Here is a 42,912-nt window from a genome sequence, read left to right as displayed (position 1 = left end):
TTCATCAAAAGCCTGCGCCAGAAGGATGCGGGTACGTTGAGCCACAAGGTGGCGGGCAGCATTGCCGACCATTTTGCCGGAACCTGCCGGGCCATGTCTCTTGCCCTCAACGGCGTTGACAGGTTGCACCGCGCCCTTGGTACAACCTTTATGGAAAACGGCTCCAAACTGCTGCGCTGCATTACCTTCAACAAGGCCCCCATGTGGAACAAGGATATGCCCAAGGGCGGCAGCAAGGTGCGCATACCCGAAACCCACAACGCCAATCCCAGGCGGGTGGTCTACTTCCCCAGTTGCATCGCGCGCAACATGGGTCCCGGCCAGGAACACACCGACCGCCGCACGGAGCCTGAAGCCGTTATCAGCGTGCTGCTCAAGGGCGGCTATGATGTCATCCTGCCCAAGGATCTCGACAAGCTCTGCTGCGGCATGGCCTTTGCCAGCAAAGGACTCAGCGACGCCGCGCATAAAAAGGAAAAGGAACTGGAAGCGGCCCTCAAAGAGGCCAGCAATAACGGGCAGTATCCCGTTCTTTGCGAAACCAGCCCCTGCCTGCTGCACATGAAGCAGACTCTTGATCCGGCCCTTACGCTTATGGAGCCGATTGAGTTTATTCTTGAAAAGATGGATGGCTGCCTTACGTTTACCAAGCTGCCCAAAACAGTGGCCCTGCACGCCACCTGCTCGGTACGCAAGATGGGGCTTGAGGGCAAACTGGAAAAGCTGGCAAAGATGTGCGTCGAGCACGTCATTGTGCCCGAGGGCGTCAATTGCTGCGGCTGGGCGGGTGACAGGGGCTTTACACACCCCGAGCTTAATGAAGCCGCCCTTAAGAGTCTGCGTATGCAGGTGAGCACCTGCGATGTGGGCTATTCCTCCAGCCGCACCTGCCAGATCGGGCTGTCGCTGCATAGTGGCATCCCCTACTATTCAATAGTGTTTCTGGTAGACGAAGCCAGCGCCTAACCTTTTGATCAAACAGAGCGGCCCCCGCCAGGGCCGCTCTGTTTTGCCGCCGCCCTGCGTGCCTCTCGGATGAGGCGCACGCAGGGCGGCTCAGCATACTGCCACAGCTTTTATACAGCGGCATTTACATGCAAAAAGGATTTCCCGCACGCACCATCTGGATTTTCGCCGGATATTTCAAACGGCCCCGGGCATCTTCTTCTGCAATACAGAAGCCTGAAACTGCACTTCCCGCCGCCTATCAGGCGGCCTTTGTCAACAATCTGCAAACCGCCACAAACTGCTCGTTTTTCCAGCAGATAAACCTGTCTGCCCATTGCAACAGCCAATGAACGGCAAACGCCTGTGCGACAGTGGGCATGCCTTTGCGCAGGCTTTACTTTCACCGGCAATAACGTATCATCCCAGGTTCATAACAGCTGTGAAAAGCTTGAGTCGCAAGGAGAGCCCGTGCTCCAGCGCAGGGATGATGAGGAAAGCGCCGCGGTACGGCCTTTTTCTATCTGTTTAAAATAACTGTTATTTTAAATGGTTAGGAAAAAAAATTAAAAAAATCCACATTACCCCCTTTTCAACCCGCCAGCATGTCTTATCTCTATGCCGGTGCGGGGCCGGCTGAACCGAGCGTTCGCTACGGCCTGTACGCGCAATATTTTCGGCGCAGACGCCGTACCGCGTCCGTTGCCGTGTCCCACGGGACAATAATAACATTTCCGGGAGGATCTGACGTCATGAAGCTGAAACCCCTCAACGACCGTGTCCTGGTCAAACGCCTTGAAACCGAAGAAAAGACCGCTGGCGGCCTGTATATCCCTGATACGGCTAAAGAAAAGCCTTCCAAGGGTCAGGTTGTGGCTGTGGGTCCCGGCAAGGTAGGGGATAATGGCGAGCGCACCGTTCTGGCTGTGAAAGCCGGCGACGAAGTGCTGTTCAACAAGTACGCCGGAACCGAGGTAAAGCTCGACGGCGTTGACCATCTGGTCATGCGCGAAGAAGATATCCTCGCCATCATCGACTAACTCCCACCTTTGCCGAATTACCACTAGGAGGAAATGTCCCAATGTCTGCTAAAGAAATCTTTTTTGACGTTAAAGCCCGCGAAAAACTTTCCCGCGGTGTTGACAAGCTTGCCAATGCCGTCAAGGTCACCCTTGGCCCCAAAGGCCGCAACGTGGCCATTGAAAAATCCTTCGGCGCTCCCGTCATTACCAAAGACGGTGTGACTGTCGCCAAGGAAATCGAACTGTCCGACAAGTTCGAAAACATGGGTGCCCAGCTCGTCAAAGAAGTGGCTTCCAAAACTTCCGACGCCGCCGGTGACGGTACCACCACCGCCACCATCCTGGCGCAGGCCATCTATCGCGAAGGCGTCAAGCTTGTGGCTGCTGGCCGCAATCCCATGGCCATCAAGCGCGGCATCGACAAGGCTGTTGAAGGCCTGATCGCCGAGCTTGCCAACCTTGCCAAGCCCACCCGCGACCAGAAGGAAATTGCCCAGATCGGCACCATTTCCGCCAACTCCGACACCACCATCGGCAACATCATTGCTGAGGCCATGGCCAAGGTGGGCAAGGAAGGCGTCATCACCGTTGAAGAAGCCAAGGGCCTCGAAACCACCATGGATGTGGTGGAAGGCATGCGCTTTGACCGCGGCTACCTGTCGCCCTACTTCGTGACCAATCCTGAAAAGATGGTCTGCGAAATGGACAACCCCTACATCCTGTGCACGGAAAAGAAAATCTCCAGCATGAAAGACATGCTGCCCGTGCTCGAGCAGGTTGCCAAGGTGAACCGCCCGCTCATGATCATCGCTGAAGACGTGGAAGGCGAAGCCCTGGCCACTCTGGTGGTCAACAAGCTGCGCGGTGCCCTGCAGGTCGTGGCCGTCAAGGCTCCCGGCTTTGGCGACCGCCGCAAGGCCATGCTGCAGGACATCGCTGTGCTCACCGGCGGCCAGGTTGCCTCCGACGACACCGGCTCCAAGCTTGAAAACATGACCCTGGCCGAACTCGGTACCGCCAAGCGTATCGTGATCGACAAGGAAAACACCACTGTTGTGGACGGCGCTGGCAAGAGTGAAGACATCAAGGCCCGCGTGAAGCAGATCCGCGCCCAGATCGAAGACAGCACCTCTGACTATGACCGCGAAAAGCTGCAGGAACGCCTTGCCAAGCTGGTGGGCGGCGTGGCCGTGGTGCATGTGGGCGCTGCCACCGAAGTGGAAATGAAAGAAAAGAAAGACCGCGTTGAAGACGCCCTCAATGCCACCCGCGCTGCCGTGGAAGAAGGCATTGTGCCTGGCGGCGGTACCGCTCTTATCCGCGTTGCCAAAGTGCTTTGCGACATCAAGCCTGCTGACGACGACGAACTGGCCGGTGTGAACATCATCCGCCGCGCCATTGAAGAGCCCCTGCGCCAGATTGCCCTCAATGCGGGCTTTGAAGGCTCCATCGTGGTCGAAAAAGTGCGCGAAGGCAAAGACGGCTTCGGCTTCAACGCCGCCACCGGCGACTACGAAGACCTGATCAAGGCTGGCGTGATCGACCCCAAAAAGGTGACCCGCACTGCCCTGCAGAACGCCGCTTCCGTGGCTTCCCTGCTGCTGACCACCGAATGCGCCATTGCCGACAAGCCCGAACCCAAGAAGGACGCCGCCATGCCTGACATGGGCGGTATGGGTGGCATGGGCGGCATGGGCGGCATGTACTAAGGCCAGCCCCTGCAGTTTAATTGTCTCTTATCAGCAAAGCCCCCGCGCAAGCGGGGGCTTTTTTCGCAACAGGAGTATGCCGTGATACGCTATGGCTTTGCCTGCAAAACCGTTGGTCTGCCGGGGGCGGCACAAAGCAGCCTTACCCTGTCGCGTGCAAACCGGGGCAATCTCCTGTCCGTCAGCCGGAACAATCTTGGCGCGCTGGAAACCATGCTGCGCTACTGCCACAGACAGTCTGTCGCGCTCATGCGCATCAGCTCCGATATCATTCCGCTTGCTTCGCATGAGGCGGTGCATTTTGACTGGCAGGCCGAGCTGCAGCCGGAATTTGAAAGCCTGGCCGCCCTTGCCCGCAGGAGCGGCGTACGCCTTTCTATGCATCCCGGTCAGTACACTGTGCTCAACTCTCCCCGCCCGGATGTGGTGCGCAAGGCTGTAGCCGATCTGGCGTACCATGCGGCGTTTCTTGATGCCCTGCAGGCCGGGCCGGAATGCCGTATAATCCTGCATCTTGGCGGCGGCTATGGCGACAGGGAGTCCGCACTGCAACGACTGCGCAGCAACCTGGCAGCCTTGCCCGCCTTCATCCTGCAACGGCTGGCCCTGGAAAACGACGAGCGCATCTATACCATCGAGGATGTTCTCGCTGTCTGCCGTGATTTTGATCTGCCTGCTATCTTTGATGTTTTTCATCACGAGCTGAACCCGCCCCCGCAGGGTAGCATACAGCACTGGCTTGACCATGCCGGGGAGACCTGGAACGCACGCAGCGGGCGCCAGAAAATTCATTACTCACAACAACTGTCAGGCGGCAAGCCGGGCATGCACTCTCTTGCCATTGCCATGCAGCCTTTTATGCAGATGCACAACCTGCTTGAAGAGCGCGAGCTTGATGTCATGCTGGAGGTCAAAGACAAAAATCTTTCGGCCATCAAATGTGCAAACCTGACCCGGGCGAATCTGCCGCGCAAAAACCTCACGGAAGAATGGGCGCGCTATAAATATCTCGTGCTTGAGCGCAGCCCCACCGTATACTCGGCCATACGACAGTTGCTCAAAAGCGAAAAACCGACAGCGGAGGCATTTTACAGCCTGATTGAAGACGCGCTTGCCTGTCGTCTGGAACCAGGCAAGGCCAGAAATGCCGCAGAACACGTATGGGGATATGTAAGCAGAAATGCCCCGGCCAAAGAATCCGCCCGCATACTCAAAGACCTTGAACTTCTGGGCAATGACCTTGCGCCACTGCCCCGCATCAAGCGTAAACTACTGACCTTGGCGGCGGATAACAACGAAGACTATTTGCTGCACAGCCTCTATTTCTATGTAAACTAGCTCTTGTGGCGCACAGGTGCGGCACAGCCTCCATCAAAACCGCTGACTGCCTGCGGCTGCATGCACTGGCTCACCGGGCGCGGCGCAACCACTCGTTGCCCGAGCATGTCTAACGTTTTTTTCTCATAACGTCGCACCATTGCCTGCCGAAGAGAACAGCATTCTTCGTCACGCTTGGAGCAACAGCCGCAACGAGGCGTGCAGACGTTCCGCCAGATGGTCCATCTCGTCAGCGCCACCGGCAATAATTTCGTCAACAACCCCGTGAATGGCTGAATAGATAATTGTAGCTGTAAACGCCGCGGACGAAAGCCGCCAGACCTCACTGTCCATCCCTTGCTGCAAAAGTCTTTCCAGGCTCATTGTGACAGCCAGCCGGTCAGCATCGGCCCGGCTGGCATGAACTGAGTGGTATACCAGATCATGCACCGCATGGCTTGAAAAATACGCATCCACATAAGCCGCAATCCAGGTCTGGAACCTTTCCTCCAATGCCGTGTCCGGCAGCAAAGCCACACGCCTTTCCACAGTTTCAAGAAACTGCTGTGTATAGCGAACCCGCAGCGCGTTCAGCACGTCGTCCTTGGATTTGAAATGATGGTAAAATCCCCCTTTGGACAGGGCGGCCGCTGCAAGTATGTCGTTTATTGTCGCCGTTTCAAAACCCTTTTCAAGAAAAATCTTCTGTGCAATGTCAAGCAGGTCGGCCCGACGCTTTTCACCAGCGCTCATGCCGGCTTCGTCCTCAGGTAATATCGTGATTTTTTTCGGCATGCGCGACAACCTCATAGTTCGTACTTCCCGTTCAATATGTTCCATTGCAGCACCAGGGCGCAATCTTTATTTGCCTATTGACAGACCGACGGTCGGTCTTTATCTTCTTTGTGTGCTGCCTGACCTTTTTCCTTCAGGCAAAACCATAAGGATTTGTACATGAACAAAAAACTCGTAGCTCTGACAGCGGCAGCCTATCTTGGAACATTTATTGCCGACATTGACATTACCATCGTCAACGTAGCCCTGCCAGCCATTCAGGCTGATGTTGACGCTTCTCTTGCCGAACTGCAATGGATAGTCAATTCATACGCGGTCTGCCTTGCCGCGTTTATGCTGTCCGCCAGCGGCCTCAGCAACAAGTTCGGCCTTAAAAGAATCTGGATGCTGGCCATGGCCCTGTTTACAGCCTCTTCACTTCTTTGCGCCTTTGCAGGCAATATCAGCCTGCTTCTTGTCGGCCGGAGCATCCAGGGCGCTGCCGGGGCCGTCATCATCCCTGGGGCCATGTCAATCATTTTTCACGCATTTGATGATGCCAAGCTGCGGGCAAAGGTCGTAGGTGGCTGGTCCACATTCAGCGCCATCGGCCTGATCGTTGGCCCTGTGCTGGGCGGTTTTCTGGTGGACCATACAGGCTGGCCGAGTATTTTTCTGATCAACATCCCCTTGGGCATCATCGCCCTTGCGCTTGGCGGCTGGGGCATGAAAGAAATAGCCGTTGAAAAAGACCTGCGCCTTGACGTGTCAGGACAGGTGCTGAGCATTCTCTGGCTGGGCGGCATGACGTACGCGCTTATCGCGGCAGGGCATGCGGGCCTGCTTGCGCCTGAGGTAACGGTACCACTCGCAGGATCATGCGTTTTGTTTGGCGTATTCCTGTTCTGTCAGTCCAGAACAGCCAACCCCTTGCTACCTCTGCCCCTGTTCAGGCAAGCCGGATTCGGCATACCCAACCTTGCCTCTTTTATATTGGGTTTTTCTACCTATAGCAGCCTGTTTTTCTTTTCTCTTTTTTTTCAGGAAGCACAGGGCGTCAGCGCCTCTGAGGCCGGGGTGCGTCTGATGCCGCAGTTTTTGCTCACTGCGGTGGTATCCCTCTTTTTTGGCAGGCTGCACAGTCGCGTCGGCACAAAATGGCTGATGGTTACAAGCTATGCGCTTATCGGCGTGGCCATGGTCTTGCTGTGCTTTGCCGAGGTGCAAACAAGCTATGTATATACAGGTTCACTACTGGCCCTGATGGGTGTCGGCATGGGCGTGGCTGTGCCTGTTACGGGCGTGTGCGTTTTGGGCGCAGTGGAAAAAACACGCTTTGCCACGGCCTCCGCCGTCATGAACGCCCTGCGCCAGGGCGGGATGGCGTTCGGCATAGCCATACTGGGCGCTCTGCTTGGTGCGGAAGCGGTAAAGCATGCAACGCGGCAGCTCACGGCAGACGGCATTCCACAGGCCGCGCTTCGAGCACAGACCCTTATTTTCAACAATGCCGCTGATGCAGAAGCGGCCATGTCCGCACATTATTACCGCGAGGCCATTGCTTACGGTTTTCAAAATGCCATGCTGGTAGCTGGAACAGCCTGCCTTGTCATGGCAGTCATTATGGCCGTCCAGGGCAAAAACACACCACCGGCTGCAAGCAGATAACAGGCCGTACTCTTTCCCCCCTTGCCGGAAACAGCAGACGATCAAATACACAGGTCTGCTTACGCCACAACAACGCAGAAACGCCAAGGCAGCCCGAAACCATTGCGGTTCCGGGCTGCCTTGCTGTCAGGCCTCTGGGCCTTTGTCGGTCTGTTGTCTGCTAGTCTTTTATCAGGCGGGCGGCTTCGAGCGCCTTGGCCTGTTCCTCAAAGTTCTGGAAGCCAGCATGGTGCAGGGCGTCCAGCACAGTGTCGTCCCAGTTCCAGGTGGCATAGATCACAGGCTTGTGGAAGGCAGCCCGGAAGCTCTGTAGCTCGGAGCGGTAGAAGTCTTCCTTCGGCGTATCGAGGTGTTCGCGGAACTGCTCATGGCGGCGCTGCAACTCACCTTCATACCATTCCTGAATATCCTGCGGATTTTTGTACTTTTTGAGGATATGACCATAGCCGGTTTTTTCCATAAGCTCGGCCAGACGCTTGTGGTGCTGCTGTCCAAGCCATTTGCCCAGATTGGAGGTGGGGATGTTCTCGGCCTCCACAGCGGCAATGTCAAATACGGTCTGATAATAGGTGTCAGGCACCACCGAAGCGGACGTAATGCCCGCAATGGCAACCAGACCGCGCAGAATAAGGCTGTTGGACACGCCCTGCCCGCAGAAGCCCACCTTTTTGCCGTACTTCAGGCCGGTGAATATGCTCACCAGAATGGCCCAGACCACGGCGGGATCTTCTTCGTCATAGATATGCGCAAGGCGCGAGTTATCGCGGTCAGTGGCAAGCACCATCTGCGTCATGTCGTTGGAACCGATGGAGAAACCATCGAATTCCGTAATGAACTGCTTTGCCAGGATGGCGTTTGAGGGCAGCTCGGACATGAGGATGATCTTCAGGCCGTCCTGGCCGCTCTTGAGCTTGTGCACCTGCTCAAGATAGCTGCGCATGGAGCGGGCTTCTTCCAGGGTGCGTACAAAGGGCAGCATCATGCGCAGATTGGAGCCGCCGTATACGCCGCGGGCCAGCTTGAAGGCCTCGACTTCCCAGTCATGGATGTTACGCGACACGCCGCGATAACCAAGCATGGGGTTGTCTTCAAAGTGTTCGAAGAGGTTGCCGCCAAGCAGGTTGCGGTATTCGTTGCTCTTGAAGTCCGTGGTGCGGTAGGTAATGGGCTTGCCGTAGAAAGCCATGGCAAACAGGGCAAGGTTCTGGGCAAGGGTTTGCACATAGTGCTCCTTGCCGGTGCGGAAGCCGCGCGCCTTGATCATGCCGCGGATTTTTTCCGGCAGATTGCGCACGTCGTCCATTTCTTTCTTAAGCCCCGAACGCAGCCCCACTTCTTCACGCAGATGGGCAATATTTTCCATCAGGCGGGTGACTGCGGGCAGATTTTCAATGCGCTGCACATGCGCTTCAACGCTGGCCTCAATTTCGGCAATGCGCTTGCCGGATTCGGGGTCATTGCTGTTCTGCAGGGCAAGCTCGTCATCATAGCCCATAATGATGCGCACGTGATCGGCCAGATCGGGCGAGGTCTTGAGCACCTCTATGCGACGCGAGGCCATTTCCATATGCTGGTCAATCTTGTGATCCAGCTCGCGCATCTTGCGGTGCTGCAAAAGCACATCTTCGGCGTTAAGGCTTTTGCCCGTGTCGGCCAGAGAGGTAAGTTCAGCAGAAAGCCCCGTGACTTCGCCCACATATTCGCGCAGGTTGATATTGAATACGATAAGGCCCGCAGCCATTTGCTCGCGCAGCACCTTGGAAAGGCGATCTTCAAGCTCTTTCAGCTTGGTATGCACCACGCCTTCAAGCTCGCCCTTGTCAAAGGCTTCCAGCGCCTGCGGGTGAATGCTGATATTGCCCAGCATGAATTCGGCACGCAAAAGGCCCACTTCAAACTGGTCAAAATCGCGCAGGCGGGAGAGAAAGAGCGCCTGGCCCACGTCGGCCAGCACAAGGCCCACCTTGGTTTTGGTGGCGGGCAGTTTAGCCACGTCCATTTCGCCGCCGACCTCATGCAGGGGCAGCAGGCCGCGGTATACACGCCCGCGCGTGCCGTCAACCGTCACTTCCGCGCCGTCCAGCGCACGCAGCACATCCAGACGCTGAATGCCGATGACCGCAGCAATACCCAGCTCACGCGACGTAATGGCCGCATGGCTTGTATCGCCGCCCACATCGGCCATAATGGCCGATGCCACGCGCATGCCGGGGACCATATCAGGGTCGGTGCGCTCGGCGGCGAGCACGTCGCCCTTGGATATCTTGTTCAGCTCCAGCGCCGAACGCAAAAAGCGTACAGTGCCTTGTCCGGCTCCGCGCGAAGCGCCATTGCCTTCAACCAGCACCTCGGCCTCAGCAGCGGCCTTGGCGTCCACCTCGCGGCGGCGCATGAAGATGGTGGTGGGATGCTGCTCAAGGTCTTCGTTCCAGCGGGTTTCGGGCCGGGCCTGCACGAACCAGAGCTTGTCGTTGGCGTCAATGCAGAATTCCGTATCCATAATCATGCCGCCGTAAGACTTGCTTACAGCGCGCACGCCCTGGGCCACGCGTTCGGCCTGGCTCAGAGAAAGCGCCCAGCGCAGGGCCTCAAGCTCGGGCACGTCCACTTCTCTGGTTCCGCCCCGTTCGTCATAAACGATCTTCATGTCCTTGCAGCCCATCTGGCGGATGACCACTTCACCGCCGTCATCGCGCTGGAAGACATAAAGTTTGTCAGGCGTGACCTTGCCGCCCACCACGGCCTCGCCGAGGCCATAACTGGCGTCAATGCTCACAAGCTCCCTGCGGTCGGTCCCCCGGCAGCCAGTGGCAGTGTCCGCGGAAAAGGCCGTGCCGGAAATCACCGGATTGATCATCTGCATCATGCAGACGGAAAGGGAGGTGTGCTCGATGGCCCATTCTTCCTTGGCATTTTCGGCAATGGACTCGTCGCCCGTTTCTTCGGCCTTGGCCAGCGCATCCAGAATGGCCTCACGGCGGTAGGTCATGGAGCGCAGGTTGTAGGCCGAGGCACAGTCCCAATGATAGGCTTCCACAACCCTGTCTTCACCCACCATGTTGAGGTAGGTATCCTGAAGGCCGGCAAAAGCTTTTTTGCGCGAGTCTTCACCGGCGGCGGAAGACCGCACGGCCACGGGGGTCATGTCATCGGCATTGTCCCGGCAGATTTCACGGTAGGCTCCGCGCACGGCTTCGCAGACCTCGGCGGGAAGTTCCACCGAAAGTATGGCGGCCTGCACTATGACAGAGCGTTTGCGCAGCTGGTCAATACCTTCGGGAGAGGTGGCGAACCCTTCCACGATATTATTGATAAAGGTACGCAGCTTGGTATGTGACTGTTCCCCTTCGGCCTTGGCGGCCTGGTGGATCTGGCGGCCAAGCTGACGCACGAACTTTTGCAGAAAATCCGGGTCCTGGTTGATTTCCGGGTCGTTCCAGTCGATGCGACCGTATTCGCGGTCTACAACGCTGCGCACAACGCGCCCGTTGACCTTGGTTTCATCCAGAAGCTGGTGAAAAGCCAAAGAAGATATGGCACGAAAATACGGTGCCTGGATACCTTCTATCTGGCTGATTAAAGCCGTGTTATAGTTCTTACCACCAACAAGCAATTCCGCTTCGGGTCCAATCTGCACAATGTCAGCGCCGTTAAGCACCAGATTCTTCTGGACAGCTTCGGGCGCATGCCCTTTGGCTTTTTTTTGCGCAGGTTTGGCGGCGGTACTCTTACCCATGTCTTCCTCCGGTTTGGGAAACAGAAGCATTGCAACCTTGAAAATTGTATATCGGCATCAAAAAACTGTCCACAAATTCCCGCATCTCCCGGAGGGATCCGGTTATGAGGGTACAAGCCGGACAACCCGGCCCGCTCCTCGCCCGCATCCGGCCCGCCAGCCCTGTTGCGGGACTGGCGGGTTTTGCGGATGCGCCAGCTTTCGCCCGGCCACCCGTGACAGGGGCGGCACAGACAAAGCTGCAAGATGCGGTATCAATACGGCTAACTCATCCGTGAGCCGCAGTGAGGACAGAATGAGATGTTCTCCAGCGGAATGGGCTGGCCGCAAGCCTCGTTGGCGCATATGCGCGGCACAGGCCCCAGTTCCACAATAAGCTCGCCTTCGCGTACTGAGACCATCTGCTTGCTTTCCTTGAAATCAGCAGTTTTCAGCACGCGCTTGACCATGCCGTCCACAGGGGCGAGCACGGCCTTTTCCTGCTTCATGATGGATACGTTGAACAGTTCTTCACCGGCTTTCACCACATCGCCTGGATGCACATACATGACCCACAGGTCGCCGTTGCTGGGCGCGGCCACATGATACTGATTGGCGGGATCGGCCATGAGGGTACCCTTGGTTGCCGTACCCACAGGCTGGCGCACCTGCACCTCGCAGCTCATGAATTCAGAGTCCAGCACATAGCGGCAGATGGATATCCCCGCCTCGTTGGGCGACGATATGCTCAGCAGAAGCAGGTGATGGGGTTTGCCGCTGCTGTCGTTGAAGTACAGGTCCTGCCCGGCCTTGAGGCCTTCAAACCATACATGCAGGGGCAGGTTGTTGGGGTCGCCGAACTTTGCCTTGAACTGTATGGTCTTGAGGGCGTCCGCCGGGTGGTTGAGGTAGAGCACGAATTCTTCCGCATTGGGATCGCGCTTGAGAATATCTGTGCAGGCCTTTTCTTCCGCCGCCAGGTTCAGGTCCGGCAGGGCTTCAAGGGGCGACACCTCGGTACGGCTGGCTATGGCGCTCTTCCATTCGGCCCCGAAGGCGCTTCTGTATACCCAGTCGGCGGGGAAGCCCAGGGGCAGCTTGCCGAACTTGCCCAGCAAAAGATTGCGGAAGGCATCGTTGCAGTCGCGGTAGATATGCAGACGGGCCTTGCGCATTTCCTCCGTAAGTTCCCCTTCGGGGGTGCGGGTCACTTCAGCAAGCACCTGGAGCAGATAGCGCACTTCGTCTTCGCCGCCGCGCTTCCACGCCCCGGTCACAGCCAGAAATGCCGTGTTCCAGGTGATCTGCGAACCGGGTGTCACATCGTGATAGCGCACGATCTGGCGTGAACCTTCAAGGAATTTGAGCATATAGGGCAAAAGATGAATATAGCCCTGCTTCATGGCCCCTTCCTGTGAGGAAGAGGTGGCCCCGCCGGGCATGCCGTGCAGGGTTACATCATAGTCGATACCCTGGAAGTACGGCGCACAGTAGCGGTCGTAATAGGGCATGATCTGCTTGCACACAAAGTTTGCGGCCCGGATGGCGTTTTTGTCCAGATTGCACTGGAGGCCCAGTTCATCCTCAATATAGGCCATGGTCGCCAGCACGTCGCCCTGGCCGTAAGAACGCACGGCAGACCCCAGACCGGCATCAATGATATGCGTTCCGGCCTTGGCAGCCGCACCGCAGGCGGGTACAAAAAGCCCGTCCGTGTAATGGCGGTGGTAGTGAAGCACGAGCTCGGGCCAGGCTTTGCGGATGGCTGTGACAAGCTCGGTCATGAAGCGCGGCGGGCATACGCCGGCCATGTCCTTGAGGCCCAGAATGATGTGCCGCGATGCCGCCTTGGGGTCGACCCCCATAATATCGGCCACCATGCGCAGCATGGCTTCGGTCACGCCCAGGTAGTGCGGCACGTCAAAACCCTTGGCCCAGGAAAGAGAAATGGCGGGCTGGAAGATGACGTCCTTGCGGTCCATGACCACTTCAGCGATGGGCCGCATGTTTTCCACATGGTTCAGAAAGTCGAAGCAGCGGATGATCTGGTAATAATCGCAAATCATCTCGCCTGTTTTACGCATCAGGTTACGCGGCTGCGGCGTGTAGCCCAGCACGTTGGTGGAGCGCACCAGCAGTTGCTTCATGGTTTTGGGTGCAAAGCGGTTCCACTCCTTCGCCTCGGTGAAGGGGTAGGTCATGTTGGCCAGCATGGCCACATGAAAATGCGCTCCACCGCCGTTTTCAATGGAGAAGTAGCCCACGTTGTCCAGATACGGACCTATGAGCCGGTCCTCCGCCAGGCGAAAGCGGTTGCCCGAGTTGGACTGTGTGAAGTCGCGCGGTGTGGTATCGGTAAAATGCACCAGCCCCGAATCACGGATATAATCCAGTGTCGCCAGACGGTCGCCCTGCGGATAGGGCGAAGGCTGCCGCCGCTGGGCGGACGTGATGGCAGGCAGCACCGGCTCGAAGGGACCAAGGCAGGGTGTGGTGTCGGAGCGGTATTCGCCAAGCTGGATGTACGGGTTGTAGCCCTTGGCGGATATTTCGGCCACCAGCTTGGAAAGACGCTCGCCCTCCGGGGCCAGGTCTGTGTAGACCATAAGCTCCGGATGATCCGCAATAAAGTTGGTATTGATGTTGCCCTGACGGAACAGGGGATTTTTTATGACCTGGCGGTAGAACGGAATGGTCGTCTTGATGCCGCCGATGACATATTCGCTGAGCGCGCGCTCCATAATGCCCAGGGTTTTCTCCCAGTCGTGGGCGTAGGAGATGAGCAAGGCCCCTGCCGAGTCGTAGTTGGCAGGAAACTCGTACCCGGCGCTGATGTTCGAGTCCAGGCGCACGCCGGGGCCGCCGGGCGACACGTAGCGCGAGATCAGGCCCGAGTTGGGCGCAAAGTTGTTCTGCGGATTTTCGCAGTTGATGCGTACCTGCATGGCGCAGTAGGAAGGCCGCAGGTTTTCTTCGCGGTAGCGCAGTTCCGCGCCAAACGCCACGGCGATCTGCTCTTCCACAAGGTCAATGCCGTAACGGCATTCGGTGATGCCGTGTTCCACCTGAAGGCGGGTATTGACTTCAATAAGATACGGCGTGCCGTCGGGGGTAACCAGAAATTCCACCGTGGCAAGGCTGTGATAGCCCACAGCACGTACCAGACGGCGGGAGTAATCCTTGAGGCGCTCACGCAGGTTACGGGTCATACCCGGCCAGGGCGAAGGCGTGATTTCAATAAGTTTCTGGTGGTTACGCTGTACGGTACAGTCGCGCTCGTCAAAGGCGAAGACATAGCCGTACATGTCGGCAATGACCTGAATTTCAATATGCCGCACATCGGCAAGAAATTTTTCCACAAAAAGACGCGGATTGCCGAAAGAGGCCTGGGCCATGGTAGAAGCCTTGAAAAAGGCGTCTTCAAGCTCGGCCTCATTATGAATGGCAAAAATGCCGCGTCCGCCGCCGCCGCCCTCGGCCTTGAGCATAATGGGCAGGCCCATCTCATTGATAAGCTGCCTGGCCGTGGGGATGTCCACCGCGCCGTCCGAACCGGGCACAACGGGAATGCCGAGCTTGCGCGCCACTTCACGCGCCTGCACCTTGTTGCCGAGCAGATTCATGGCCTCGGCCGTAGCCCCGATAAAGGTGATGCCCGCCTCTTTGCACCGCGCGGGAAAGCGCGTGTCTTCAGAAGCAAATCCCCAGCCGGGATGGATGCCCACCACGCCCCGCTGTTTGGCCTTGGCGATGATGTTGTCGATATCAAGATAGGCACGGGGATCCGCACCAAGCAAAACCAGTTCCTGGGCAGTAGAGGCCGCAGGGGCGGTTTTATCCACATCAGTCGCTGTCATGGCCGCTACGGCGTCAAATCGCTCGCGAATGGAACGGCAAATCCGCCGGGCCGGAATGCCCCGGTTGGCAACCAGTATTACCTTGCCCTTCAGAAAATCCTGCACTTCCGAGAATGTCTTGTTGGCCATGCCCTTTAACCCTTTACTGCTGCTCTGCCGGTAAGCAGAAGGCTCCCGCTGAAAAATTCCTCAAGCCGCCCGTTATGGTTAAGACAAAGGCCGCCTGCCGGACCAAGACCCGCCAGCCAGCCGCGCACACTACGCCCATCGTCGCGCAGCTCCACATTTTTCCCACGCCAGAGCAAAATACCATCAGCGTGGTTTTTCCACTGCCCGGAAAAAGAGTGGCAGTGAATATATGCCGAATACATGCGCTTTACAAGCTGTTGCCATATGGCTTCAGCTGTAGAAATATACCCCCCCCCTGCTCCGCCGGGGGGCCGGTCCAGACAGGTGGCCTCCATGGCGGCTCCGGCCCGCAGGGCCGCCGCGGGCGGCGCAAAAGTCACATTGATGCCCATGCCCGCCAGCAGCACACCCCCGCGCTCTTCAAGCAGAATGCCCGCCAGCTTGCGGGGCTGACCGTCCCTGCCCACCAGCACAATGTCGTTGGGCCACTTGAGCAGTACGGGCCAGCCAAGAAGCCGCAGGCTGGCCGCCAGCAGAAAGGCCGCGGCCGGTGCCGCCGCCGATCCGTCAAAGGGCGCTTCCAGGGGCAGGCGCAACGCCGCGTAAACATTGCCCGGCGGCGAGTGCCAGGTACGGCGCAACTGCCCACGCCCGGCGGTCTGTGCGGCGCACTGCACGCTGTCCCAGGGGGCCAGATGCCCGGCGGCAGCCATGTGCATGGCCGTATCAAGGCAGGAACCCAAACAGCCGAACCGCCAGATCGACGGCTCGCGAAAAAGCAGTGTCGAAGCAGGGTTGGCGCTTCCCTCACATGTCTGGCTATGGCATACTTCAGCCATGGAACTTTACCTCGTTGGCGGCGCTGTGCGCGACATGCTGCTCGGGCGTACGCCCGTGGAACTGGATTTTGCCTTTACCGGCAGCATGAAAAACTTTCTGGCCCACCATTCTGATGCCAGACTCGTGGGCAAAAGCGTGCATGTCTGTCTGTGGCGCGGCAGGGAATGCATGCCCCTGCGCGGCGGCGACATCAAAGAAGATCTTGCCGCCCGCGATCTTACCATCAATGCCCTGGCGCTTGACAGCGTGGGCAGGCTGCACATGCACCCTCAGGCCCTGGAGGACCTGCGGCAGCAAATACTGCGCCCCGCCTCGCCCGTGGCCTTTGCGGCGGACCCTACGCGCATATTCCGGCTGGCGCGTTTTGCCGCGGCATGGCCCGGCTGGCGCATTGACCGGAGCGCTTTTGAGCAGATGCGCGCCCTTTCTGCCCAAGAACTTGCCGCGCTGCCTGCGGAACGCGTGGGGCGCGAAACCCTCAAGGCCCTTGCAGCGCCGGCTCCGGCGCGTTTTTTCCGGGTACTGGCCCAGGGCCATGCCCTGAACCCCTGGTTCACAGAGCTGGCAACCGCTGCAAACATACCTGCCGGACCAAGACGCTGGCACAGCAACTCTGTTCTGGGACACAGCCTGCGCATTATGGACCTTGTGGCTGGGGATCCCGTGGCAGCCTGGATGGCCCTGTGCCACGATCTCGGCAAAATCCTGACAGATCCCGCCCTGCTGCCGCACCATTACGGCCATGAGCAACGCGGCGTTGCCCTGGCTGCCGGGCTGGCCCGCCGCCTGCGCATGCCCGCACGTTTTGCCAAAGCCGGAACACTGGCCGCCGCCGAACACATGAAAGGCGGCATGTATGTGGAACTGCGACCCGGCACGAGGCGCGATCTGCTCTGGCGCGTTCATGCCGCAGACCTTGATTCCTCTTTCTGGCGGCTGGTGGATGCGGACCGGGGCAGCCCTGTCAGCGCCGCTGCCCTGGCGCATCTGGCCGTTCTGCTTGCTGTGAAGCTGCCCGAAGACTGGCGCGACAAGGGAAATCTTTCCGCCAGAAAACTGCGCGACCTGCACTGCCAGGCCCTGGCAGTGCAGCGTTAAAACACGCTGCCTTGCGGACATAGGCTCTCAAAATATTACGGCGTTCACTGCGGGTACGACCATAAATCAAACAGCGGAACTGCGTGTTTCATCCCCAAAACCGTTGACGGGGCTTCGCATTATGCCTTGGTGACGAGCGCCTTGCCCGCAGCCGTCAAAGCAGTGCACAATAAGCCGTTCCGCCCTGTTTCGATGCCAGACTGCCTGCTTTGTATTGACGTTTTGCGGCAGGCAAAAGCCGTTTGAAGCAAATTCGCGGCCATGCCTGTCTGCGCATCCCGGAGTCTGCACCCGCATGCGGGGCAACACGGTCTTTAAGCGCCCAGGCACACCTCTTCGTCACACAAGGCCGCCCAGGCAGCCTCCATATGGCGCTCACAAAGATCGTCCATAACCGGGCCGTGGTCCAGACCGTACAAATGGCCCATACCGTGAGCCAGAAGCCGCACGACGTGCTCGGCCGGGTCCTGCCCGTACAGCAGGCATTCCCGCCGCAACGTATCCAGAGAAAGCAGCAGAGCGCCGGGAAAACCGGATCCGCCGGGAAAAGAAAGAATATTGGTGGGTCCCGTGCAGCCCAGATGCCCGGCATTGGCCCTTGCCACTGCCGCATCATCCAGCAGATATAACTCCACCCCCTCAGGGGCCTGCCCTCCACACGGCGCAGCAGATACAGCCAGCATGGCCCGCAGGGCGGTACGCATCTGACGCCAGTGCAGCGGCGCAAGCGCGCATCCTGACGGATAGCGGCGAAAAACACGCACGCTCATGGCTTCCGGGGGCGGCTTCACCGCACACCGTTGCCCGAAGGCCCGTTGCGGGGGGTTCCGGCCACCGGGGCGCCTCCTGCCGTTGCGCCTGCCTCGGCGGGCTTTTCCGCAGCAGGCATGCCAGCCGCATCAGGCTCTTCACGCGCTCCCGGCACTTCCGCCGCCCTGTCCGCGCCAGTTCGGGGCTGCTGCCGCGTCTGACCCGTGGGGGCCGCTGTCGGCGCAGCGGATTGAACGCCCTTGCCCTCTGCCCTGCCTTCGGGCCTGCCCGCAGCCTTGGCCACGTCACGTATCTTGGCGTCGGGATAGGCTATGCGCTGGTGAAAGATGCCCGTAAGAATGCGCTGGAAATTCTCGCTGAGATAATGCAGATCCTTGAAGGTCAGCTCGGATTCATCCAGCTGCCCTTCCGAGAAGATGCCCTTGATGATGGTGTCAATATGGCTCTTGATGCGGGCCGGAGTGGGGTCGCTAAGTGTGCGGCTGGAGGCCTCCACCGAGTCGGCCAGCATGAGGATGGCGGCTTCCTTGGTTTGCGGGCGCGGTCCCACGTAGCTGTAATCAGACTCTCTGGGCTTTTCGCCCATATTTATGGCTTTCTGGTAAAAGAAGCGGATAAGTCGTGTACCGTGATGCTGACTGATAATATCCGCAATGTCCTGGCCGAGCTTGTAGCGTTCGGCCAGTTCCGTACCTTTTTTGACGTGCGACAGCAAAATAAGCGCGCTCATGGAAGGCGCGAGCTTGTCGTGCTTGTTGGGGCCACCGAACTGGTTTTCAATGAAATATTCGGGATAAGACAACTTGCCCACGTCATGGTACAGGGCCGCCACCTTGCACAACAAGCTGTTGGCCCCGATGGCCTTTGCACCCGCCTCCACCATATTGGAAACCACCAGCGAATGGTGATAGGTGCCGGGAACCGTGACCATAAGCTCCTGCATGAGAGGCTGCTCAAGGCTCATAAGCTCCATAAGGCGGAAGCGCGTACTGTAGCCGAAACTGAGTTCCAGTACCGGGCTGACAGCAAAAAGCAGAATAAGCGACAAAAGGCTGTTGATGGCCACGGCCGCAAGCTGCATGGGCAGATCCGCCGGAACGGTTTGCGAAAGCAGGGCCGTACCCAGCCAGATAAGGGATTGCCCGATGGTGAGGGGAATGACGCTCCACACCACGTCCTGCCGGCTTTGGGCATTGGTCACAAGCCATGTAGCCAGCATGCCGCCCAGGAACTGGTACAGGAAGTAATAAAATCCTTCCTGAAACATGAGCATGGTAAAGAAAGACAGCAAAAGGCCCATGGTGCAGTAGCGCCTGGCAGCAAAAACCATGGCTACCAGCCCCACTGCCCCGGCCACAGGAAAGCCCAGGCTCAGCGTTTTAAGAAACGTCACACTGTCCATGCGCAAGCCAAGCACATAAACAATCTTGGCCCCTGCGCTGAACAGCAGCAGCACCAGTGAAATGAGCAGCATGTCCTTGCAGCGCAGCGGCGTGCCGGGCTTGCCGCTGGGAGCCACAAAAAAGCCCACAGCCAGCAGCAAAGCACAAATAAATGTTCCCGCAGCCGCGCACCAGTGCATGGGATCTGAAGCGGATTTGTACAGGGTCTGTAGCTTTATCTGCTGTTCGCGGCTTACGCGCTCGCCCTTGCGCAGCAACAGTTCACCCTTGAGAATCTGATAGTAAACGGGTTCCACCATTCCCATAACGGCGTTGCCGCGCTTTTGCGTGGATTCGCGGTTAAGCGTGAGCGAGGCGGGCATGGTGGCGGACAGCAGAATATTGATGGCCCGGCGGGATTGCGGGTTCAGGGTAGGAACCTGACGGATGACGGAAGAAATTTCCGCAAGAAAAGACTGTACATCCGGCAGATTGGAAACTTCCGGGCGCAGCATTTCCGTATTGTTGTCAAGATTGCGTATGATAACGCCGCTACGGCCCACCCGAGCGGAACGGATGTCGCCCACAAGCCCTTCGGCCATATGCTCGCGAATACTGGGCAGCAGGATTTTCAGCAGATATTCCTGCACCTGCGGCTGCGCCAGCTCGGGCAAAACCTCGTCGGCCACGGGCGGCGTCAGTTCATCGGCCAGCCTTTGCAGGGGGCCTGCCTGGGTCCTGTAGTCCACACCGTTATTGATGCTGCGCAGAACCTCCACAATACGACTCTGAAAGGCCACATACGGCTCAAGGCTCAGGTCGTAAACCGGCGGCTGAAGAAACAGCACCTGCTTGCGGCGGGCCTTGGTGGCCTGCGTGTCTTCCACCAGCAGGTCGCGGTCGGCAATGACGTCCGAATCCGCCACCTGACCAGCCACATAAATTCTGGGGACAACTTCAAAATTGGCTCCCGCCAGAAGCGAAAGAGCCAGAAGAGTAAGAATGAGGGCCGCAAGCCCCCATCCGCAATGATGCCGCGTCCTCAGCGCCTGAACAAGCGCCAGAAAGCTAGCTGGTCTGGCCGTCTTTTTCTGCGTTATCATAAGCGTTTACTATGGCTCCGACCAGGGGATGGCGCACAACGTCCGCTTTGCTGAAGCGGTGTACGGCAAGGCCCGGCACATGGGGAAGAATGTTCAGCGCATGAATGAGGCCCGACCGCGGGCGCTGGCCGCCGGGCTGAACCGGCAGGTCAATCTGGGTGGTGTCACCCGTGACCACCATGCGCGAACCGAAGCCCATGCGGGTGAGAAACATCTTCATCTGTTCCCGAGTGGTATTCTGGGCTTCATCCAGAATAATGAATGCATCGTTCAGTGTACGCCCGCGCATGAAGGCAAGAGGGGCCACCTCTATGGAGCCGACCTCCAGCATGGAGGCCACCTTGGGCTGCGGCATCATATCATGAAGGGCGTCATACAGGGGCCGAAGGTACGGGTTTACCTTGTCCGCCAGGTCGCCCGGCAAAAAACCGAGTCGCTCCCCGGCCTCTACTGCCGGGCGCGTAAGCACGATGCGCTTGACCTTGTGCTGCTGAAACATGGAAAGGGCCATGGCCACGGCCAGATACGTCTTGCCCGTGCCTGCCGGCCCTACGGCAAATACCAGTTCGTGACGCCGCAGGAGATCAAGATATGTGCGCTGCGATACATTGCGGGCAGTCACTGTTTTGCGGGGGGTGTTTACAAAAACCGCATCGCGAAAAATCTGGGCCAGGTTCAGTCCGGGATCAGCCCGAAGCATCTCATATGCCCGCGTGATGTCCTGCTGGCTCAGGACGGTGCCGCCGCCCAGCAGTCCATAGAGCTGTACAAAAACGTTGCACAAAACCTGTCGCACATGCGCATCAGGGCTTTCAATGAGAACGCTGGCCCCCCGGCTGGACACATGTGCGCCGCTGGCCACAGCCAGCAAATCCAGGTGCGCATTGTGCGGCCCAAAAAGCTGATTTGCCAGGGCGGGATCGTCGAATTCAACGGTTTCGAGCGTGGAAGAATGTACTGCCATGCTCGCTCTCTAGCCTATTTTATGTGGCCTGTCCATCTTGGGAACGACTTGTTTTATGAGTATTTTTTCAGCAAACGAGCACAATAACATACTGATGAACAAGGTAAAAAATACATATCACAATCTATGGACCACATTTTGCATAAAACTATGAGCAGATATTTTCAAAGCAATTTTTGCCGGGGGGACTCATGAGCATATCCAGCGTCAACAGCTACAGTACAGCCATGCTGCAATGGCAGGGGCAGCAGCTGAAAAGCACAGGCAACTCCTCCGGCAGCGCGTCCAACTCCCTGAACAAGCTGTTCAGCCCCGAAGTATCCATGACCAATCAGGTTTCCAGCATGGTCGAACTGACCAAGTATGCGATGGAATCCATGGGCCTTCCGGCTGACAGCCGGGTTACATTCAGCCAGATAACCAAATATCGTGAACAGTTGCTGGCGACATTCAATGAAAATGTCAAAAACGGTTTCGCGGGCCTGGCCGTCAGCAACCCCGAAGATATCACCTTTACCCTCAATACGGACGGCAGCCTGAGCGCGGCAAGCCCCAATGCCTCGGATCAAAAAAACGCCCAGGCCTGGCTGGACGTCAATCCCTCGCTCGGCATGGAATTACGCTCAAGCCTGGCCGCTTCAGGACTTGCCGCAAACACCACGGTAAGCATGAAGCTGAGCGACACCGGGAAACTCAAAATCGTCAACACCGCCCAGACCGCCACGCAAACCGCCCTTGATGCCAATAGCGAACAGAGCGCCAAACTGCGCTCGGCTCTTGTCGGCATGGGGGTGGATCTCACTTCACCTGTAACGTTTGTTCTCGACAGCGAAGGCAAACTCGTGGTCAGCGGCGAGCACGCGCAGGCTGACGAAATCAACACGTGGCTGGCAGAAAATACCGGCATGGCAGAAAACCTGGCCAGCCAGTTGAAAAAACAGGGCATAGACGCTTCCGCTGCCAGTCTCAAGCTGGGCCAGGCCGGCAACGTTCAGGTTGTCATCAACAATGGCGAGCTTGCCGACATACAGGCCCTTCTTGACAAAAGCGACCTGGGGAGCACCCTCTCCAAGGGGTTGAACAACCTTGGCATATCACCGGACGTGCAGTTCACGCTTCAGGTCAACGCCAATGGCAGCGTCACCGTTATCAGCGACAGCCCGGACAAGGCCAAGATACAGAAATTTTTTGACGACAATCCCGCACTGGTCAAGCAGTATCAGCAGATAGAGGCCCTTTCCGGCCTTGACGATGCCCGCAAGGCCATGCAGGCATCGCCTTCAGAAATGCGCAAACGCATACAGATAGAATCCATGGCCGCATGGTGGGCCGGATCCGGCAACGCCAGTTCTTATTTTGGGAATTACTCCAACGGCAATATGAGTGTTCTGGCGGGACTCAATCTCAACATCTGACCTGCCCGCAGAGGCAGCGCATATGGATATTCCACGCCAGGTTTTCAACCTGGCGTTTTTTATTCATCACCATCTGCCGCCAGGCTTGCCGACACCCGTACAGCCGTGTGCCAGGCGGCAAACATGCTGCGCGCAGCATGCGTAATCCGGAATAAATACACGTAGTTTAAACAATATTTTCATAATTTGTTGACAAGGCGTTCATTATTTATAAAACTAATCAGGTTATACGGGGTGGTAACTTCTGTTTTTTTTCATCATAATGCCTTGCCTGTCCTGATGTTATGCGACTGGCTGCATACCCCGTACAAACACCAGGCCACAAGGCCATGCCACGCAACACGCTGCTCCGGCGGCGCGATGAAGGGGGCGTATTCTCATTTTTTGCAGGGTACGCAGCCGCACAAACAAGAAACTTCTGCGGCAAACCCCGCCAGTACCCCGCGCATCCCGCCGGACTGGCGGTTAAAAACTTTAAGGTACACAACTTTTCCCGCAAGGGATTTTTGGGGACGTTTATCGAAACAAATCCAAAATGTTGCTCCCAAGCAATGCCACTTTTTAGGAGGAAACCATGACCCTGAAGAAAACCCTTTTATCCGCCCTGGCGGCCCTGCTTCTTCTTGCCACGGCCCACACTGCTTCGCAGGCTGAAGAACTGACCGGAACGCTGAAAAAAATCAAGGAAACCGGCGTTATCACTATGGGGCATCGGGAATCCTCCGTGCCATTTTCTTACTATGACCTGCAACAAAACGTCATAGGCTACTCGCAAGACTACTCCAACAAGATTGTTGAAGCCGTAAAAAAACAGCTCAACATGCCCAACCTGAAAGTGCGTTTTGTGCCCATTACATCGCAAAACCGCATCCCCCTGCTCCAGAACGGCACCTACGACTTCGAATGTGGCTCTACCACCAACAATGCCGACCGCCAGCAGCAGGTTGATTTTTCCAATACCCTCTTCATTGTGGGGACCCGCCTGCTGACTCACAAAGATTCGGGCATCAAGGACTTTGACGACCTCAAGGGCAAAAATGTTGCCGTTACCGCCGGAACCACCTCGGAAATGCTGCTGAACAAGATGAATGACGAGAAAAAACTCGGCATCAGCATCATCAGCACCAAGGATCACGGCGATTCCTTCCGTACCGTGGAATCTGGCCGTGCCGTGGCCTTTTTCATTGACGACGCCCTTCTTGCCGGCGAACGGGCCAAAGCCAAAAAGCCCGCCGAATGGGTTATCGTGGGAACACCGCAAAGTTTTGAAGCTTACGGCTGCATGGTGCGCAAGGGTGATACCGCTTTCAAGAAGCTGGTTGACGACGCCATTGCCGAACTGCAGCTCAACGGTGAGGCTGAAACGGCCTACACCCGCTGGTTCAAGCAGCCCATCCCTCCCAAGGGCATGAACATGGACTTTGACATGTCCGATGAAATGAAGAATCTCTTCAAGGCCCCCAACGACAAGGCCCTGAACTAATTATTTTTGCTTTGGAATGCGAAGCGCCAGCAGGACACTCGCTGGCGCTTCGCCGTCAGACCAGCCCGCGCTACGAGGCACCATGAAATACGCTTTATCTCTATGGATGGATTTTTCTGATGCAGGCTAACTGGAACTGGGGCATATTTTTTGAGCAAGCACCGTTCGGAAACGTCACCTACCTTAACTGGTTGATAGACGGCTTTCTGACCACCACGGCTCTTTTTGTCTGTGCCTGGATTGTAGCCTTCATTATAGGCTCGTTTTTTGGAATTCTGCGCACTTTGCCCAGCAAGGCCCTGCGGACTGTAGGCGCTACCTATGTCGCCATTTTTCGTAACATTCCGCTTATCGTCCAGTTTTTCATCTGGTATCTGGCCGCTCCCGACCTTTTACCCCGTGACATCAGCGTGTGGTTCAAGTCTGAACTGAACCCCAACGCCCAGTTTTTCATTCTTTCAACCTGCGCGCTGGGCCTGTTCACGGGGGCACGCGTATGCGAACAGGTACGTTCGGGCATTCTGGCCCTGTCACAGGGGCAGCGCTATGCCGGACTGGCACTGGGCCTTACCCTGCCGCAAACCTACGTTCACGTGCTGCTTCCCAATGCTTACCGCATCATCACACCGCCGTTGACCTCTGAAATGCTCAATATGGTCAAAAACACGGCCGTGGCCTCTACCATAGGCCTTGTGGAACTGACCTCGCAGGCTAACCGTCTGCTCGAGTTTTCCGGGTTTGCCTATGAATCCTTTATTGCGGTCACGCTGTCGTATGTGTTTTTGAACTTTATCGTCATGCGGGCCATGAAGATGCTGGAAAAGAAAATGCGGCTGCCCTCCACCGGCATGGGAGGCAAAAATGCTTGATTTTGACTGGAGCATCATTGAACAAAGCCTGCCGCTACTGCAAAAAGGCATTCTGGTAACGCTCAAGATAACGATCACGTCCATCATTCTGGGCATGGTACTCGGCACGCTTCTGGCTGTGGCCCGCATCTCTATCTATGCGCCCTTGCGCTGGCTTGCGGCGGCCTACGTCAACTGCTTCCGCTCCATCCCGCTGGTTATGGTATTGCTGTGGTTTTATCTTATCGTGCCGCAATTTTTAACAAAATTTCTCAATCTGTCGCCATTGACCGATATCCGCCTTGTCTCCGCCATGGTGGCCTTTACCGCTTTTGAGGCCGCCTATTATTCCGAAATAATACGGGCGGGCATGAACAGCGTCTCCAGAGGGCAGAACTACGCGGCCCTTGCCCTCGGCATGACCAAGTCGCAAACGCTTATCTATGTCATTCTGCCGCAGGCTTTCCGCGTCATGACGCCCCTGCTGCTCACACAGGGCGTGATTTTGTTTCAGGACACGGCCCTTGTATACATCCTAGGCCTTGCGGACTTTTTCCGCACTGCCACCAACATAGGCAAGACCACCGGCTATGAAATAGAAATGGTGCTCTTTGCGGGCGCCGGCTACTTTGTGGTCTGCTTCTGCGTTTCCCTGGCCGTAACCGTGGTAAAAAAGAGACTCAAGCTATGAAGAATATACCCACCGAAGAAGCAATGATCGTCCTGAACAACGTATCCAAGTGGTACGGCGATTTTAACGTGTTGCGCGACTGCACAACCAGCATCCACAAAGGCGAGGTGGTGGTGGTGTGCGGGCCTTCCGGCTCGGGCAAGTCCACGCTGATCAAGACCGTCAACGGTCTTGAACCTGTGCAGGGCGGACAGATATTCGTCAACGGAATCGAGGTCACCAGCAAGCGCACAAACCTTGCGGCCCTGCGTAGCCGTGTCGGCATGGTCTTTCAACATTTTGAGCTTTTTCCGCACCTGAATATCATTCACAACCTGATTCTGGCCCAGGAAAAAGTACTCAAAAGAAATCATGAAGAAGCCAGAGAAAAGGCCCTTACCCTTCTGAGCCGCGTTGGCCTTGACCAGCACACGGAAAAGTACCCCGCGCAGCTTTCCGGCGGGCAGCAGCAACGCGTGGCCATAGCGCGCGCCCTGTGCATGGACCCCGTGGCCATGCTTTTTGACGAGCCGACTTCGGCTCTTGACCCTGAAATGATTAACGAAGTGCTGGATGTTATGGTTGAGCTTGCCTATGAAGGCATGACCATGATGGTGGTAACGCACGAAATGGGCTTTGCCCGCAAGGTTGCCCACAGGGTGCTCTTTATGGAAGAAGGGCTTATTCTTGAAGACACGCCCAAAGAGCAGTTTTTTGACAGCCCGCAAACCCAGCGCGCCAAAGACTTTCTTGCCAGCATTATCTCGCATTAGGGTACGTTTGCCGCACTACTGCCCCGGCGGCGGCGCGAGTATATGTTCCGCAGTTTGTCCGCGTGCTCAAATGCCGCAACAAGCGCTGTAAGAACATTGAGGATGTACCCCTCGTAAAAACAATGTGCTCTCGCCCTACGGTGCGAGACTGCAATAGCGAAAAGGCCGCCCCTGTGTGGGCGGCCTTTTTCATTCATGCCTTGCGGGCGTGCGGGTTCAGGCAGTCTTGCGGTAACCTGCCGTCCAGCGTATCAAAAATCTTGCGCGCGCAAGCTTCTCCCATATCTATCAGGGAGTCCGGCGTGGCTACGCCACGATGCGGCGTCATCAGCACGTTGGGCAGTTGGCGCAGCCCCGGGTGCGCATGCGGCTCACGCTCAAAAACATCCAACCCCGCACCACCAAGACGGCCTCCTTCAAGGGCTTCCACCAAGGCTTCTTCATCCACCACCGCTCCGCGTGCAGTATTGACAAGCACAGCATGCGGCTGCATCAGCGCCAAATCCGCAGCGCCAATATAATGCCGTGTTTCGGGCGTCAGCGGGATGTGCAGACTCACGAAATCCGATGATGCCAGCAGCTCTTTCTTGTCCAGGTAGCGCGCTCCCGTGGCGGCCTCAAATGTTTCATTTCTGTGGCGGCCGGTATAGGCAAGGCGCATGCCAAACCCTTGTGCGCGCCTCGCCACTGCCAGGGCTATGCGCCCGCTGCCTGCCAGCCCAAGCGCTTTGCCGCTCACACGCAGCCCCATATGCATGGCTACTCCCCAGGGGGCCACATCGTTGCGCACGGTAAGGTCGCAGTCACGCAATTTGCGGGCTACCCCCAACATGAGTGCCATGGCCAGATCCGCCGTATCCGCGGTGACGGCATCGGGATTGTGTGTCACCCAAATGCCGCGCCGGGTGGCTTCTTCCACGGGGATATGGTCATACCCCACGCCGTAGCTGCAAATAACCTTGCAGGAAGGAGCCAGGGCGTCCAGGGCGTCAGGCCCAAGACGTACCCCGGTGGCAATAATAGCATCCGCCCCGCGCAGGGCCTCCACAAGATCTTCGCCGCGAAGGCCATTTTCCGGCCCCACGTCCACATGGCAGCGTGAGCGCAGCAGTGTGAGGGCTTCAGGCAAAAGAGCACGGGTCACGTATACACGGGCTTTGATCATGAGTACTCCCGTAAAATTAACGCATTACAACTTTGTAAGTATGTATTCTCAAAGTTCGTAACGCATCTGTTTCAATATGTTTCTGCGCAGACAACCTGCGTTTGCGCCTTTATGGCAGCCACCTGCCCGCGCAGCCTTTGGTGCAATCCCAACGCGAAACCGCTTCATGGATGGATCGTCCAATGGTTGCCTGACGGGCTTGCAACAAGACTTTTTCGGATGTGCACGCTGCCGTAGTCCACCGTGATGTCATAAAAAATGGCCGGAAAGCTGGCAGAAACGGCAACGGAAAACCGCTCCCAAAGGCGTAAGCTGTTTTAGCCCAGCAGGCAAGACGTCATGGCATTCTCGCGCCGACAGGCGCAGGGGCAATACGCAGATCAAAAAAGCCGTTGAAACAAAAGCCAGTTTACGGGGGTAGAGAACGGACCAGGCGGAAAGAGAGGCAGCCTGTCGGGAACACATAAAGCTGCTCCCTGCGGCATTCACCAGCGCAAAAACACCGTATGGCTGCCAGCAGCGACAAACTTTCGGGGACAGGTTTTCAGGTACAGATTTTCGGGCGCAGGTCTTCGGATATACAGGCATTGGACCAGGACTGAAGCCGCAACGCTTTCGCATGGGGTGCTGTCTGGCCCACGCAACCTTCAGGCAATCTCAAGGCAGAATCAACCTGTTGCATGCCCCCCTGCTGCCACGGCAGCGGATATTTTTTGCCGGGCGCAACTAAAAGGAGCAGCCTTTGAGCGGTCTGTCTTTCATGCCGTCCATATCTGCGGCCATCTTGCTTTTGAGAGCCTTGGCCCGCTCCGTGTCCAGCATGATCATGTCTACCTGACGGGTATGGATAAGCAGATAGCCAAGCAGGCGGGTACGCATCAGGGTTTCTGTAGCGTCGTAGCCTTCGGCCACGGCAAAAACAGAGTCGTCCTTCACGTCCGCCCTGAAGCCATGATGCTCCAGAAGGTCCGCCACCATGCGGGCGCGCAACTGCCGCCGCTTGCGGTCAGCAGCCCCCCCCTTGAACTGAAAGCTCACGAAGTTTTCGTGGCTTTCTTCGCCTGCCAGAGATTCCACCGTACAGAAGTGATACCCGTAGCGAGCCTGCAATATCATATAGTTATCTGAGATAATAAAAAAATTCTTGTTTGCCATACTATTGGGCGCAGTGCTTTCAAGCTCCGGATTCATAGCGCTTTCAAGCATGACCGTCATGAAGCCCGAAGCGCTGGCCGCCGGAGGCCCTGCCCACGGCACTGCCACCATGCCGTCCCAAAGGGCAAGCATGGGCGCGCTGGCAATAATATCCAGATCCACCACCGGCCCGGGTACACGGCGTTTGAAGCCGCCGCCCATGTCCACAATCCAGTATTGCAGCTTGGCCCCGGCGCGCAGTTGCTTGCCCATGCGCCTGTTGACTCCCGCCTCTTCCTCTTCAAACATGAGGCGGACGGACTTTTCATGGCAGAACCGGGTGATGTCGTGCAGGGTACGGCAGTGGGCCGGGGCAAATTCCGGCGCATCCGGGTGCAGCAAATTAAGAGGAACCATAAGCTGGCTCAGGGCCTGAAGGCGCTGGTGTACCGGACTGCCGGCCATCAGGTTGGGCGGTTCCGCCTCGCTGGAGACAAGCTGCGGTTGCCGCCCGGCGAAGACGGCGCAACGGGCCGCATCCAGCGTGACTTCTCCGGCATTGTCGAGCAGCAGACGGGCATCGGGCAGGCTGAAAAGCGCGGGCAAGCGGTATTCGCGGGCCACCGAGGCCAGATGCCCGGCCATGCCCCCGGCTTCGCTCACAAGGCCCGAAGCCCGCGAAAGCAGCGGCGCCCAACGGGGCAAGGCACGTTCCACTACCAGGATGCCCCCCTTGGGAAACGAGAGCATGTCCGCTTCTTTGCGGGCCACAAAGACAGGCCCCATGCCCACGCCGGGGCTTACGGCCACGCCCCCCGCCGCAAGCACTTGCAGGCCGGAGGGCAGATCATCCAGAGCAAAGGCCTCGCCGCCCTGCTCCCCGGTGTGCTGCGGCTCCGCAGGGCTCTGCTCCGTGGCGGAATCGGCCTCGTGCAGGGGGCGGCTGTGCAAAACGACAATGCGGCCGTCTTCCGCGTCAAGCGCCCACTCCACATCTTGCGGCTCGGTATAGTAACTCTCCAGCGCAAGGGCCACCGTGGCAAGCTCCGCAGCCTGGTTGTCGGTAAGGCTTGGGGATGTACCCTCGGACCCGGCCAGGCGTTTACGGATAAGTTTGGGGGGAATTTCCCGGCTGAAAACATACACGTCAGGCGTTACCGCCCCGTCCACCACAGCCTGAGGCAGACCGGACACAGCATTGAGCAGTATCTGCTCACGGCCGCGGCTGGCAGCCACGGGATCACGGCTGTACGCCACGCCACCCGCAGCGGCGGGGACCATTGCCAGAACCCCCACGCACATGGGTGCGGCATCATCGGGAATACCGTGATGGTAGCGGTAACTCATGGCCGTGACCGCATATTTGCTGGCAATGATCTCTTTCCATACTTCGCAGGCTTCTTCAGGCGGCACGTTGAGTTCCGACCTGTACTGGCCCGCAAAGGTAACGCCAAGGGAATCTTCGCCCACAGCGCTGCTGCGCAGGGCCAGCTTGAGACCGGGACCAGCCTTGGCGCGCATGATATCCACGGCTTCAGTAATGGCGCTTTCAAGTTCGGGGGGTAACGGAGCCGTGAGCACGGCCTTTTGCAGGGCAGCGGCCAGACTGAAAACCTGATCAAGGCTCTGCATGTCTGTAGCCTGAATAAGCCGGTTCAGCTCGCTCTGAAGACCGTTATATTCCATAAAACGATAGTAGGCGCTGACCGTCACGGCAAAGCCGTCAGGTACGGAAAGACCGGCATTGGCGGCCACTTCGCCCAGATTTGCCATTTTGCCGCCCACAAGGGTGAGGTCGCTCAGGCTTATCTGGTCAAGATGCAGGATAAGGGGGCCGTCCTGATGGGGAGGTTCTTCCAGCAGAGCCTCCATCTGGCCGCGGATGCGGCCAAAAGGCTCAAGCAACCCGGCATAGGCATTGCCGGAAAGAGCATTCAGCTCGCGCACCATCTGAAAAACAGCGGTAACGGCCCGGGTGCTGACGGCATGCACATAATCCATGCCGAAAGGTTTTGCACCGTTCAGGCGGTCTTCCACCTCGCTCATGGCTTCAAGGGCGCGCTTGTTGGCAGAAAGCAGACGACGGAAGCGCGCGCAACGCTCGCGCAGGCGCGCCTTCAGCTCTTCCTCTCGGGCAAGTTCCTCAGGGTCTGGCTCCCCGGGCTGATCCCGCCCTATCCAGTGCCGCAAATATTTGAGGAGCGCCATCTTATACCGCGGAGCGAACCGCTTCCTCCATCTTGATGATAAGCTCGCTGATGGCTACGGGCTTGAGCATGTAGTCATACGCGCCAAGGTCAAGCCCTTCCACTGCCACTCCCATACAGGCATGGCCCGTAAGCAGGATGACGGGCAGGCCGGGAGATTTCTGCTTCATATGCCGCAGGGTTTCAAGGCCGTCCATGCCGGGCATGCGCACGTCCATCACCACGATATTGAAAGGTTCACCGCCGGAAGCAAGGTTTTCTTCCACCATATCCAGCGCGGTCTGCCCATCGGGGGCAGTGACCACTTCCATGCCGCGCCGGGCCAGGCGTTTTTGCATAAGTTCAAGAAATTCCAGTTCATCGTCCACAAACAGTGCGCGCATGGGGCCTCCTCGGTTTCAGGCAATGTCTCGGCCAGGCCAAGCCAGGGCCGATACCGATGACGTGTCTCGTGCAGCAAGTGACGCCGGAACGTAGGCTTCGGGCAGGCCCGAGGCCGCCCCGGCCAGCATCAGATTCTTTCATTCGCCGGTGCATGCCTCAGGCAGCCATGCCGTCTTCCGGCGGAAGCTGCGGCGGTTCGGCGGGCAGGGTTATGCTGAAGGTGGTTCCTTCTCCCAACCGGCTCTGCACTTCAATGCGGCCGCCCAGCTTTTCAAGTATGGTATAACAGATAGCCAGCCCAAGCCCCGTACCCTCGCCCACTTTTTTGGTAGTAAAAAACGGATCGAAAATACGGGTTACAGTTTCCAGGTCCATACCGGGGCCGCTATCGGTAAACAGTATGCGAACACCCTTCTTCCAGGCAAGGGTGCGGATGGTCAGAGAACCGTTTTTACCGATGGCGTCAATGGCATTGTCGATAATATTGATAAAAATCTGCTCAAGCTGTGCGGGATCTGACAAAATAACCGGAACCTGCGGATCATACTCTCTGATGATGTCAATATTGCGGTTGGTGGCTTCTGTTTTAAGCATTTCAGCAGCCTGATCCGTCAGGGAATTGATCAGTATTTCCGTACGGCCGGGGTTCATACGGCGGCCAAAACCGAGCATACGCTGGGTTATGCCTTTGGCGCGCTTGACATGCTGGTCAATTTTTTCTGTACTTTCCAGTATTTCTTGATAATTCTTCATGGTTTCGGGCTTTTCGTCGTCCAGCAGGTCACGTATCCAGCCCGCGTTTTCCTGAATGAGCATGAGGGGATTGTTAACCTCATGGGCCACCCCGGCGGCCATTTTGCCAAGGGCCGCCATTTTGCTGGACTGAAGCATACGGGCATCAATATGGGCCTGCTTCTGGTCAGATTCTTCAAGCGAAGCCACGAGTCGCCGGGTGCAGAGTTCAGCCCCCATGCAGATGAGTCCGCTGCCCAAAATCATGAAAAAAACAATCAATGCCTTGAGTTGCCGCAACGGTTGCAGGCTGTCGCGCACATCATCGAGCACCACAAGCGCCCACGGCATGGACTCCAGAGGTATCATGGCGGCCAGCATTTCCTGCCCTTTTGATGTGGTCAGGTGCTGTGTGAACACGTTTTTGCGGGTCATATCCGGCAGCGGCACACCGAACCTTGCCATGCTTTTGCCGTGATAGCGCGAATCTGTCTGCAGTTCGCCCCTGGCATTGACCAGAAAGGCATCACTGTGAGGGCCGGAATATACGCGGCGCAGCAATGCCCCCATGGCGTCCATATCAATGGTGGCCCGCACTATGTAGCTGCGCCCCCCTTCGTGTCGCAGTACCGCTATGATGAAATGCGGCTCGTTTCTGTACCCCATAAAAACATCGCTCACATACACGCCCTTGCGCAGCACCTCTCTGAACCAGGGAGTGTCGGAGTAATTGTTGTCGCTGAGGTCATATGGCCCCACATAGGAGACATGACGGCCATCCATGCCGATAACGCCCACATCCACAAAGGAGCGGCTGTTGTTCTGCATGATGCTGAAAATATCGCTCAGGCGCCCGGAATTGCTCAGGTCTGTATAAGGGTGGGTAAAGGCCAGATTTTTTATCTGGGCGATGCGCTCCACCATAAATGTATCCAGCGCGCGGTGTTTGCTGCTGGCTACAGCCTCAATGCCCGCGCTGATTTTTTCGTCATAGATGGCGCTCAGCCTGTCCAGGCAGAACAGCCCCAGAGCCACCAGCGGCGTAAGCGCCATAAGCAGCAGGGTGACGAGCAGGCGGCGATAGATGACCTTGTACCCGCGATGGGCCGCGGGAGCGACTGCGGACATGGCTATGATCCCTCCACGCCGGTTGCGGCCTGCGGCAATTTTTTGCCTCTGAACAGCAGGCGGCAGTGTTCGAGCATTTCCTCCCGCCGGGCAGCCACCTGGGCTGCATCCTGCATGATCATGTCCAGCTGGCGGGTATGGATGGTCATATACCCCGCCACTGCCAGCAAAAATTCGCCTTCTTCACGATCCATGCCCTTGAGGGTGGCGCTGACCGCATCATTGCGCACCATGGGGGCAAAGCCGAATTCCCACAGAATCTCAGCCACAAAACGCACACGCAGGATGCGCCGCTCAATATTGGCCGCGCCGCCCCGCAGGTGAAAGGTAAGATAGTTCTCAGGGGTGCGCTCGCCAAGGCGCGCCTCTACAGAGACGAAATGAAAGCCAAAGCGCGAATGCAGGCTGCAATAGTCGCGCGATATCATGAAGTAGTTTTTTTCAGAAAAGTAGGCGGTCTGCGCGGCCGGGTCCAGATTGGGGTTGGCCGGGGCTTCAAACAGCACAGAAGGAAAGCCCTTGCCGGCCACGGGCGGCGGCCCCTGCCAGGCGTAGGCGTTCATGCCGTGCCAGAGCGCGCGCATGGGAACCGAAGATATCTGTTCAATATCAATGACCGGCCCGGGGGGCGTAACGGCAAAGCCGTCACTGAGGTTCACCACCCAGAACTGTTTGAGCACCTTGTCGCGCAACTGCTTTACACGTTGCGGCGCGTATTTTTTCTCCGCCCCAAGGCTGAACATGGCGCTCACGGCCCTTTCATGGCAGTAGCGAGCAATATCGTGGTATGTCTGACAGTTGGATGCCCTGAATTCGGGGCTGTCAACATCCATCGTCAAAGGCAGTATGCGGGCCGATGCCTTTTGCAGGATGCGGTACACGGGGCTGCCGGGCATGTAATCCCGCCCTGGCGGCACGTTGGGCAGCAGGGATTCCAGCCTGTCAACATAGACCTGGCATATGTCCGAACACAGGGTAATCCGCTGCCCGCTTTTCAGTATTTCCGTGGCATTGTCCAGTCCGAAAATGGCCGGTTTGCCAAATTCGCGCGCCAGCGACGCCAGCCGTGAGCCGGGCAGGCCCTCTTCGGCAATAATACCCGCAGCGCGGTCCATCAAAGCGCCCCAGCGATAATTATCGTCAGGCACTACAAGGATGCCGCCCGCAGGAAAACGGCGGGCCTCTTCCCACCGCCGCGCCACGCAAACCTGCCCCGCCACCCGGCCGGGGCTGACCGTATAGCCGCCCGTAAGCCGCAGATTGCGACGCACATCAGCGGTTACCGGCGGCATGTCCACCGCATCCACAGGCAGGGGAATGGGCCGTGCCAGCAAAAGACGCAGATGCCCCTGCGGCGTACGTACCCACGAAAGAGAAACAGGCCAGCCGAAATCAGCCTCAAGATCAAGAGCCAGCGCGGCCACTTCTCTGGCGGTATCGGCTTCAAGCAGAGGACGCGCCGCTTCAGGAGGTCCTACAAGACTGATGACGTCATGCGGCGGCCGCCTGTCCACAGTGGCGTGGTCTGCGGGCAGAACAGAGTAATCCAGCTCCTGCGGCAAGCCGCGGCAGGCGTAAACGTGGGCATGGTCGCCGTGCGCTTTCACCGGGCTGCACGAATGGGCAAGCCCGCCCCAGGAGCCATCCTCCACAGCCATACAGGTAACGCACACACCGGCTCCGGCCTCGGTAAGGCCCCGGGCGCGCCGGTACACAAGAGCCTGGGCGCGCTGCTTGCGGGCCAGGGTCAGCTGAACCGCGTGGAGCACTTCCTCGTCCGTGGCTTCCAGCGGCACGGACGGCCCCCAGAGCACAAGGCCGGGGTCATCGCTGCCCTGGGCCTCTGGCGGCCACAAGCGCCCGCGCAGCACAAGCCGCATCCCCTCGGGACAGGACGCCCGCAACCGGGCAACTGCGGTCAAAATTTCCGCCGCCAGATCCTGGGGCATGGGGGTATCTTCCACCAACTGGCCGAGGCTGCGCGAAAGTTTGGCAAGATGTTTGGGGGCAAGGCCGCCGGCAGCCTGTATGCGCCGGTTGATCTCGCTCTGCAGGTCGCCGCTCTGGAAAAAGTGCTGGCAGCCCACGGCAGTAACCACAAAACCGTTGGGGATCAGGCCGGGCAGACGGCTGCGCACGTCCTCCAGCCGCAGGGTCACCGGGTCAACCAACGGAAAACGCCCATCGCCGCTGAGCGCCCCCATATCCGTTTCATCCGGTCCCAGCGGCAGCACAAGCGGCCCCAGAAGACAGGATTCCGGTTCGTAAACGTCATCCGCCACCATTTTTTGCAGTTCGGCAAACCTTGCGTACAGGGCTTCGCAGGGGGCAGGATCGAGCCGTTCAAGCTGCTTGATGCACTGAAACGCCTGCGTGGCCATGCTGGTGCACAGGGCGCGCACCCTGTAAAGCCCAAAGGGGTGGTCGCAGCACAGGGTGTACTCAAGGGCGGTCATGGTCTCCTGAAAGGTGTTCCATGCCGTGAGAAAAAGCTTGAAGGAATGGTGCCGCAGGGCAAAAAAGCGCTCGGCCTCGCTGTCTGAAGCCGAGGCTCCGGCTGCGGCCCGTCGGGCGGTCCGCGAAAAAAAGCCCAAAAGGCGTGAGAGTGGCATGACAGCTCCAGAACTCATGACAACGGCCCGGTTTTCTAAGACCTGGGACCTGTGCCGCCAGCGGTATTGCCGCCGGACCGTGAGCGCAAAAATATGTCGCGCCGGGCGGTTACGTCCACTGGCGCTATTGTTACACAGCGGTAACACAGGCAGCACGCCATACGCAACAGCGAAAAGGCCTGACAGGGCGCTCGGCAATATGAACCACAGCGTCAAGCTACCACAGCGCCCCCTTGCCTTCAAGCAGCATGTGACATAATTCTCAAATATAAAACAGAAAGCCCAGGAGTTTTGGGGCCGCCAGGAACTGCTCGATCGCGTCGCCGCACAGGCATCCGCACTAACCGCGCAACGGGGCCACCCCGCCCTGCCCCTGCGGCATGCCGGGCGCGGCCTGCGCTACAGGGGCTGTTGCGGCTTCAGCCAGTTGGGCAAGCGCGCGCAACTGCTGCATGCTTGGCTCCAGAAATTGCGGATCGCCCACGTCCTGCCGTAAAAAGGAGTTGATGGCGGGCATGCTTTCAATGGCGGCGTCAATTTCGGCATTGGTTCCCCTGGCGTAGGCCCCGATATTGACCATATCCTCCACCTTGCGAAAGGTACTCATATTGCGCGTGACCACCCGCCCGGCCAGAACATCCTGCCTGTCGCAGATATCTGACCGCAAACGACTGATGGAGCGCAGCACGTCAATGGCGGGAAAATGCCCCTGGTCCGCCAGATCGCGGGTAAGCACAATGTGGCCGTCCAGAATGGACCGCACGGCGTCGGCAATGGGCTCGTTAAAGTCATCGCCGTCCACCAGCACGGTATAAATACCCGTGATGGTTCCCTTGGCAGACCGCCCGGCCCGTTCCAGCAGTTTGGGCAACTGGGCGAAAACCGTGGGCGTATAGCCCTTGGTGGTCGGCGGCTCGCCCACAGCCAGCCCCACTTCGCGCGCAGCCATGGCAAAGCGGGTTACAGAGTCCATCATGAGCAGCACGTCCATGCCCTTGTCGCGAAAATATTCGGCAACGCCCGTGGCTGCATAGGCCGCGCGCATACGCACCAGGGGGGACTGGTCGGATGTGGCGATGACCAGAACCGAACGTGCCATGCCCTCCGGCCCGAGGTCCCGCTCCATAAATTCCACCACTTCACGGCCGCGTTCGCCAATGAGGGCGATAACGTTGACATCAGCGCGGGTATAACGCGCCATCATGCCCATAAGCGTGGATTTACCCACACCGGAACCGGCCATAATACCTACACGCTGTCCCTTGCCGAGCGTAAGCAGACTGTTGACCGAGCGTACGCCCACATCAAGGATATCCGTAATGCGCGGACGCTGTAGCGGGCTTGGCGGGTCGGCGTAGATGGGAACAAGCTCGGGATGCCACTGCTGCCGGGCCACGGCGGCCCATTCAGGCACATACGGTTCCTGTTCCTGCACCTGCCGGGCAAAGTCAGCCTTGGCAGTATCGCCCATAGGCAACGGCGAGGAATACAGCTCGGTGCTGATCGGCGGCCCTGCATCCAGCGGCGTGCCGAAAGCGTCAAAGGCGCGCCCAAGCAGTCCCGGCCCGGCCGGAAAAACCGGCGGCAGGCTGGTATTGCGGATGCGGCTGCCGGGGCGGATGCCGCGCATATCCCCGTAAGGCATGAACAGCAGATTGCCGTCACGAAAGCCGACCACCTCGGCGGCGATGCCCTCATCGCCGCCATCGGGCAGCATGTGGCACACGGCCCCCAAAGGAGCGCGCAGGCCGCTGCCTTCTGCCACAAGACCCACGACCTTGTTGACCTTGCCGTACAGGCGCACGGGATTGCTTGTTTGCAGTAATTTGATACAGGCTTGCGGATCCAGCTTCATAACACAACCATGCTGTCAGCGGCCTTTGCCCGCGCCGGACAGAAAACCGCCCTGGGAAAAAACATCGTGATCGGCCGAATCTGACTGCCCTGCCGGGCCTGCATGGCCTGACTGCCCGGAAAACTCACCGGCCGGTTCGTCATCAAGCGGAAAAAGTTCGTCTTCCAGCTCCGCCAGCGTGGGATTCGCCGGGTGCGCTCCAGGCTGTGCGGCAGGAGTAACCACGGCAGGAGTAACCACGGCAGGAGTAACCACGGCAGGAGTAACCACGGCAGGATCAGCAGTCTGCGGCGCAACGCCAGCAGATGGTGCGCCGTGATCGCCCATGCCGCTGGTTTTGTCCGGGGAGTCCTGCCCTGTAGGCATGCCTGGCGGCGCAGTGGAGGTCGTCCCAGGCGCTTCGTTCGCCGGAGTTTTCTCCGCAAAAGCGTCTGCCGCCGAAACCTGCGTAGCATCCCGCACATCCGCGTCGGACTGGCCAGAAGCCGGAGGCGCATCTTCAGGCCCGGAGGCTGGCATGGGAGTTGGCATGGGAGCCGCCATGTGAGGGTTTTCCAGTCCACCGGCAGCCGCTTCGCCCGCCCCCGGAGCATGAACGAAACCGCCCTGCTCCGTGGCTGACGCAGCAGGGAGCGCAGGTTCTGTGTCGGGTACGGTCGCATTCGCAGAAGCAGCGCCGCTTCCGGCGTTCAGCCTGTCGGCATCTTCCGGGGCAGCAGCGGCAGGGGCTACTTGTGCGCCGCCGTCTTCTACCATTGTGGCCTGATTATCCTGACCATGGGGTACGGCCTCTTCAAGGGCCGCATCCGGGGCTGGCTCTTCCGCTGCATGAAAATATTCAGGCTCCACGTTGGAATGATCAGCCGCCATGCTGCCGGGAATATCCGCGGAGCTGTCCACCGGCAAGCCCACATCCAGAGGATCGTCCGCTTCAGGCGATGAAGCCTCGTGTGCGCCCTCATACGAAATCTCAGGCCCCGCTTCCGCCGGGGCGGCCTGTGCCGCATGCGGGGGCATACCTGCCTGATCAGAAGTTGCGGAGGGATATCCCGGTGCTGGAGCCATAGCGGCTATGCGCTCGGCTTCTTGCTGCACCATCCGGCTGACGGCCTCTCCGTCGCTTTCTTCTTTCTGGTCAGGCCCGAGAGTCAGATGGGATAAAATACCGTTGACCAGCTCCGCGTAATGCTCCCTGCGACAGTCCACGCTGCCGCTGGCACTTTCAGCCACCAGGCCACCACGCTCAACAGATTCATCGCCGTTGACGACCCACTGCTGTAACTCGGGTACGCGTTCGCGGGCAGCCATGAACATGTCGCCCACGGTGCCTTCGTCATCGGGATGTACACGCACAGTGATGGAGGCGCGGTCTTCCAGAAGATTGAGCGCCTCAAAGACCAAGGCCTGCAAGATACGCTTATGTTCTTCTTCCAGCACCCAGCCCGTACCCGCCGTAACGGCTTCCTGCGTCAGCAGGGCAAGTTCTTCACGCCAGGCATCGCATATGTTGCGGCGTTGTGCGTCCAAAGCATAAAGCACACTGCCGAGCGCCTGTCCCATTTCGGCGCGAAACTCTTTAAGCTCCTGCCCGGCCTGGTCCATACCGGCCTGAAATCCCTCGCCGTGGGCCGCATCACGCACGGCCTGCGCCTGTTCCCGCAGGGCTTGCGCCTTGCCCAGCTCGGCTCCCGCCTGATTTTTTTCTTCCTGCGCCTGGGCCTTGAGCGTTTCGCTGTCGCCAATGAGCCGCTGCTTCAGGTCCTGAGCCTCGGCGCGTGCCTCATCAAGTACCCTCTGGCGTTCGGCGTAGGCAGCCCCCAATATTTCGCGCGCCCGCTCCTCGGCCTTGGCCCGCACCCGCGCGAAATAGTCTTCCTGTTCCTGCTGTTGCGCGCGCTCACGGCGCAGGGGTTCCTGCATGGCGTCAAGCTGCTCCACGGTGGCTTCGCGCTCACCCATGAAGACAGTACCCCATTTTTTGCGCAACTGATCTGACGCCATGATGTTTTCCGGGTTAGAATTTTTCAGTGCCGGTCCCCAGCGGCCGCCAGGCCAGCCGGCACAGCAAGGCTGTTACGCCCCGGATACAGGGGCGTCTGCCGCGGACACTATACAAAGACCTCGCCAGCGCCCCTGCTGATGACAAGCTTGTTTTCCGCCTCAAGGCGACGCACAACCTTTACGATATTCTGCTGCGCGGCCTCTACGTCTGAAAGCTTGGTCGGCCCCATATATTCCAGTTCTTCGCGAATCATGTTGCCCGCGCGTTCGGACATATTCTTGAAGAACTTTTCCTTGAGGTCGTCGCTGGAGCCGCGCAGGGCCAGGGTAAGGTCTTCGTTGGAAATTTCCTTGAGCATCTCGCGCACGCCACGGTCGTCAATATTTTTGCAGTCTTCAAAGACGAACATGAGGTTGCGGATATCTTCGGCCATCTGGGCGGAATCTTCTTCGATTTCAGACAGCACTTCTTCTTCGGTGGCGCGGTCCACGGCATTGAGGATTTCCGCCACAGACTGTACGCCGCCCACCTTTTTGCCTTCCTTGCCGCCCATGGCGATAAGCTGGCTTGTAAGCACCTTGTCCACTTCCATAAGCATGTCTTCCGGCACGGCCTCAAGCCGGGCCAGACGCATGAGCACCTCGGCGCGCACTCCGGCGGGCAGGCTTGTCAATAAATTGGCGGCCTGATCAGGGTGCAGATGCCCAAGAATGAGCGCCAGAGTCTGCGGGTGCTCGTTGCGCAAAATCTGTGAAAGAAGCCGGGGGCTCACCTGCTCAAGCTCACGGAACGGCGCGGGGCCGGTCTCAAGGCTGAGCGAGTCCATAATGTACTTTGCGGTTTCGGGATCGAGGTTCTTGACCAGCAGGCGCTTGAGCGTATCGCTGCCGCCCGCGATCATATCCACCCCCTCCACCAGAGACTCGTGAAACTCGCGCAACACGTCTTCCACAATTTCACGCGGCACGGGTTCCAAGTCCACAATGGCTTTGGAGATCTCGGCTATTTCCTGCCTGTCCATGCGCTTGAACACGTCGGCCGTGAATTTGTCGCCCATGGCGAGCAGCAGCACGGCGATGCGCTGTTTGCCGGTCAACTCCATCCTTATGCTCCTTCACCCCGCCCCCGAGGGCGCAGAGAGGTTTTAGTCCTTGTCTGAAAGCCAGCGCTTGATAAGCCGCACGGCCTGATCCATATGCTGCTCGGTAATACGGAACAGCCGCAACTTCAATTCTTCCACCCGCTGATTGGTTTCTCTCTGCGCCAGGCGCAGTGCCTTGAGCCGTGACAGGGCCGGTGTGGAACCGCCGCCCTGCCCTGACGAAAGGCCCATCCGCGGGGGGCTAGGCTTTAACTGCTTCATCGTTCTTCATCCAACCGCGCACCAGGGTGACCACCTGTTCCATATGGTTGTCGGACAGGGTGAAGATGTGCGCTTTCAGGGCTTCAATGTCCTTGAACACCAGATCGTCCTCGTCGTCTTCCTGCGGCGCTTCGTCTTCTGTTCTGGCGGCTTCTTCCAGCGCCTCGTACAGAGCGAGCTGCTCTTCGGCGGCGGGCAGGCCTTCCAGGCCCTCAACCATTTCACCGGCCTCAACCTTGGGCCGGATAAGGGCCAGCACCACAGGGCGAACTATAAGCATCAGGAACAGGAAGGCCAGCAGGGCATTAAGCAGGGGCTTGCCCAGACGTTCGGCATAGTCCGCCAGCATGTCGGCAAAATTCGGGTCCCTGGGCGGCTCGGAGTCGGTAAAAGGCGCGGAACTGACTTCCAGCGCATCTCCCCGGCCCGCATCCAGCCCCACGGCATTATGAACAAGCTGACGCACCTGTTCGAGCTCTTCGCTTTTGCGCGGCATAAACGTCCACGCGCCATCGGTCTTTACATACGTGCCATCAATGAGGACTGCAACCGTCAGACGGCGCAATTCTCCCACGTTGGACACGATCTGCTGTTCTTCCTTGTTGATTTCGTAGTTGGTGGTGCGGGCTTCGCGGGTTCCGCTCTGGTCAGAAACAGAGCCGGTAATGCCATCGCCGCGAAAATTCACATCCGGCGAGCCGGCCTCAAGGTTGGCGCGGCCCTGCTGGCTTTCTTCGCTGCGGTACTCACTGCGCACAGCCGTTCTTTCGGGATCGAACAATTCGCGGCGTATGGTCTTCTGGCTGAAGTCCATATCAGCGTTGACCTTGGCAATGACGCGACCAGGGCCGAAAAGGGGCTGGAGCATTTCCTCGATGCGGCGTTCAAGATTGCGCTGCACGGTCTGGCGGTATTCCATCTGTGTGGTGGTAATGCCCGCCAGGCTGTCTTCTTCCGGCTGATAAAGCACCTTGCCGCTGGTGTCGGTAATGGAAACATGGCCCCTGTCCAGACCTTCCACGGACATGAGCATCATATTGAGGACGGCGTTGATTTCTTTCTGATCAACCTTGATGTTGGGGCGGATGAGCTTGAGCACCACCGAGGCCGAAGGCGACTGGCGTTCTTCAACAAAAAGGCTGCGGCGGGGGATGACCAGATGCACCCGTGCGCTTTCCACACTGGGAAATTCGCTGATCGTGCGGGCCAGTTCACCCTGAAGGGCGCGGGTATAGTTTATTTTCTGCACAAAGTCGGTCTGGCCGACCTTGACCTTGTCAAAAATTTCAAAACCGATGCCCTGCCCCACCAGACCGCCTTCGCCTGCGATCTTGATGCGCTGGTCGTACACCACTTCCTGCGGAACCATGATGGTGGCGCCGTTATCAGTAATGCGGTAGACCACCTTGTCGGCCTGCAGGGCCTTGACCACCACGCTGGCGTCTTCGGGGCCAAGGTTGGAATAAAGAACGCGGTATTCGGGGCGGCCCATCCAAATGGAAAGACCAATAATGCCGGCCAGCAGAGCCACGGCCCCGCCTGCGGCGGCCATGCGTTGCAGCTGGCTCATCTTTGCCCATACTGCTTTGAAAGAATTGATAAACTGTTGGATGAATGCAGGCATGGTCCGCTCCTGTGCGCTCCGGCGCCGGTTTTCCGGCACAAGGCCGGGCTTGCCTTGCCGTAGCAACATTCATGCCTAAACATATCATGCTGCAATAACACAATATATTTTATAAGGCATTTTGTAAGTACCTGAAATTCAAATTTATGACGCCTCAAAAAAATCTCCCCCCGCACGGCAAAGGCATGCAGGGGGAGACGGTTCAGGAGCCTGAAAAATACTG

The 42,912-nt window shown here is 58.2% G+C and carries 28 protein-coding genes; 11 read left to right on the top strand and 17 right to left on the bottom strand.

What is annotated here, in order from left to right; all coding sequences use genetic code 11:
* The 4 genes from QZ377_RS03935 to uvsE all read left to right on the top strand — a co-directional run.
* On the top strand, window positions 1-966 hold a 966-nt coding region (locus tag QZ377_RS03935), incomplete at its 5' end, for a (Fe-S)-binding protein (protein WP_291439708.1).
* 731 nt (window positions 967-1,697) lie between these two features.
* The gene (groES, locus tag QZ377_RS03930) at window positions 1,698-1,985 is read left to right on the top strand and encodes a co-chaperone GroES (protein ID WP_291439706.1); all 288 of its coding nucleotides are present in this window, start codon (window positions 1,698-1,700) and stop codon (window positions 1,983-1,985) included.
* Window positions 1,986-2,026: 41 nt separating this feature from the next.
* Window positions 2,027-3,676, top strand: coding sequence for a chaperonin GroEL (gene groL, locus QZ377_RS03925; RefSeq protein ID WP_291439704.1), 1,650 nt, complete (start codon window positions 2,027-2,029; stop codon window positions 3,674-3,676).
* Window positions 3,677-3,757: 81 nt separating this feature from the next.
* Window positions 3,758-5,014, top strand: a complete 1,257-nt coding sequence (uvsE, locus tag QZ377_RS03920; protein WP_291439702.1) for a UV DNA damage repair endonuclease UvsE — start codon at window positions 3,758-3,760, stop codon at window positions 5,012-5,014.
* A gap of 168 nt (window positions 5,015-5,182) precedes the next feature.
* On the opposite strand, the gene QZ377_RS03915 is transcribed toward uvsE, so the two are convergent.
* A complete protein-coding gene (locus tag QZ377_RS03915) occupies window positions 5,183-5,788 on the bottom strand; it encodes a TetR/AcrR family transcriptional regulator (RefSeq protein ID WP_291439699.1) in 606 nt (201 codons plus the stop codon).
* A 159-nt stretch (window positions 5,789-5,947) separates the two neighbouring features.
* Here QZ377_RS03915 and QZ377_RS03910 point away from each other — a divergent pair, with 159 nt between their 5' ends.
* Window positions 5,948-7,435, top strand: a complete 1,488-nt coding sequence (locus tag QZ377_RS03910) for a DHA2 family efflux MFS transporter permease subunit (protein ID WP_291439697.1) — start codon at window positions 5,948-5,950, stop codon at window positions 7,433-7,435.
* A gap of 160 nt (window positions 7,436-7,595) precedes the next feature.
* On the opposite strand, the gene QZ377_RS03905 is transcribed toward QZ377_RS03910, so the two are convergent.
* The 3 genes from QZ377_RS03905 to QZ377_RS03895 all read right to left on the bottom strand — a co-directional run bounded on the left by QZ377_RS03905 (window position 7,596) and on the right by QZ377_RS03895 (window position 15,975).
* Window positions 7,596-11,171 (bottom strand): PEP/pyruvate-binding domain-containing protein, encoded by a 3,576-nt coding sequence (locus tag QZ377_RS03905; protein WP_291439695.1) that lies wholly within the window; start codon window positions 11,169-11,171, stop codon window positions 7,596-7,598.
* Between the two features lie 263 nt (window positions 11,172-11,434).
* Window positions 11,435-15,136, bottom strand: coding sequence for a pyruvate carboxylase (locus QZ377_RS03900; protein WP_291439693.1), 3,702 nt, complete (start codon window positions 15,134-15,136; stop codon window positions 11,435-11,437).
* Window positions 15,137-15,141: 5 nt separating this feature from the next.
* Window positions 15,142-15,975 (bottom strand): biotin--acetyl-CoA-carboxylase ligase, encoded by an 834-nt coding sequence (locus QZ377_RS03895; protein ID WP_291439691.1) that lies wholly within the window; start codon window positions 15,973-15,975, stop codon window positions 15,142-15,144.
* Here QZ377_RS03895 and QZ377_RS03890 point away from each other — a divergent pair.
* On the top strand, window positions 15,974-17,074 hold the full coding sequence (locus QZ377_RS03890) for a polynucleotide adenylyltransferase (protein ID WP_291439689.1): 1,101 nt from the start codon (window positions 15,974-15,976) through the stop codon (window positions 17,072-17,074). The two genes, QZ377_RS03895 and QZ377_RS03890, sit on opposite strands and share 2 nt — an antisense overlap.
* A gap of 314 nt (window positions 17,075-17,388) precedes the next feature.
* On the opposite strand, the gene ybeY is transcribed toward QZ377_RS03890, so the two are convergent.
* Genes ybeY through QZ377_RS03875 form a run of 3 tightly spaced genes read right to left on the bottom strand, consistent with a single transcriptional unit; the run spans window position 17,389 to window position 21,294 of the window.
* On the bottom strand, window positions 17,389-17,844 hold the full coding sequence (gene ybeY / locus QZ377_RS03885; protein ID WP_291439688.1) for an rRNA maturation RNase YbeY: 456 nt from the start codon (window positions 17,842-17,844) through the stop codon (window positions 17,389-17,391).
* Window positions 17,845-17,861: 17 nt separating this feature from the next.
* Window positions 17,862-20,330 (bottom strand): HDIG domain-containing metalloprotein, encoded by a 2,469-nt coding sequence (locus QZ377_RS03880; RefSeq protein WP_291439687.1) that lies wholly within the window; start codon window positions 20,328-20,330, stop codon window positions 17,862-17,864.
* Entirely contained in the window at window positions 20,296-21,294 is a 999-nt protein-coding gene (locus tag QZ377_RS03875; RefSeq protein WP_291439685.1) for a PhoH family protein, read from the bottom strand. Before QZ377_RS03875 ends, QZ377_RS03880 begins: the two co-directional genes overlap by 35 nt.
* A 191-nt stretch (window positions 21,295-21,485) precedes the next feature.
* On the opposite strand from QZ377_RS03875, the gene QZ377_RS03870 reads away from it, so the two are divergent.
* The 5 genes from QZ377_RS03870 to QZ377_RS03850 all read left to right on the top strand — a co-directional run bounded on the left by QZ377_RS03870 (window position 21,486) and on the right by QZ377_RS03850 (window position 26,483).
* Window positions 21,486-22,709: a hypothetical protein gene (locus tag QZ377_RS03870; protein WP_291439684.1), complete on the top strand. Its 1,224-nt coding sequence runs from the start codon at window positions 21,486-21,488 to the stop codon at window positions 22,707-22,709.
* Between the two features lie 574 nt (window positions 22,710-23,283).
* A complete protein-coding gene (locus QZ377_RS03865; protein WP_291439683.1) occupies window positions 23,284-24,192 on the top strand; it encodes a glutamate/aspartate ABC transporter substrate-binding protein in 909 nt (302 codons plus the stop codon).
* A gap of 119 nt (window positions 24,193-24,311) precedes the next feature.
* The gene (locus tag QZ377_RS03860; RefSeq protein WP_291439681.1) at window positions 24,312-25,061 is read left to right on the top strand and encodes an amino acid ABC transporter permease; all 750 of its coding nucleotides are present in this window, start codon (window positions 24,312-24,314) and stop codon (window positions 25,059-25,061) included.
* Window positions 25,054-25,731 (top strand): glutamate/aspartate ABC transporter permease GltK, encoded by a 678-nt coding sequence (gene gltK, locus QZ377_RS03855; RefSeq protein WP_291439679.1) that lies wholly within the window; start codon window positions 25,054-25,056, stop codon window positions 25,729-25,731. Before QZ377_RS03860 ends, gltK begins: the two co-directional genes overlap by 8 nt.
* Window positions 25,732-25,754: 23 nt before the next feature.
* A complete protein-coding gene (locus QZ377_RS03850; RefSeq protein ID WP_291439758.1) occupies window positions 25,755-26,483 on the top strand; it encodes an amino acid ABC transporter ATP-binding protein in 729 nt (242 codons plus the stop codon).
* Between the two features lie 193 nt (window positions 26,484-26,676).
* Here QZ377_RS03850 and QZ377_RS03845 read toward each other — a convergent pair whose 3' ends face one another.
* The 10 genes from QZ377_RS03845 to fliF form a co-directional block, all read right to left on the bottom strand.
* Window positions 26,677-27,648 carry a D-glycerate dehydrogenase gene (locus tag QZ377_RS03845; RefSeq protein ID WP_291439677.1) on the bottom strand — a complete coding sequence of 324 codons (972 nt, stop codon included), beginning with the start codon at window positions 27,646-27,648 and terminating at the stop codon, window positions 26,677-26,679.
* 726 nt (window positions 27,649-28,374) lie between these two features.
* On the bottom strand, window positions 28,375-30,990 hold the full coding sequence (locus tag QZ377_RS03840) for a PEP/pyruvate-binding domain-containing protein (protein WP_291439675.1): 2,616 nt from the start codon (window positions 30,988-30,990) through the stop codon (window positions 28,375-28,377).
* A gap of 1 nt (window position 30,991) precedes the next feature.
* Complete coding sequence (locus QZ377_RS03835; protein ID WP_291439673.1) at window positions 30,992-31,372, bottom strand: response regulator; 381 nt, start codon at window positions 31,370-31,372, stop codon at window positions 30,992-30,994.
* Window positions 31,373-31,529: 157 nt separating this feature from the next.
* The gene (locus QZ377_RS03830; RefSeq protein ID WP_291439671.1) at window positions 31,530-33,233 is read right to left on the bottom strand and encodes a sensor histidine kinase; all 1,704 of its coding nucleotides are present in this window, start codon (window positions 33,231-33,233) and stop codon (window positions 31,530-31,532) included.
* A gap of 2 nt (window positions 33,234-33,235) precedes the next feature.
* The gene (locus QZ377_RS03825; RefSeq protein ID WP_291439669.1) at window positions 33,236-35,845 is read right to left on the bottom strand and encodes a PEP/pyruvate-binding domain-containing protein; all 2,610 of its coding nucleotides are present in this window, start codon (window positions 35,843-35,845) and stop codon (window positions 33,236-33,238) included.
* A 340-nt stretch (window positions 35,846-36,185) separates the two neighbouring features.
* Complete coding sequence (locus QZ377_RS03820) at window positions 36,186-37,700, bottom strand: FliI/YscN family ATPase (RefSeq protein WP_291439667.1); 1,515 nt, start codon at window positions 37,698-37,700, stop codon at window positions 36,186-36,188.
* 15 nt (window positions 37,701-37,715) lie between these two features.
* Entirely contained in the window at window positions 37,716-39,701 is a 1,986-nt protein-coding gene (locus QZ377_RS03815) for a FliH/SctL family protein (protein ID WP_291439665.1), read from the bottom strand.
* Window positions 39,702-39,808: 107 nt separating this feature from the next.
* The gene (fliG, locus tag QZ377_RS03810) at window positions 39,809-40,804 is read right to left on the bottom strand and encodes a flagellar motor switch protein FliG (RefSeq protein WP_012625196.1); all 996 of its coding nucleotides are present in this window, start codon (window positions 40,802-40,804) and stop codon (window positions 39,809-39,811) included.
* A 42-nt stretch (window positions 40,805-40,846) separates the two neighbouring features.
* On the bottom strand, window positions 40,847-41,065 hold the full coding sequence (locus QZ377_RS03805; RefSeq protein WP_291439662.1) for a flagellar M-ring protein FliF: 219 nt from the start codon (window positions 41,063-41,065) through the stop codon (window positions 40,847-40,849).
* Window positions 41,046-42,689: a flagellar basal-body MS-ring/collar protein FliF gene (fliF, locus tag QZ377_RS03800; RefSeq protein WP_291439660.1), complete on the bottom strand. Its 1,644-nt coding sequence runs from the start codon at window positions 42,687-42,689 to the stop codon at window positions 41,046-41,048. Before fliF ends, QZ377_RS03805 begins: the two co-directional genes overlap by 20 nt.
* Between the last annotated feature and the right edge of the window lie 223 nt (window positions 42,690-42,912).

It is taken from the genome of Desulfovibrio sp. (assembly GCF_019424165.1).
Lineage (GTDB): Bacteria > Desulfobacterota > Desulfovibrionia > Desulfovibrionales > Desulfovibrionaceae > Desulfovibrio.
Note: the sequence above shows the minus strand (reverse complement) of the source record. Positions and strands in the feature narration are given on the sequence as shown.

What these genes read in the sequence shown, in the direction of transcription:
- QZ377_RS03910 (WP_291439697.1), top strand. Translation starts at nt 5,948, where the DNA reads ATGAACAAAAAACTCGTAGCTCTGACAGCGGCAGCCTATCTTGGAACA.
- QZ377_RS03865 (WP_291439683.1), top strand. Translation starts at nt 23,284, where the DNA reads ATGACCCTGAAGAAAACCCTTTTATCCGCCCTGGCGGCCCTGCTTCTT.
- groES (WP_291439706.1), top strand. Translation starts at nt 1,698, where the DNA reads ATGAAGCTGAAACCCCTCAACGACCGTGTCCTGGTCAAACGCCTTGAA.
- QZ377_RS03825 (WP_291439669.1), bottom strand. Translation starts at nt 35,845, where the DNA reads ATGCCACTCTCACGCCTTTTGGGCTTTTTTTCGCGGACCGCCCGACGG.
- QZ377_RS03850 (WP_291439758.1), top strand. Translation starts at nt 25,755, where the DNA reads ATGATCGTCCTGAACAACGTATCCAAGTGGTACGGCGATTTTAACGTG.
- groL (WP_291439704.1), top strand. Translation starts at nt 2,027, where the DNA reads ATGTCTGCTAAAGAAATCTTTTTTGACGTTAAAGCCCGCGAAAAACTT.
- QZ377_RS03845 (WP_291439677.1), bottom strand. Translation starts at nt 27,648, where the DNA reads ATGATCAAAGCCCGTGTATACGTGACCCGTGCTCTTTTGCCTGAAGCC.
- QZ377_RS03835 (WP_291439673.1), bottom strand. Translation starts at nt 31,372, where the DNA reads ATGCGCGCACTGTTTGTGGACGATGAACTGGAATTTCTTGAACTTATG.
- QZ377_RS03915 (WP_291439699.1), bottom strand. Translation starts at nt 5,788, where the DNA reads ATGCCGAAAAAAATCACGATATTACCTGAGGACGAAGCCGGCATGAGC.
- QZ377_RS03860 (WP_291439681.1), top strand. Translation starts at nt 24,312, where the DNA reads ATGCAGGCTAACTGGAACTGGGGCATATTTTTTGAGCAAGCACCGTTC.
- QZ377_RS03805 (WP_291439662.1), bottom strand. Translation starts at nt 41,065, where the DNA reads ATGAAGCAGTTAAAGCCTAGCCCCCCGCGGATGGGCCTTTCGTCAGGG.
- QZ377_RS03870 (WP_291439684.1), top strand. Translation starts at nt 21,486, where the DNA reads ATGAGCATATCCAGCGTCAACAGCTACAGTACAGCCATGCTGCAATGG.
- QZ377_RS03820 (WP_291439667.1), bottom strand. Translation starts at nt 37,700, where the DNA reads ATGAAGCTGGATCCGCAAGCCTGTATCAAATTACTGCAAACAAGCAAT.
- fliF (WP_291439660.1), bottom strand. Translation starts at nt 42,689, where the DNA reads ATGCCTGCATTCATCCAACAGTTTATCAATTCTTTCAAAGCAGTATGG.
- QZ377_RS03890 (WP_291439689.1), top strand. Translation starts at nt 15,974, where the DNA reads ATGGAACTTTACCTCGTTGGCGGCGCTGTGCGCGACATGCTGCTCGGG.
- fliG (WP_012625196.1), bottom strand. Translation starts at nt 40,804, where the DNA reads ATGGAGTTGACCGGCAAACAGCGCATCGCCGTGCTGCTGCTCGCCATG.
- QZ377_RS03815 (WP_291439665.1), bottom strand. Translation starts at nt 39,701, where the DNA reads ATGGCGTCAGATCAGTTGCGCAAAAAATGGGGTACTGTCTTCATGGGT.
- QZ377_RS03840 (WP_291439675.1), bottom strand. Translation starts at nt 30,990, where the DNA reads ATGGCGCTCCTCAAATATTTGCGGCACTGGATAGGGCGGGATCAGCCC.
- QZ377_RS03830 (WP_291439671.1), bottom strand. Translation starts at nt 33,233, where the DNA reads ATGTCCGCAGTCGCTCCCGCGGCCCATCGCGGGTACAAGGTCATCTAT.
- gltK (WP_291439679.1), top strand. Translation starts at nt 25,054, where the DNA reads ATGCTTGATTTTGACTGGAGCATCATTGAACAAAGCCTGCCGCTACTG.
- QZ377_RS03875 (WP_291439685.1), bottom strand. Translation starts at nt 21,294, where the DNA reads ATGGCAGTACATTCTTCCACGCTCGAAACCGTTGAATTCGACGATCCC.
- ybeY (WP_291439688.1), bottom strand. Translation starts at nt 17,844, where the DNA reads ATGAGCGTGCGTGTTTTTCGCCGCTATCCGTCAGGATGCGCGCTTGCG.
- QZ377_RS03900 (WP_291439693.1), bottom strand. Translation starts at nt 15,136, where the DNA reads ATGGCCAACAAGACATTCTCGGAAGTGCAGGATTTTCTGAAGGGCAAG.
- QZ377_RS03905 (WP_291439695.1), bottom strand. Translation starts at nt 11,171, where the DNA reads ATGGGTAAGAGTACCGCCGCCAAACCTGCGCAAAAAAAAGCCAAAGGG.
- QZ377_RS03880 (WP_291439687.1), bottom strand. Translation starts at nt 20,330, where the DNA reads ATGATAACGCAGAAAAAGACGGCCAGACCAGCTAGCTTTCTGGCGCTT.
- QZ377_RS03895 (WP_291439691.1), bottom strand. Translation starts at nt 15,975, where the DNA reads ATGGCTGAAGTATGCCATAGCCAGACATGTGAGGGAAGCGCCAACCCT.